Genomic DNA, 50,330 nt, shown 5'->3' with positions numbered 1-50,330 from the left:
TGTGATCTGGCGAGATCAATCAACAGGATACGCCACCCTTCCTACCTCCTCCCATACACCAGAAGTCACCATAGCTCGCGGCGCCCGGCCACTGAACGCTGTCAGCGTGCCATTATTGTGAGACTTTTTTATTAAGAAATTCAACTCAAGCGGCCAAGAAACTCAGGCACAGTGCAGGAAACGTGACTCAGATCAGTCACAAAGTTTAAATAGCTGTTTGAAAACGCATTTTCATGAGCAGAAAACGTCAGGCCGTGACTCCTGGAAAGCGCTCATGGTCGCCAGCGTTGACCCCACAGGATCGAGATCAACGCTTTTCCACGCCTTCTTCCTCCGCGTCGCGCTCCAGCCCATAGACCCAGACCAGCAGTTCGGCGATGACCTGGTAGAGCGCCGGCGGTATCCGGGCGTCCAGATCGACCTGCATCAACAGGCCGACCAGTTCCGGGGCATCATGGACGAAAACCCCCTGGCGATGCGCCTCGGCCACGATCCGCTCGGCCAGCTCGCCGTAGCCCTTGGCGACCACCTGCGGCGCGGCATCGCCCTCGCGATAGGCCAGCGCCACGGCCTGGCGGCGCGACTCGGAACGGGGATCCCGGTAGGTCATGCCTCGCCCTCGAAGCCGGCGGGCTCGGCGCCGCCCGGCCGGCGATCGCCATGCTCGTCGCGCAACACGCTGACCCTCACATCATCCAGCCCGCAGCGCCGAAGCCGCGACTCGAAGTCCGCCCGCCCCGCCTCCAGCCTGGTGAACACGGATGCCTCGCTGGCGTGAATCTCCAGGGCCAGCGAGCGCTCGCGAAGCCACAGCCGGACCCCCAGCTCCCCCAGGCTGGCCAGGCGCAGCGTCAGTTCGCTGTGCCAGCTGCCCTCGGGAGCGTCCTCCTCCGGACCGCCGTCGCGCGGCTCCCGCTCGGCCTCCGGCGGCACATGCAGGGTCAGGGCCATGAACAGCCCGGACCAGACTTCCCCCTCCCAACGGATGACCGGCGCGACCATCATCTCGAGCTGGTGGCGCACCAGCTGCTGCAGGACATCGTCCTTGCCCTGCGCCGACTGGGCAGCCTGGGCCTGCTGCGAGGCCAGCTGGAGATCCCGCGCCGCGACCTCGGACAGCGCATCACCAGCCGCCAGCGGACGAAAGCTCAACGCGGCCATGGCGGGCACGGGCGAGGCAGAGGCCGCTCCGCTTCCTGCCGCTTGCGGAGGGGGCGGAAAGCCGCCGGTGGGCGCCGTGCCCGCCGCGCCGCTGGATGTCGACGGCAGCCGGGGCGCAAACTGCATCTGCGGCTCGCGCAGCAGCATCCCGCGCGACAGCTCGCCGCGAAACCAGCGCGCCAGATGGGCCTCGTAGAACAGGCCGCTGGTCTCGATGCCGGCCTGCAGCCGGGGCGCCAGCTGCGTCGCATCCAGTGACGCCCCGGATGCCGACAACGGCGCCGCCGGGCGAATGACCGACGGCGGCGCGGGAAATTTCAGCAATACATCGGCAATCGTGCGTGCCGCCGGGCTGAAGCGGGTCGTCGTCGAGGCCGGCAGCAGGGCCTGCGGAAGCTCGCCCGAGGCCCTGCCCGACGCCGGGGAGACGCCCGGCTGGGGCAGCGTGCCACCGGCACGCCCGGACTCCAGGCGCGAATCGCTGTGCAGGGCGCGCAGGGCCGAATTCGGCGTCAGCGGCCTGACCGGCTCCGCCTCATTGCGGATCACCGGGGCATCACCCCGCTTGCCCAGCACCTGATGGAGCAGGGTATCGATCAGCGGCGTGATGACACCGCTCACCGCGACCTCGGCGACATCCGCACAACCTGGCTGCCGCCGCGATAGGCCTGGCTGGCCTGGCGCTGACGCTGCTGATCGCCGATCAGCAGCCCCAGCTCGTCACGGCGTGTCTGCAGATGACGGCGCGTCTCGCCATCCTGCTCGAGAATCCGCTCGAGCAGCTCCGCCTTGCGCCGGGCCTCGGGCATCTCCAGCACGCAGTCGACCTCGAGACGCTTGATCGTCTCGACGGCCACCACATAACCGGACTCCTCCTCGACCAGCTCCGGCCAGTCACCATTGCGGGCCAGATCCAGCATCCTTGCCGAGCGCTGCAGCAGCTGCTCGTAGCTTTCCAGCACATCTCTTGCCGCCATCATGCGGTTCAGCTCCTCGCCTGGGGGGCGATCTCGCGCCAGGCCGATGCGATGTCGTTGAGCAGGGTATACGCCTCATCGATACGCTGCTCGTCATTTCTCAGGTTGGCCTGCAACAGCAACCGCGAGATATAGTCATACAATGCGCCCAGGTTGGCAGCGATGTCGCCTCCTTTTTCATAGTCGAGCGCCGCAGCCAGACCGTTGTTGACGATATCGATCGCCTTGGACAGCGAGCGTCCCTTCTCGACCTTGTTGCCCTGCTGCAGGTGCAACTTAGCCGCCTTGAGCGAGGCCAGCGCACCATCGAACAGCATGACGATCAACTGATGGGGTGTCGCGGACATCACCGCACTTTCAACCCCTACCTGAGCGTAGGCACCCGCCCCTTGAAGCGTACTCATAGATCACTCCTGTACACGTCAGCAGCCTGCTTACTGCCCTCCCACGGAGGAAAGCTGCTGCGATAGATAATTCATTGTCGAGTTCATGCTGGACACCATCGAGTCCATACGGGAAAACTGTTCCCGATAGCGGTCGATCGTGGCGTTGATACGGTCTTCCGTCCGTGAGTATCGGTCGTCCAAGGAACTGATACGATTCTCGAGGCCCGAGGTCGCGGTTTCTATGGGTCCGTTACTGCCCAGAATGGAATCCAGTCTGGCGCCTAGCTTGTCAGCCAGACCATCGGTCGTGGCATCCCCGCCGAAGAACTGTGTCACGCCACTCATATCGTTGTTCAGCGCATCGGTCAGCTTGGTGTCATCCACCTCGAGCTTGCCGTCGACAGAAAGGTCAATGCCCATGTCAGCCAGCATGGAGATATTGCCGGAACCAACGATGCTGCTGGTCACCTGCCTCAAGCCGGAATCGATCCCCCTGACCGAGCTATTGCCGATCAGCTCACCGGCCGCCTTGCCCCCCCCGTTGAAGGCTGTCAGTGAGTTCATCGTGTCCTGGAGGCTGTTATAGGCATCCACGTACGACTGAATGTCCTCCTTGATGGTGCCGGTATCTCGGGAAACCGTGAGCGTCGATGCGGAGGTCGCATCAGCACTGGCCTGCGTCAGATCCAGCGTCACTCCCTGGATCGCGCCCTCCACATTGTTCGAGGCGCTGGTGATGGCGATGTTGTTGACGGTCAGCGAGGCATCCTGAGCGGCGACAGTCTGGGTCATTCCGTCCGGATCACTATCAGTGGCATTGAAGGACAATTTGCTGTCCAGCGTTGCATCGCCGTTTACCGTGACCGTCATGGCCGAACTCGCCCCGGTATCCTTGGACGTCAGCACTAGGCGATTGCCGCTCCCGTCATTGATCACGGAGGCCGCGATGCCACCATCGGCAGCATTGATGGCATCACGAATATCGCCCAGCGAGCTGCTGGCCGGGTCGATGGATACATCAAAGCTCGCCCCACTGATGCCGGGCTGATCGATGGTAATCGTCGTTGCAACAGAAGCCTGGTTGCTCGTCGTATCGGCGAATCGCTGGCTGGCTATGGAATGCGCCTGTGCCAGGTTGTTGACGTCGATCGTGTAGGTTCCGGGGACCGCACTGCTGTCGGTGGTCACCTCGGGACCGGTGCCGCTGACGTTCGCGCTTACCGCCTGAAACGTCTTGGTATCGTTGAGCTTGTCCACGGCCCCCTGGAAAGATTCCAGCGCCGACTGAAGCTTGCCGAAAGCGGAAATCTCCGCCTTGTAACTGGACTTCTGCTGGGTGATCGGGGTGAGCTGCTGGCGCTCGGCACTTTCGAGCTGTTTCAACAACCCGTTCAGGTCCATGCCCGACCCGATCCCCAAAGACGCTATGCTCGCCATCTATGCCCCCTGATATCTGCGCCCTTTGTACCAGCCCCGTCGCCGCCACGAGCGCGGGAATAGGCCGGTTTTCGGCTGTCACTTCGTGCTATCGGCCCCGGGCGGCGGAACTTTAGCCCTGCCGGCACACGCGAGACTGGCCACGAGAGCGCGGCTGCGACATCATGAGTGGCCCGACGTCCGGCGACACCGGCACCCCGTCAACAAGGAAGGCTTACCATGGATGCGACCCCGCTCTTCGCCGACTATCAACGCTGGCAGCGCTTCAACCGCCAGGATCAGCTGGAGCGCGAGCATCGCGCGGCACTGCGCAAGCTGGCCAGCGCCGGCGCCATGGCCTCGCGTGTCACCCAGGGCTATCGCAGCATGGCGGAAAAGAGCGCCGCCGAGGGCGCCTGCTACCGCACCCTGTTTCGCCGCCGGCGCGACGACGGCCCGGCCCTGGGTTGCGAGGGCTGGCTGTTCGTGCGGCGCATCCTCACCGAGGGCGGCACCACCCGCGTGCGCGCCACCCTGCTCGAGTCCTTCACGCTGGAACAGGGCGCCGTCGAGCCGCAGGAGGCCACCGTCGCCAAGCTGACGTTGGAAATTTTCGATGAAATTCTGGTCCAACGTGACATGGCCCTGGGCTGCCGTATCGACCGCGTCGACGACGACCGCGACACGCATTTCGTGACCTTTCTGGACAGCGTGCGCGGCGACCTGAGACGTTACATGCAGTAACCACGGCACCCCGGCCCTTCGCACCGACCCACCGAGCCGACACAGGAGGCTTCTGAATGACCACCATCGCGCCATCGGCCACTGGCACCGCGCTGCAGCTGGAAACGCTCGACGCCGACGTGACGATCCGTCGCCCGCAGGCCGTGGCCAGCCTGACCATGGACAGCCCCGCCCGGGCCCTGCTGACCGACTTCACCCAGACCGGCGCCTTCACCATCCCGACCTCCCACTCGATCGCCCAGGCGCTCGAGATCATGAAGCAGGGCGGCGTGCGCCTGCTGTTCGTGCTCGACGCCGCCGGCCACCTGACCGGCGTGGTCAACGCCCGGGAACTGATCGGCGGGCGCCGCATCACCCTGGCCATGCGCCAGCACCAGGTCGACCGCGACGAAGTCACCGTCGAGATGGTCCAGACCCCGCGCCAGGAACTCCACGCCCTGCCGCTCGCCCGCCTGGAGAAGATCACGGTCGGCGAGCTGGTCGAGGCGCTCCGTGCCTTCGGCGACCAGCACCTGCTGATCACCGAACCCGACACCCAGGGCGGCACCGCCGTGCGCGGTCTGATCTCCGCCGCCGACGTCGGCCGGGCCCTGGGCATCGTCCTGGACCGCCCGCCCGAAGCGCGCAGCTTCTCGGCGATCTGCCAGGTGGTGCTCGGCCACAGCCTGTAAGCCGGAAAACGTGCCGGGCCGGCGACGGCCCGGCCGATATGATGCCCCGCCCGGGCGGCAATGCACCTCATTCGATTCATTACCCAGGGAGCTCTCGACGTTGGCATTCGGCAACTGGTTCAAGCGCAGGCACAAGTCCGAACAGACGGTCTGGGTCGTCAAGCAGGTCGACGATCACCTGCTGCACCTGTGCGGCCGGGGGCGCATCGAGCCGGCCGGCGCCGACGATGCCACCGACGACGCCACCCTCGAGTCCGGCCGCTTCCAGGGCGCCGTGACCCTGCCGGAGACCGGCCAGCCGCTCAATGCCCGCCAGTTCGCCGCCCTGATCCCCGAGTCGCGCCTGACCCTGGTCGATGACCACACGGCCCGCTGGCGGGAGCGCCTGTGGCATGTCGCCTGGACGCCCCAGCGCTGCTGGCTCCACGACGGCGCCCTGACGGTGGAGCGCAACCCGCTCGCCGGCCAGGCGCCCTGGGTGAGCACCGAGGATGTCAGCGCCATTCGCGCCAAGGCCGGACGCCCCCGCCAGGCCACCGCCTTCTACGGGCTGGAAGCCCTGTCGTCGCCGCCCGACGCCGCCGACCCGGACCATCGGGGCACGCACGCGCCCCGGTCACCGACCGCCTCGTCCACCCCATCATCCCCGTCACGCCGGGACGATTGATCGACCAAGGATTCGTGATGTCCCGTTCACTGGCCTGGCGCCGCGTGCTGCCGTTTCTGGCGCTGATGATTCTCGTCGCCCTCAACCTGCGCCCGGCGCTGTCGTCGCTGGCGCCCATGCTGATCCGCATCCAGCAGGCGCTGGGGCTGTCCGCCGACGCCATCGGCATCCTCACCACCCTGCCGGTACTCTGCCTGGGGATCTTCGCGCCCCTCGCCCCCTGGCTGACCAGGCGCCTGGGCGCCGAGCGCACGCTGAGCCTCGCCCTGCTGCTGCTGGCCGCCTCGCTGCTGGTACGTGCCAACGCCAGCGTCGCGCTGCTCTACCTGGGCACCATCGGCGCCGGTGCGGCCATCGGCATCGCCGGCACCCTGCTGCCGGCGCTGGTCAAGCGCGAGCTGCCCCAGGGCGCCGATCTGGTTACCGGCGTCTATACCATGGCGCTGTGCCTGGGCGGCGCCCTGGGGGCCGGTTTCAGCGTCCCGCTGGCCGATATCTTCGGCGACTGGCGGCTGTCGCTGGGCAGCTGGGCCGGCCTGGCGCTGCTGGCGCTGATCGCCTGGCGCTGGCGCATGCCGCACCCCTGGCCGGCCACCGACGATGCGCCACGCCGGGGCCCCCGGGTCCGCGTGTTTCGTCAGGCGCTGGCCTGGCAGGTCACCGGCTACATGGGCAGCCAGTCGGCGCTGGCCTACATCGTCTTCGGCTGGCTCCCCGCCCTGCTGCAGAAGCGCGGGCTCGGCGAGGCCGAGGCTGGCTGGCTGCTGGCCGCCTCGGTCATGGGCCAGCTGATCACCGCCCTCGGCGCGCCCTGGCTGGGCCGCCTGGGGCGCGACCAGCGGCCGACGATCCTGATCCTGCTGACCTGCACCGCCGCCGGTATCGTCACCCTGCTGCAGGCCCCGCTGGAATGGCGCTGGGCCGGGGTGATGCTGCTCGGCCTCGGCCAGGGCGGCAGCTTCAGCATGGCGCTCACGCTGATCGTGCTGCGCAGCGCCACCGCGCAGCTGGCGGGCAAGCTGTCGAGCATGGTCCAAGGCATCGGCTACGCCATCGCCGCCCTGGGGCCGCTGCTGGTGGGCATCCTGATCGGGCGGACGGACAACCTGACCGTGATCACCCTAGCGCTGCTGGGCTTCGTGCTGGCCGCCGCGCTGTGCGCGCTGCTCGCCGGGCGGCGCCGACAGCTCGATCTCGACGACCACGGCCGGCTGGTCACCCGCCACCAGTGAGCCCCCTCACCCCTTCACGCATTGAGCAAGCGAGGCCCCGATGAACGACGCCCCCCTGCTGATTCTGTATACCGGTGGCACCTTCGGCATGCGCGAGAGCGAGCGCGGGCTCATCCCCAGCGGCGACATCGAACGCCGTATCCAGGCGGCCCTGGCCACCCTGGCGCCTGCGCGCCGCGCCTCGCTGCCCGAGTTCGTCGTCCACGCCACGCCGCGCCCCATCGACTCCAGCGCCGCCACGCCGGCGGACTGGCAGGCCCTGGCGCGGACGCTGGCCGCCGCCTATGACGGCTCACTGGATGGCCGTCACTACGCCGGGTTCATCGTCATCCACGGCACCGACACCCTGGCCTGGAGCGCCGCGAGCCTGGCCTACCAGCTGCAGGGCATCGACCGCCCGGTGGTGGTCACCGGCTCGCAGCGCCCGCTGGAGGCCGAGGGCAGCGACGCCCTGGCCAACCTGGAGGCCGCCCTGCGTTTCGCCGCCCTGCCGGCGCTCCAGGAGGTCGCCGTCGTCTTCGGCGGCGCCCTGCGCCGCGGGGTGCGTACCCGCAAGTGGGACACCCGCGCCGCCGACGGCTTCGCCAGTCCCAACTATCCGCTGCTCGGCGAGCTGGTCGACGGCCACCCCGTGCTCTACCCCGGGCGCGGCCTGGATGACCAGCAGCGCGGCCTGCCGCGCTTCGAACTGCCCGACTACGCCGCCCTGGGCGCCGCGCCCGTGGCCCGCCTGGTGCTGTGGCCGGGCATCACCGCCTCACTGGCCGCCCGCTGGCTGGAGGACGACACGGTACAGGGCGCGCTGCTGGAAGTCTGGGGCAGCGGCAACTGCCCGGAGGACCCGGCCCTGCTCGAGGTACTGGCCGCTGCCAGCGGCGAGGGCAAGCTGCTCGCCGCCATCAGCCAGTGCCCGCAGGGGCCGGTATCGATCGGCGCCTACGCCGCCGGCCGGGGCTTGAGCGACGCCGGCGTGCTCAGCGGTGCCGACATGACCCCCGAGGCGGCGCTGACCAAGCTGGTTCATCTCACCGCCCAGCCCCTCGACGCGGCCGAGCGCCGTCAGCGTTTCATAACATCACTGGCCGGCGAGCGCTGACGCTTCCCGACCCGGCCGTCACGCCACGGGCAGGCACGCCGGCAGGCCCTGCAGCTCTGCCAGCGGCATCGGCCGGGCGAACAGGAAGCCCTGCAGCAGGTCGCAGCCCCGACGCACCAGGTCGCGGCGCTGCGCCGCGGTTTCCACGCCTTCCGCCACGATGCTCAGCCCCAGGTGATGGGCCATGGTGATGATCCCCTGAACGATGGCGGCGTTGTCGTTTCGGGTGGTGATGTCCTGGATGAAGGCGCGATCGAGCTTGACCTTGGTGATCGGCAGATCGCGCAGGTAGCTCAGGCTGGAGAAGCCGGTCCCGAAGTCATCGATCGCCATCTGGATGCCCCGCGCGCGCAGCTCGCCGAGCAGGGCGATGGCCGACTCGGCCCCGGACATCAGCACCCCCTCGGTCACCTCCAGCTCCAGCAGCTCGGCCGGCAGGCCGCTGTCCGCCAGCGCCTGCTCCACCTCCGCCAGAAAGCCCTGGCGCCGGAACTGCAGCGGCGAGATGTTGACCGCCACCGGTAGCGCGTCCGCCCCCCGGGCATTCAGCGCGGCCATGTCCCGACAGGCCCGGCGCAGCACCCAGCGGCCCAGGGCGATGATCTGGCCGGTCTGCTCGGCCAGCGGGATGAACACCCCCGGCGAGATCATGCCCCGCTCGGGATGGCGCCAGCGCACCAGCGCCTCGACGCTGCGCAGCCGACCGCTCGCCGCCTCGACGAGCGGCTGATAGTGCAGCTCGAACTGGTCGCGCTCGATCGCTTCCTGAATATCGCGCCGCAGCCGCACCCGCTCGCTGACCGCCTCGCCATCCCCGCCGGCATACCACTGCCAGGTATTGCGGCCCTGCCCCTTGGCCCGCTGCGTGGCCAGGTTGGCATGCAGCAGCAGGTCACGCGGGTGCGCCAGGGCCTGCTGGTTGCCGGCGATGCCGATGCTGGCGCTGACGTGCAGGCGCTGCCCGGCCACCGTGAAGGCCTGCGTCAATGCCTCCAGCAGCCGCTCGGCAAGGGCGATCGCCCCGGCCTCGTTGGCCAGCCCCGGCATCAGCAGGGCGAACTCGTCGGCGGCCAGGCGCGCCAGGGTGTCCCCCGCTCCCGGAAACGCCTGCAGGCGGCGGGCCACCGCGATCAGCAACTGGTTGCCCGCCTCGTAGCCCAGCCCGTCGTTGACCGACTTGAAGTCGTCGAGGTCGATGAGCATCAGCACCAGCAGCGAGCCGCGCCGTCGGCTCTGCCGGTAATCGTGGTCCAGCCGTGCCTCGAGGGAGGCCCGGTTGGGCAGCCGGGTCAGGGTGTCGTGACGGGCCTGGAACGCCAGGCGCGCCTCCTGCTCGCGCTGACGGGTGACATCCTGCTGCATGCCGATGAAGTGCGTGCAATGTCCCCGGTCGTCCAGCACCGGGGCGAGGGAGAGCTGATTCCAGAACGGCGTGCCGTCGCGCCGATAGTTGCGCAGCACCACCTGGACGTCACGACACGCGTCGATCGCCTGGCGAACCCGAGCCACCGCCACCGGATCGGTGTCACCGCCCTGCAGCAGGCGGCAGTTCCGGCCCATCACCTCCTCGGCGGCGTACCCCGTCATCGCGGTGAAGGCCTTGTTCACATAGATCAGCGGCAGGTCCGGCCGGGCGGCATCGGCCATCACCACGCCGTTGGGCGAGTCCTCGATGCCCCGCTGCAGCAGGCGCAGGCGCGCCTCGCGCGTCTTGCGCGCCGAGATGTCGCGGCAGATGCCGAACACGCCGACCGTCGCCCCGTCCACCACGATGGGGAAGTTGGTGATCTCCAGATCGCAGGTCGTACCGTCCGCCCGCCTCGCGGCCAGCTCGTAGTGCTGCACCTCGCCGGCCAGGGCGCGGTCGAAGCGCGCCAGGGTCGGCTCCCGGGACTCCTCGAGCACGAACTCCCGGAAGTGCCGCCCCAGCAGCGCCGCCTCGGGATAGCCGATGATCCGCTCCAGCGCCCGGTTGCAGCGCTGGAAATAGCCCCGGGTGTCGAACTCGTAGACCCCGTCCGGGTGCTGGTCGTAGAGTGCGCGATAACGCGCCTCCAGCGAGCGGCGCGACCGTGCGTCCCGGTCGCGGATGACCGCCAGCGCCACCAGCGCCGCGGCCTGCTGCATGCGCTGGCAGTCCTGCTCGGAGGGAAGCGCCGGCCGGCGATGGTAGACGCCGAAGGTGCCCAGCAGCTCGTCCTCGCCGGACAGCACCGGCATCGACCAGCAGGCCCGCAGCCCCTCGTGATCGGCCAGCGCCCGATACGCCGCCCACTTCGGGTCCCGATGGATATCCTCGGTGACCGTGAGCCGGCGGTGAAACGCCGCACTGCCGCAGCTGCCCGCCTCGGGGCCGATCCCGGCATTCTGCAGCGCGGCCACGTACTCGCTCGAGAACGCGCTCCCGGGCACCAGGCTCAGGGTGCGCGTCGTGGCGTCGTAGCGCATGATCGACACCAGCGCCTCGGGCAGCATCAGCCCCGCCCAGGCCGCCACGGCGGCCAGGGTGTCCGTCAGCGGCGCCTGGCGGGCGATCATCTCGTGAATGTTCTGCTGGGCTTCCAGCCACTGAAGCGCTGTGGTCATCGCCTTGCCTCGCTGCCGCGGTTTTCTGCCGATGCCCCCATGGGCCGGTCGACTCTATCAGCCCGGCAGGGGCACCAACGACTGAAATCGGCCCTCGGGCGTGAAGAACAACCGATAGCGGCCGTGCACGCCATCCCGCGTGACGATGTGACGCAGCGCCCGCGCGGGAAACGCCACCCGCCGCCCGTCCACGCTACGAGCATGCACCACCTGCGCCGCCCCCCGGTAGTGAGCTAGGCACGCCTGCGCGCTGAGCTCGAGAAAGATATCGACACTGGGCAAGATCCTCGTGCGCCTCCCTGCTTTCGTTCGATGAACCGACCGAGGTCGCCCCGACCAAAACGCCGCCGAATGCAGCCACGGCCACGTGGATGGTACCCGAAATGCACGGGATCGATTCAACGGCGGGCCACGCCGGCAGCAGGCTTTACCCGTCGACACGCTTGGAGGCCTCGTCAACCCCGCGCAGCACGCCATCACCCACCGAACGCAAAAATTTTTCCCGAAACCCTAAAGCATCCCGGTGAAGGGTCGATAACTGGGGTAACGGCCAACGGCGCCGTTGCGGTGACCAAGCCGGATTCCCGGCGCGCCGCTGGAGCCTCAAGACCTTGTCGAAGGTAGAAAAGGAAGGAACACGAAAATGGCAGTCATTAATACCAACATCACCGCCCTCATCGGCCAGCAGAACCTGAACCGCTCCCAGAACCAGCTGCAGACCGCCATGGAGCGTCTCTCCTCCGGCCTGCGCATCAACAGCGCCAAGGACGACGCCGCCGGCCAGGCCATCGCCAACCGCATGTCCAGCCAGATCACCGGCCTCAACCAAGCCAGCCGCAACGCCAACGACGGCATTTCCCTGTCCCAGACCGCCGAAGGCTCACTGGACCAGATCAACGACAACCTGCAGCGCATTCGTGAGCTGACCGTTCAAGCCAAGAATGGAACCAACTCCGGCGCCGATATCGATTCCATCCAAAAGGAAGTCAACCAACGGATGGAAGAGATCAATCGTGTTACCGGCCAAACAGAATTCAATGGTACGAAGCTGTTTTCTGCTACTTCCACCGGGTCTTCTTTCGACATTCAGGTTGGCGCTGATGATGGTGAGACTATCGCCGTCAAGATCGGCACCTCCACTGGTTGGAACCAGTACAAAAGTGGTGGTACAGCAGGTCTTACCGGTGGTTCTGTTACCTCTCGTAGCGTTAGCTCCTTCGGCTTCGACGTACTGAGCTCTACCTCGCTGGCTGATCTCGACACCATGATCAGCAATGTGGATGATGCACGCAGCGATCTGGGTGCCGTACAAAATCGCTTTGAATCAGCGATTCAAAATATCGATACGACTTCCATCAATCTGTCGGCAGCACGCTCTCGGATTGAGGATGCCGATTACGCCAAAGAAGCTTCCAACATGACGCGGGCGAACATCCTGCAGCAGGCGGGTACCTCCGTGCTGACTCAGGCCAACCAGACGCCCCAGAACGTGCTTTCCTTGCTCCGTTAATATCAAGTAATCGGCCCGAAAATATCGGGCTAACCAAAAAGGGTCGGCGCTTAGCGCCGACCCTTTTTATTGCGAAAATCACCATGAAAAACCGCTTTTTCTCGCTCTTCATGATTTTTTCTTCTGCTACACTAGGTCGAATTTCATTTTTCAGCAGCCGGACGCCAAGCTCTTAGAATGATGGGCTCCGGCGGAAAAGGCTAAGGGAGAGCCCTTTACCATGAGTGTTAAAGGTAGCACTAAGAAAAGGCCTACAACACTCTTATGATAATACGACATTTCAGAGCTTGCCAGCAAAAGAGCCCGTCCTGGCTACCGGTCATGAAAGGATTTCTAAGCACAACCTACCATGAGGTTCAACAGAATGGTTACTGACGATCAAAAAGACAAGGTTCTTGCTTTATATCATCAAGGAGAAATAATTGAGGCAAAAAAACTATCAGAAACCCTTATACAGACAAACCCCAACGATGCCTTTAGCTGGAAATCCTTAGGATACTGCTTATTCAAAACAGGAGATTATGAAGACTCCATTGGCGCACTCGAGGCTTCTCTAGAATTAGAAAATGAGGGAGACCCAACGCTTTTTGGCACACTCGCCAGAGCCTATTTTTCGTGCGGAGACTACAGGAGAGCAGCCGAAAATCAAAAAAAGGGGCTATTAATAGATCCTGAAAATTCTTATTGGCAGTTTAATATGGCAGAGATGCTATATAAGTCGGGACGCGGCGATGAGGCTATGCCATACCTTGAGCGAGCAGAAGAACTGGGGTACGCTCCAGAAAATATTATGGCTTTAAAAAGCTCCATTTTCACATTGAGCTTTCGTTTCGACGAAGGCCTCAAGGAGATGGAAAAGCTTGCTGAAATTAGCCCCGATGATCCAGCAGTACATAACAACTTGGGAAATCTCTCAACTGACTTGAATGACTTTAAAAAGGCATCATACCATTACAGCCGAGCCAAGGAGCTATCACCGGGATCCCTCCTCCCTTACGCTAATGAAATTTTGAGTCTTCACTATGACCCCTCTCAGACCGCCTCTTCCATCCGAAAAAAAATTTCTGAATTCAGCCATTTATTTCCTATCGAAAAAATGGAGTCACTAGAAAACGAGATATCTAAAGCACGTTCAATTAAGGTCGGCATAATATCTTCTCACTTAAAGATTCACCCTGTGGGCTGGATGTTAGCAAGCACGCTTGAAAAGCTCAAAAATGATATCGAAATTTATGTATACAGTGACAGTGACTCACAAGACTTTCTTAACTCAAGGATTCGCAATACAGTAAAAAATTGGAACCTTACCTACCACCTTGACGACAAAAATCTCGCGAAAAAAATAACTAAAGACAAAATCGACATCCTGTTTGACTTAGCAGGCTACAGTGGCGGCACACGAATCCTAACATTCATGCACCACCCTTCTCCCGTCATCGTTAAATGGATAGGGGGGCAAATCAGCAGCATGGGAATTGATGCTTATGATTATTTTATAAGCGACCCTATCGAAACACCAAAAGGACAGGATTTCGAATATACAGAAAAATTAATCCGACTACCCAACGATTATATTTGTTACACCCCACCAGAGTATGCTCCAGAAGTAACCGCGTTGCCAGCAATGTCCAACGGACACATAACTTTTGGCTGTTTTAACAATCCAGCAAAAATCAACAACATCACGCTTTCACAATGGGCAGATATTCTCAAATATATTCCTGGCAGCAACTTGCTTCTCAAAGGAGCAGCCTACAAAACAGAAAGAGCCAAGGAGAGAATCTGGAATGTATTCACAAATTCCGGAATCGAAAAATCAAGAATTATACTTGAGGGGCCTGAATCACACAGAGAACTCCTAGAAAGCTATCAACGTATCGACATCGCTCTCGATCCTTGGCCTTACTCCGGTGGGCTGACGACCTGTGAAGCCTTACTGATGGGCGTTCCTGTCGTGACGTTACCCGGACCGACATTTGCCGGTCGCCACTCAGCGACACACCTGACCAATGCCGGCATGCCAGAACTGGTCGTCAACAGCTGGGAAGAATATCGACAGCGCGTTATTGAGCTCGCTTCCGACCTGCCCAGCTTAGCGGTTATACGTGCTTCACTTCGGCAGGTGTTTATCAATTCACCGGTCTGTGATGCGCCACGCTTCGCGCGCCATTTTCATAAAGCGCTACGTGCTATCTGGCAACGCCATTGCGAAGGTAAGCCCCCTGCCGCACTGACGTTCAATAAGCGTGGCCAAGCCTGGTTTGAGGATGAGAGTACGCCGGTAAAAATTCAGTCAGACTCGAATACCAACGGTGAGTTCGAATGGGATTTCGAGGGCAAAATCATTGCAATCGATAACGGCGGGCAACTACTGGGAAACAGCGCCGTTCGCGAGATGCTAAACGATGATTATCTGGAACTAATCTGCTTTGACCCGACAACCCGAGCTGCGGATAACTCTCTCAAGAGTCATACCAACGTTCACTACTACCCCGGCGTAACCCTTGGGAACGGCCAGCCTGTATCGATTTATCGTTGTAGTGACTCAACCCTTGACGGTTCATTGAAGCCCCTGATCGAGAGCCAGCAAGCAGAAGTCGGAGAAGGTCAACATCCGCAACAGCTTGAAGAGCATGCCATTGAGACAATCTCCCTGGACCAGATCGAAGGGTTGCCCTCAATCGATTGGCTAGTACTCGATGCTGTCAATGATGGTGCGACGATTCTGGAGCATGGCAGTAAAGCCATGCAGGACACGCTCCTGGTACAAGCCAGAGTCGCTTTCCAACCGACACACGAAAATCAGCTTGGGTTTGCAGACCTAGAGCAGTGGATGACTCGCAATGGCTTCCGCTTCTACCGCTTCAACAATGAGCAGTACCGCAGCTATTTTCCGGAAGACGTTCCGGAAGAAAAACGTCAGGCGACTGAGTTAAAAAGTGCGGACGTGATATTTATTGCCACCAACTCACGCATATCGAATTTTACAAAAAACCAAAATAACAAACTATCATTTTTACTAAAAACTATATACGGAGCAAACGATTTAGCATATTTTCTTTTCAGTCGCAATAAAGACCATGCCTCAATTAATCGTTTTTTGCCTATTAGCGAAAAATATATTGGATCTAGTTTATCTAAAAAAAGTAATGAAAAAAATATTTCGAGATATGTAGAAATCAATAACTCAATAGATTTAGTAGATACAGAAAACACAAGCTCATACAGTTACCAAGATCCAAGCGGCGTGGCTGTAGTAATGCCCTGCATTGACAAGGAGCTTGGTTTAAATACGGCCAAAGCCCTTGTTAACAGAGCAGGAATGCCACTTAAAGTCATCATAGCTTATGACTCGAAGCGACAAGGATTTATAAAAACCCTTAACGAAATTTCTCTGCGATGCGAAGTTCGCTATATAGTATACCTAGCCCAAGATGCCTATCCTGGTATGCATTGGCTTATCCGTGCTTATAATGAGTTAGAAAAAAACGGAAATGGGCTTCTTGCGTTTAATGATGGAAAATGGAATGGAAGGATCGCCTCGTTCGGAATGGTGAGGAAGGCATGGGCATACAGTATTTATGACCAATGCATTCTCTGCCCAAGCTATAATTCACACTGTGCTGATGACGAAATAACGATTATAGCAAGATGCTTAAACTCTCTCTCTTACGATCCTGAAATTGTTTTAATGGAGGTGGATTATCAGAAGGGGTTAAAAGGGGGAGGGAATAAACACGATAGAGAAACGCTATACAAAAGAGCATCAACTTATTTTAACAGCATTGTAGAAGAAAAAAACCTTCTTCCAATCGCGCCTGAATACGGCGAGATGCCTAAAGCATTAAGAGTCGTTATTCCTTCAGAAGAAAAGGAATTCGACCCACTGATTTCTATTGTCATCCCAGCATATAAGGAAACTTGGTTTAGGGACGCTCTAAAAAGTGCCCTGGATCAAGACTACAACAATTTTGAAATCCTGATATGCGATGACAGTGAAAGCACTGCCATTGCGGACATATGCGATGAGTATAAGAAAACAACGAAAATAGATATCCGATATTATAAAAATACCAATCGGCTTGGCGAAATCAAAAACCTGCCCGAGTGCATAAGGCGAGCCAAAGGAGATTACATAAAACCTCTTTACGATGACGACACTTTGCATCCAAATGCATTGTCAGAGTTAATAAAGCCATTTAAAGCCGATAAAAAATTATCTTTGGCAAGTGCATTGAGAAATGTTATTAATGAGCAAGGAAGGATAATACCACCTCCTTCTTTAGCTTATATGAACCCATTCGGGGAAGACGTAAATATTGATGGGAAAAGCCTGGTTTCAATATTCTCCAATGGACTAATAAATTTTATAGGCGAGCCTTCTAGCGTTCTTTTCCCACGGGAAATAGCGTTAAGCTTAGGCGACAGCTTGTTCATGCTTGGAGGAAAAGTAACTGAAGGTCGCGGTGACCTCTCAGCATGGATGAACCTCCTAAGAAGAGGCAATTTGGTGCTTCTGAACAAATATTTGTCTAATTTCAGAATATCTTCTGAACAGACAAGCGAACAGTATAGGAATCAACCAAATCATGAAGGAATTACTGTTTTTTGCAATATGATTAAACAATTAGGCTGGCAACAAAATAATTGTCAAGTAAAAGCCTCGCTGAGGAAGGATCCGAAACCCAGTAAATTTGACACCTTAGATTTAAAAAGATTCTGGAAAACTGGAGAAACAATTAATCTCACAAACTCCACGGACGAAGAAGCTGCCACAACAAGTGCTAACAAACACAAACAAACCAGAGAGGAATTATCCTCTATCATCAGAGAATCTAACTCTCTAGAAATTTTAAAAAAAATCCAGGTACATATCCCTGAGCGAAAATTTCATGATCACATTCATATATTACATGATATCAGAACCCTCATAAATAAAAGAGAAGCTAATTACGTTGAAATTGGATCTTATGTGGGCCATTCAGCCTCCCTAATGCTATCGCACGATCTAAAAACAAAGGTTTATTGCATAGACCCTCTATCCCTGCCAAAAAATCACTATCAAGGCGATCTCTCTCAAGAACAGACGCTAATAAAAAATCTATCAAAGCATGCTGGTGAATACACAATAATAAAAGAGGAATCATGCGATTCAAAAGCTCTAGCATATCTTGAAGAGCAAGGCATAGCCATAGATATTCTATTTATCGACGGGGACCACACTTACTCTAGCGTCATAAGAGATTTTTCCACGTATGAGAAGCTAGTTGCAGATGGTGGATTTATTGTATTTGATGACTATTGGGACAAAAATCACTCCCCGGACGTATATTTTGCCGTCAATGATATAGTTGAAAAAATTAAAAACAACAGACTGCCTTATGAAATAATTGGCTCTCTGGCCAACTATCAATCTGCGAATCCAGTTTACGATCACGGAGAGCGAACTGGACTTATCAATGAGTTCATACTAAGAAAGAAATTTAATAAAAAATCGGGTGTTGATGCTATATAAAAACAATACGCTAGAAATTGCTTGAAAACTCACAAAATGATGGGTTATAAGCAAGACAAACTGGGGGGGGGGATACCATGGATTTAAGTAAGCAGTCCCAAAGGCTGCCCCCCCCTAACGATGGTCAGCCACTTCGGGAGCTGCCAAAGGGAAAATAAATATCGGCTACCGCCATGAAGAAAACTACTAACCATTGATAAAGTGGTTGCGCCTCTAGCTTTTCTCAAAAAGCAAAATATTTGTTATTTTTCATAGCATTAAGGAAATACCATACCATGCAATGCACCTTGGCAGAACAGCCATTTTTTACACTTATGATCCATCTCTAAGCTAAAAGCCAATTATTTTATATATTCACAAAGGCCGTATATGATTCAGCTCGCCAAGCCGTATCTACCAAATCGCGAAAAGTTAGCCCGCTACATTGATGGCATTTATGAGCGCGCCTGGTTCACTAACAACGGACAACTTGTTCAGGAGCTGACGAAGCGCCTAGAAAGCCACCTCGGAGTTGACAATTTGCTATTAGTAGCAAACGGGACTCTTGCCTTGCAAATTGCTTACAGGGCGCTTGGAATAAGCGGCCAAGGAAAATATACGGAAGCAATCACAACCCCGTTTACCTTCATTGCGACAGCGAGCTCTTTGAAGTGGGAAGGCATTGACCCTGTTTTCTCCGACATAGATCCAAGCACATGGTGTCTTGACCCAAAAAAAATAGAAACTTTGCTCACCGAACAAACACGTTTGATTGTGCCTACACACGTTTTCGGTAATGCATGTGACGTTCAGGCCATCGACAGGATAGCCTCTGAGCATAACCTCAAAGTTATCTATGACGCATCTCATGCTTTCGGCGTTAAGTACAAAGGAGAAAGCCTTCTCAATTATGGTGACGCCGCCACCCTTAGCTTCCACGCTACAAAACTTTTTCACACAGGAGAAGGAGGCGCAATAATTTTCAAGCACAAAGAAGACCTTGAGCGTGCCAAGAAAATGATCAATTTCGGTATCACGGGGCCGGAGAGAATTGAAGAGCTAGGTATTAATGCTAAAATGAGTGAATTACAGGCAGCAATGGGATTGTGTGTGTTAGATGAGATGGAAGAAAATTTGAAATCCCGTTCTGCCGTATGGCACCGCTATGAGCAGGCGCTGAGCCAAACTCTGCAGCTACAAGCCAAGCCGGAAGGACTGGAATATAACTACTCTTACTTCCCGGTTGTTTTTAACAGTGAGGAGCAGGCCGTGCGTGTGGCTGCGATACTAAAGGAAAACGGCGTACTGGCGAGGCGGTATTTTCACCCCTCACTGGAATCGTTGGAGTGTTTGGGTGCTACGATTGACCAGCCCGTTTCCCAAGACGTAGCCAGCCGGATACTCTGCCTTCCGATCTTTGACAAGCTTTCTCTGCATGACCAACAAAGCATAAACAACTTGATTAAGACGGAGCTGAAAGCATGAACCCGCCTTATCCACAGGTCGCTGATAGGGCGGTCTGGAGGTGCTGGCTGGCGGCATCGCGGCAGTGGGTCTGTTATCGTTGGGTCTGGGTCAGCTGTCGGTATCCCATGCTCTACCGACCAAAGTGCTGCGGTTATTCTATGAATACAGGAAGCTATGTGGGTGATCAGTACTATGAAAACTTATGGAGTTATTGGTGCCGGGGGACAAGGACGAGAAACGATGCCCTTATTGAGGAAAATGCTTCCTGCGGTAGACTCAAAGAATTTCGTTTTTGTCGTTGATGACAAGTATAAAATAGATAATCCTGAAGTAAATGGGAAAAGGCTTATCAAGCTGAGTGATTTTTTGAAAATTCCAGGTGAAAAATTTTATACCATTGCAATAGCAGACTCCTCCGCTCGCGAGAGAATATCGAGCTATATCCCAAAAAACTCTGCGGCTCCAATATCTGTATATTCTGACACGTTTGTTTCGTTAGAAGCCAACGACATTGGTCTAGGTGCTGTCTTCGGCCACTACACCCATGTAACATCAAATACAAAAATTGGCAAACAGTTCCAGTGCAACGTTTATTCGCATATTAGTCATGACGTAACCATTGGTGATTATGTGACGTTTGCGCCGGGCGTGAGATGTAATGGGCATGTCGTGATAGAAGACCACGTATATATTGGCGCTGGCGCCATTATTAAAGACGGCACCAATAACCCGATAACGATTGGCAAGGGCGCGATTGTGGGGATGGGTGCTGTAGTCACGAAAAGTGTGCAACCAGGCGAGATCGTAGTTGGTAACCCGGCAAAACCACTAGGTTCTGTCTGAAACAGTCTGCACGCAAACAACGGTCTATGCAGGCCAAGCAGAGTTTGTTCTGCTCAAGTGAGAGCGGACACATTTTCAAGCCGCAGCTACCAGTTCGATCTCCCTCGGCGACTGGTAGCCGAGGGTCGAGTGGAGCCGGGCAGCGCCTAGACTATCTGACACCCGATGCCGGCAGCGTTATCGTCGTCTTCGTTCATGTCTTGCGCCCTGCGGTTATCCGGATAACCGTCGGTGAAAAAGCGTATTGGAAAGAGTGTAGTGCCCGTGTCTGCCAGCGAGTCGCAACCCGGCCGCCGATACCCCCGCGCCGCCTCCCGGGCTTCAGCGACATAGTATCATCCACTCTGCCGGCACGACCGATCTCTACCACTCTTTTCAGAAAAGGCGAATATTGCGAAACGGGCAAGGTAAAGTTCGCCCGCCGCCCGCCGATAACCCGCTCCAGGAAAACGAAAAACCGGCGACCCCACGAGCTCGCCCTTCATCACAAGGCTTGCCCATGTCACGCAGATGGATCCTTGCCGCCCTCGGCAACGCGCTGTTGCTGAGCGGCTGTTTCGAAGTCAACACCAGCCAGGTGCCGATGGCCGAAACCTACCCCTACAGCACCCAGCGCAAGATGCAGGCCGCCCACCACTGGGACGTGCTGGCCGCCAACGAGGCGCAGGGCATGCTGCGCAGACGGGCGCTGCGCGGCAAGGCGCTGTATATCGACGCGAACGACGAGAACTCGACCTTCGCGCAGAGCTACCAGGAGCTGCTGACCAGTCGGCTGGTCTCGCAGGGCGCGCTGGTGCGCACCGCGCCTGGCAACACCGCCCGCGTCACCTTCGATGTACAAACGGTCACGCACCGCGCCCGGCGCGATGCCCGCGCGCCACGCGGCACCTGGACCGCCCTCTCCGCCGGCATCGCGGTGGCGACCCTGCCGATCAACCAGTGGGGGGAACCCGCCCTGGCGCTGATCCCCGCGGCGGGGCTGGTGGACCTGTTCAGCGGCAGCTGGGAGTCGGTCAGCAATCACGAGGTGGTCATCACCACCAAGGTCACCGAGGACGATCGCGTGCTCTATGCGTCGTCCAACCTGTACTACATCAACGGCGATGACGCGGGCCAGTATGCCTCCTCACGGCCGCTGCCCGTCTCCAGCACCTGGTAAAGAGGAGCCTGACCATGCACCGCGCCCTGCTACTGCCCGCCCTGCTGGCCCTGCTCGTCTCGCTGGCCGGCTGCGCCAGCTCCGGCGGCAGCCGGATCGCCAATGCCGAGGACACCGTCGACGTGATCGCCCGGGTCCAGGACAGCACCGCCGACCTGCTGGCCAACACCCGCGGGCTCGCCCCGGACCAGCCGGTGGTGGTGGCCACCTTCGTCAATGTCGACGACCTGCACGAATCCTCGACCTTCGGCCGCACCCTGGCCGAGCTGTTCGCCTCGTCGCTGACCCGGGCCGGCATCGACATCCTCGAGGTCAGGATGCGCCAGAGCCTGTTCATCGAGGATCGCACCGGCGAGCTGATGCTCTCCCGCGACATCCGCCGGCTCAGCGCCTCGCACAATGCCCAGGCGATCCTGGTCGGCACCTACGGGCGCGGCCGGACCACCGCCTACGTCAACGTGCGGCTGGTGCGCACGAGCGACAACCGCGTGCTGGGGGCCGCCAGCACCGCCATCCCGCTGGATCGCAATACTCGCGCCATGCTGCCGGCCCAGTGGTAGAACAATCGTGCAGCGATCCGGCTCAAGTTCCATCGGCAACCGCCGATATGCTTAAGACAGGCTTATCCCGATATCGACAACAATGACGCAAGCGCCGCGCCACCGCGGCACTTCCGGGGAGTTCGAGCATGAGCACACCGCTGACCGACGTGGCCGCCACCCAGCCCGGCAAGATGTCACCCGTGACCGATGCGACACCCCAGCAGCGGCTCGAACGCCTGCTGGCCAACCTGACGCCACCGCCCGGCGACTCGCCGGACGAGGCAAACCAGGCGTCCGCGGCCACCCGCAGCGACCTGGCCGAGCCGCTTCAGCGCGTCAACGCGGCGATGAAGAACTACGGCATCGAGTTCGACCTGCACTCGCATGATGGCCGCATCGTGACACGCGTCATCGACCGGGAAAGCGGCGAGCTGATTCGTCAGATTCCCAGCGAGGAGCTGCTGCGCGTCGCCGCCAGCCTCTCGGACATGCAGGGTCGCTTGATCCACATCGAGGCATGAGATTCTCTTGATTTCCCTGTGGCACCCCCGGCACGGCAACGACGACCAGCACTCCACAACGGATCGGCTACGCGATCCGCGGCGCCTGGCGGCGCTGAAGGCGGTGCAGCTGCTCGACACCGAGGACGAGGAGCGCTTCGACCGGCTGACGCGCCTGGCGTGTCGGCTGCTCAACGTGCCCATCGCGCTGGTCAGCCTGGTCGATGAGCGCCGTCAATGGTTCAAGTCGGCCTGCGGCACCACCCTGCGCGAGACGCCGATCGAGCATGCGTTCTGCGGCTACACCATCAACCGGCAGGACACGCTGGTCATCGAGGACGCCCGCAAGGACGCGCACTTCGCCGACAACCCGCTGGTCACGGACGCGCCGCATATTCGCTTCTATGCCGGCACGCCCATTCACGGCCCCGGCCATCAGCCGCTGGGCACGTTCTGTATCATCGACACCCGCCCGCGCACCCTGGGTCCCCACCAGCGCGACATCCTCGAGAGCCTGGCCCGCCTGACCTCGCTGGAGATCGCCCGGCGCCAGGAGACCTCCCGACTCACGGGGGGCACGGCGCCCGGCACCCCGCACCCGGTCGACCCGGCGGCCTTTCTCGGCGATCTGCTGCGTCACATCGAACGGCGCCACATCGCCGGCGACGCACCACGCCTGATCCTCGCGGAACTGCTCGACGACGTGCTGCACTGCCTGCAGGGGGAATACGGGCTGATCGGCGTGATGCAGCCTGCCGACGCCCCCGAGCCCGAGACCCTGGAAATCCTCGGCCTCTCGCTGGGCGACGTCTCGCCCGCCATGCAGGAATTCTTCCTCCACGGCGGCCGCAACCTGTCGATGGCGACGCTCGACGTCATGACCGGCGGCGGCTTCAGCCGGCCGAGCGTGCAGTACCTGGCCCCGCCGGACGTTCAGGCCATGGACGCCTCGCGCCTGCCGGCCACGCACCCGCCGCTGCACAACGCCCTGCTGGTGCCCTTCCTGCGCAACGAGCGCGTCATCGGCACGCTGGTCGTCGCCAATCTGGGCCATGCGCCCGATCCGTCCATCCTGAACGCCCTGGCGCCGCTCAAGCAGCTCGGCGGACGCATGGTGCGCGCCTTCCATGATGCCCGCCAGCGCGACCGGCTGCAGGCCGCGCTCGAGGAGTTCCGCGCCACCCTGGACGCGACCCTGGACGTGATCCTCATCGTCGACGAGGCAAGCCGGCGCTTCAGCTACTGCAACCAGGGCGCCCTGAACCAGCTCGGCTACGGCGAAGCCGAGCTGCTCGCCATGCCCGGCGAGGCACTGAACGCGGCACTGGCGATCGACGCCCTGCACAACCGGCTGTATTCGCTGGACACCGCCACCCGCTCGCTGCGCCTCGAGCTCAACCTGCGCTGCCGGGATGGCGGCGAGATTCCCGTGCAGGCGGTCATCCAGCGCATCACGCACCACGCCACCGGGCGCAGCAACTACATCATCGTCGCCCGCGATCTGCGCGACAGCCTCCAGGCCCAGCGCGAGATCGACTGGATCAGCCGGCACGACATCCTGACCCGCCAGCTCAACCGCTACGGTTTCCTGCAGGCCCTGGCCCACAGCGGCGACGAGGCCGATACCCGGCGTCCGCTGCGCCTGGTCGCCGTCTACGGCACCGACCGCTTCAAGCGGCTCAACGAGGCCCACGGCACCCAGCGGGGCGACGCCACCCTGCAGGAACTGGCCCAGGTGCTGGAGCGGCTGGCCGGCGCGCATCCCGGCACCCTGCTGGCCCGCGTGGGCGGCGACGAGTTCGCGCTGGCCACCCGGGTGGCGGACAGCCACGACGCGGTGGCGCTGACCGAACGCTGGCGCAAGACCGTCGAGAATCACGCCTTCCAGGCCATCGAGGGTCTGCAGCTGACGGTGAGCACCGGCCTGGCGATCGACGCTCAAGGCGACCTGGCGCCGGAGGAACTGCTGCGACGCGCCAACGCCGCCCTGATGCGCGCCAAGCAGGGCGGCCGTAACCGCTTTCGCCAGTACCTGGCGGGCATGCTCGATGAAGTCAGCCGTCACGAGACCCTCGAACGACGGCTGGCCGGCGCCTTCACGCGCGGGGATTTCTTTCTCAACTTCCAGCCGCAGTGGGCGCTGGACGACCTGTCGTCGCCCTGCGGCGCCGAGGCCCTCTTACGCTGGCATGACGAGGAGCTGGGCAGCATCACGCCGGACGTGTTCATCCCGGTACTCGAGGAAAGCGGCATGATGCTGGAGGTGGGCCGCTGGATCATCGAACGCGCCCTGGACAGCCTCGTCGCGGATCGCCACCGCCTGCCCGCCGGCTTCTTCATCAGCGTCAACATCAGCGCCGTTCAGCTGATGGACGACCGGGACCTGCCCGAGTTCATCGTGCAGGCCCTGGCGGCGCGAGACCTGCCCCACGGGGCGCTGGAAGTCGAGGTCACCGAAACGGCGCTCATCCAGTCGCCCCGGCGGGTCGGCAGGCAGCTCGAGCGCCTGCACCGCCAGTCGATCGCCATCGCGCTGGACGACTTCGGCACCGGCTTCTCCTCGCTCTCGCACCTCAAGCAGTTTCCCTTCGACACGGTCAAGATCGACAAGTCCTTCATCGCCGGCCTGCCCGGGGCCAGCGAGGACCGCGCCATCGTCGAATCGCTGCTGACGCTGTGCCACGGCTTCGGTCGTCGCGTCTGCGCGGAGGGGATCGAGACGCCCGCCCAGCTCGACTTCCTCAACCGTCTGCGCTGCCAGCGGGCCCAGGGCTATCTGCTTGCCCGCCCCGAACGCACGCTGCGATTCGGTCCGCCACGCAGCCAGTGACGCCACCGGCGCGGAGAAGGCAAGCTCGGCAAGCCAGGACGGACAGGCAAAAGAAAAGGCCGCGTCGGTAGACTTTCCCGACGCGGCCTCCTCACAGGCGGGTAAAAGCCTACACCTGCATGTTCATCACTTCCTTGTACGCCGACACCATGCGATTGCGCACCTGGGTGCCCATCTCGAAGGCGACGCTGGCCTTCTGCATGTCGACCATCACGTCGTTGAGCGACACCCCCGGCTGGCCGGCCTGGAAGGCGCGGCTGCTGGCCTTCGAGGTCTGCTGCAGGTGATTGATGCGCTCGAGCGAGGACTGCAGGGCGTCGGCGAATCCGCCCTGGCCGACCGTGGTGTCGACGCGACGGGCGGCTGACGACGCACCCGCCTGGGCGGCCAGGCTCTTCATCTGCTCGAGTGCCGACTGCATGGCAGGCGTGCTGCTCATGGAAAATCCTCTCGACGGAAAATGATGCCGCAAGCCTACCAACCCCCCGTCTTCCGGCATGACGGCAAATGACGGACAAAAACCGGGCTTTTCTCGCCTTTAGGGTGACGGCGGCTCCGGATAATGACCTCCATCAAACGACCGCCCTGATTTTGCCGCCCCCCGGGCGCCACGCCCGGCAACAGCGACGACATCATCACACCGGCAAGCAGGCCGCGGCCAGACACAGGATGCTGGAGCCGAATCCGATTATGCGACTTGCAGCGCCCCGGACACGCCGGGACGACCATCACGCCCCTTCCCGGACAGGCCGGACCCTGACGCGGAGGCTCGCATGAGCGACGCCGCCACGTCGTCCTCCTCCGCCAAGCGCCCCGCCACGGGGGGCGGCTCCGCCTCGGCCGCCGGGTGGCTCGACAAGCTGCGCGGCAATCCGCGCATCCCGCTGATCATCGCCGCGGCCGCCGCGATCGCGCTGATCGCGGTGCTGCTGCTGTGGGCCCAGAGCCCCACCTACCGCGTGCTCTACAGCAACCTGACCAACGCCGATGGCGGTCGCATCGTCGGCGAGCTGGACAAGCGCGGCGTTCCCTACCGCTTCAGCGAGGGCAGCGGCGCAATCATGGTCCCCGCCGACCAGGTCCACCTGCTGCGCCTGCAGCTCGCCGAGCAGGGCCTGCCCAAGGGCGGCAACGTCGGCTTCGAGCTGATGGACAACCAGGCCTTCGGCATCAGCCAGTTCGCCGAGCACGTCAACTACCAGCGCTCGCTGGAAGGCGAGCTGGCCCAGTCGATCCAGGCGCTGGGGCCGGTCTCCACGGCCCGCGTGCACCTCTCGCTGGCCAAGCCGTCGGTCTTCGTGCGCGAGCGCGAGCCCGCCAAGGCGTCGGTGGTGCTGACGCTGCAGCCGGGCCGCGTGCTCGGCGAGGGCCAGGTCAATGCCATCGTCCACATGGTCTCGAGCAGTGTCGCCGACCTAGCCACCGACGCGGTCACCGTGGTCGATCAGGACGGCCGCCTGCTGTCGCGCAGCGACGGCGACCTGAACGGTCTCGACGGCACCCAGCTGGACTACGTGCAGAAGGTCGAGAAGAACTACCGCCGGCGCATCGAGCGCATCCTGGCCCCGATCCTCGGCGCCGACAACGTGCGCGCCCAGGTCTCCGCCGAGATCGACTTCTCCCGCCGGGAGCGCACCGCCGAGCACTATGGCCCCAACCAGCCGCCCAACGAGGCCGCGGTGCGCAGCCGCCAGGTCGATGCCACCTATACCGGCGGCGACGAGCTGGCCCGGGGTGTGCCGGGCGCACTGACCAACACCCCGCCCGGCGCGGCCGCCTCGCCCATCGACAATGGCCAGAACGGCCAGAACGGACAAGGCAACGCCGGCCAGGCCCCGGGCAACAATGCGGCCAACAACGCCGCCAACAACCCGAGGGCCAACGCCCAGGGGACCAACGCCCAGGGCAACAACTCGCCCAAGCGTCGCCTGCAGAGCAGCGACACCGTCAACTACGAGGTGGATCGCCAGGTCGACCACGTCCGCTTCGAGCGCGGCGGCGTCGATCGCCTGTCGGTGGCCGTGGTGGTCAATTACCGCGATGCGGTCAACGACCAGGGCGAGACGGTTCGCAAGCCGCTCAGCGACCAGGAGATGGCCAGCATCAACCGGCTGGTGCGACAGGCCGTGGGCTTCTCGGCCACGCGCGGGGATGCCGTCGAGGTGGTCAACTCGCCATTCACCCAGAAGGATACCAGCGTGCCGCCGACGCCCTGGTGGCAGTCGCCCGAGATCATCCAGCTGGCACTGACCCTGGGCCGCTATCTGCTGGTGGCACTCGCGGCGCTGTTCCTGTGGCTGCTGATCCTGCGCCCGCTGATCAAGCGTCAGACGGCGCAGCCGATCGCCCAGGGGGCCTCGGGTGGCGCCCTGCGCACGCCGAGTTCCGCCGAGTCGGCACTGGAATCCGGCGAAGCGGCGAGCGGGGAATCCGCGGCCGCGCCCGAGCCGGTCCAGACACGCCGTCGCCGGCAGTCCTCGGCCTATGAACAGAACCTCAAGGATGTCCGCGAGATAGCCCAGGAAGACCCGCGGCTGGTAGCCATGATCGTCAGAAGCTGGATGAGCGAACAATGAGCGAAATGAGCGGCGCCCGCCGCGGCGCGATCCTGCTGCTCTCGCTGGACGAGGACAGCGCGGCCGAGGTCTTCAAGTTCCTGTCGCCCAAGGAGGTCCAGGAGCTGAGCATGGAGATGGCCGGCCTCGACCAGGTCTCCCACGAGGAGATGGCGAAGGTGCTGGCCGACTTCCACGACGAGGCCGAGCAGTTCAGCGCCATCAACCTGCACTCGAGCGACCACATCCGCTCGGTGCTGACCAAGGCGCTGGGCAGCGAGCGCGCCTCGAGCCTGATCGAGGACATCCTCGAGAGCACCAGCTCCAGCTCGGGCATCGACTCGCTGAACCTGATGGAACCCTCGATGGTCTCGGAGCTGATCCGCGACGAGCACCCGCAGATCATCGCCACCATCCTGGTGCATCTGGAGCGCCATCAGGCGGCGGACGTGCTGCAGCACTTCGACGACAAGTTGCGCAACGACGTGGTGCTGCGTATCGCCACCTTCAGCGGCGTGCAGCCCGCCGCCCTGCAGGAGCTGACCGAGGTACTCAGCGGCATGCTCGACGGCCAGAACCTCAAGCGCAGCAAGATGGGCGGCGTGAGAACCGCTGCCGAGATCCTCAACCTGATGAATGCCTCCCAGGAGGAGGTCGCCATCGAGAACATCCGCGCCCACAGCGAGGACCTCGCCCAGAAGATCGTCGACGAGATGTTCCTGTTCGAGAATCTGGTCGACCTGGACGACCGCAGCATCCAGCTGATCCTCAAGGAGGTCGAGACCAACTCGCTGGTGGTCGCGCTCAAGGGCGCCCCGGACGTCCTGCTCGAGAAGTTCATGGCCAACATGTCGCAGCGCGCGGCACAGATGCTGCAGGAGGACCTGGAGGCCCGCGGCCCCATCCGCGTCTCGCAGGTCGAGGCCGAGCAGAAGGCGATCCTGCAGGTCGTGCGCCGCCTGGCGGACAGCGGCGAGATCGTGCTGAGCGGCGGAGACGACACCTATGTCTGACCGGCTCACCGAGCCCGAACACGACACCGGCGACTGGCAGCGCTGGCAGATGGACGAGCTGGACTCGGCCGCTTCAGGCGTCGATCGCCAGGCCCGCGACCGTGCCCGGCGCGAGGCCATCCGCCGCCGGGCCCTCGAACACCAGGCCCGCCTCGACGCCGAGCGCGAGGCCGCCCGCCGGGAGGCCTACGAGGCCGGCTACCGGGAAGGCCTCGCCAGGGGCGAGCAGGAAGGCCACGCACAGGGGCTGAAGGCGGGTCGCGAGGCCGGCGACGAGCAGATGCGCCAGGAGATCGAGCAGACCCTGCGCCCGCTGCGGCCGCTCGCCGAGCAGTTTCGCGCCGCGCTGGACGAGCTCGATCAGAGCCTGGCCGAACAGCTGGTGGATCTGGCCCTGGCCACGGGGCGGCAGCTGGCCGGCGAGGCGCTGGAGGCACGTCCCGAGGTCATCCTCGACATCGTCCGCGAGCTTCTGCATGTCGAGCCGGCCCTCTCGGGCCGGCCGCGCCTGTGGCTGCATCCGGCGGACCTGACGCTGGTCAAGGCCCACCTGGGTCACGAGTTCGAGGCCGCCGGCTGGCAACTGCAGCCCGACGACACCATCCAGCGCGGCGGGTGTCGCGCCACCAGCGCCAGCGGCGATCTGGACGCCACGCTCGAGACCCGCTGGGCGGCCATCGCCGACCAGGTGCGACGCCGTCACGGCGAGCCCGGCGACGGTTCGGCCGAAGCGTCGTCAGCGGATAGCGAGAACGGCGCATGAGCGTGATGCCGAGTGCCCCCAACCCCTACCAGCAGCACTGGCAGGACGCCCTGGCGGGGATGCAGCGCCGGGTCACCGGCCTGCCCGGCTATCGGGCCAGCGGGCGCATCGTGCGCGCCACCGGCCTGGTGCTCGAGGCCGTGGGGCTGCGGGTGCCGCTGGGCAGCGCCTGTCGCATCGAGCTGTCGCCGCATGTCGGCACTCCCGACGCTCGGCCGCAGCCCCGCTTCGCCGAGGCCGAGGTGGTGGGGTTCTCGGGCGAAAGGCTCTTCCTCATGCCGCTGGAGGAGATCAGCGGCCTGCTGCCCGGCTCCCGGGTCTTTCCCCTCGGCGAGGGCCAGGACGCCCAGAGCAGCGCCCGACGCTTCCCGCTGGGCGATCACCTGCTGGGCCGCGTGCTGGACGGCAACGGTCGCCCGCTGGATGGCAAGGGCCCCTTGCACGATGTGCCCCATGCGCCGCTGGCCACGCCCCCTTTCAACCCGCTGTCCCGGGCGCCCATCGAGACCCAGATCGATGTCGGCATCCGTGCCATCAACGGCCTGCTGAGCGTCGGCCGCGGCCAGCGCATGGGGCTGTTCGCCGGCTCCGGGGTCGGCAAGTCGGTACTGCTGGGGATGATGGCGCGCTACACCCGGGCCGACGTCATCGTCGTCGGACTGATCGGCGAGCGCGGCCGCGAGGTGCAGGACTTCATCAACAACATCCTCGGCGAGGAGGGCCGCCGGCGCGCCGTGGTGGTGGCCGCCCCGGCCGACACCTCGCCGCTGCAGCGCCTGCAGGGCGCCGCCTACGCCACGCGCCTGGCCGAGGACTTTCGCGATGCCGGCCGCAACGTGCTGCTGATCATGGACTCGCTGACGCGCTATGCCATGGCCCAGCGCGAGATCGCCCTGGCGATCGGCGAACCGCCGGCCACCAAGGGCTACCCGCCCTCGGTGTTCGCCAAGCTGCCCAGCCTGGTGGAGCGTGCCGGCAACGGCCCCCGTGGCGGCGGCTCGATCACCGCCTTCTATACCGTGCTGACCGAGGGCGACGACCAGCAGGACCCGATCGCCGACTCGGCGCGGGCCATTCTCGACGGCCATATCGTGCTCTCCCGCGCCCTGGCCGAGGGCGGCCACTATCCGGCGATCGACATCGAGGCATCGATCAGCCGCGCGATGACCGCCGTCGTCGACGACGACCAGTGGCGCCGGGCCCAGCAGTTCAAGCAGATGGTCTCGCGTTACCAGCGCAATCGCGACCTGATCAGCGTCGGCGCCTACACGCCGGGCCACGACCCGCAGCTCGACCAGGCCGTCTCGCTCTACCCGCAGCTGGAACGCTTCCTCCAGCAGCGCATCGACGAACGCGCGAATATCGAGGAAACCCGCCAGCTTTTGCAGGCATTGATCCAGACCGGCAACCGGTAGTCTGGGCCATCATCGAGGTGAACCGTCATGTCGCAAGCGTCCCCCCTGGAAACCCTGATCTCGCTGACCCGCGAGAAGCGCGATACCGCCAGCCAGCGGCTGGTGGCGCTGCGGCGTGCCCGACAGGATGCCCAGACCCAGCTCGAGACGCTGCAACGCTATCGCCAGGAGTACCGCGAAAAGCTGCAGACGGCCATGCAGCGCGGCATCGGGCCCGACAGCTGGCGCAATTACGAGCAGTTCCTGCGCTCGCTGGACGCCGCCATCGAGCGCGCCCGCCAGTCGCTGGGCGAGCGCGAGCGCCAGCTCGGCCAGGGCCAGCAGCACTGGCAGCAGGAGCAGCGACGGCTGTCCGCCTACGACACCCTGGAGACCCGCCGCCAGCAGCGCGAACAGCGCCGCGAGCTGAAGCGCGAGCAGCGCCAGAACGACGAGATGGCCAATACCCTGCTGCTGCGGCGCGAGTCGCGCACCGCGTCTCACGAGTCCAGTCACTGAGGAGGTAACCCCCTACCATGGCCCTGTCAGCACTGGCCCCCGCCACGGGGACGCCCCCTTCCTCCACCGGCAGCAGCGCCGGCAGCACACCCGCCACGCCGGCCGGGCTGTTCGCCGGTCTGCTGGCCAAGCTGGGCAATGCCGACGCGGCCGATGCGGAGACGGCAGGCGCTCCGGGCACCGGAAAGACGGACCTGGCGACGGCGCTCGAGCAGCTCGCCGCCCAGCTGAAGGGCCGCCCGGACCAGGGATCACTCAAGGATACCCTGCGTGCCCTGCTGCAGGCGTCCGGTGACGGCTCGCCGGTGTCAAGTGCCCAGGACACGCCCCTCGACACGCTGCTCAAGCGGCTGTCCGCCGATCCGGGCTCCGACCAGAAAGGCAAGCCGGCCGACGCCGAGTCGCTGGTCGACCAGCTGGCCGCCCTGCTCCAGCCGCTGCTGGCGGACAAGGCCGACAGGCAGGCGGCGCTCGACCTCTCGGCCCTGCATCAGCGCCTGCCGCGTGAGGCGTCCGCCGGCGGTGATACCTCGCTGGATGCCATCCGTCAGCGACTGGACGCCATCGCCGGTACCCCGGGACGCATGTCCGATCACGCCGATGCGCCGATGACCCCGGCGGGCATGGACTCGTCCGGCGCCCGTCAGCCGGGCATGAGCGCCCTGCCCGTCGACACGCTGCCGGCCGGTCGCAACCCGGGCGGGAATGCCGACGGCACTACCCCGCCGCCGCTGTTCCAGGCCCTGCAGACGGCGACAGCGGCCACCGGTGGCAATGCCGCGACACAGTCGATGACAGCGGCCACGGCTGGCGACGCCAAGCACAACTGGCAGGGCGCCCTGCTGGATGCGGCCCGGGGCGATGCCACCCAGGCACCGCTGAACACCTTCGCCGCCCAGGCCGGCGGCACAGCGGGACATGCCGCCGGCGCGGCCTCCACGCCCGCACCGGCGACCGCGACACTGAGCGCTCCCGTGGCCTCCGCCCAGTGGCAGCAGGGGCTCGGCCAGCAGCTGATTCAGCTGCATCAGCGCGGCGGCCAGCAGGTCCAGTTGCACCTGCACCCCGCCGAGCTGGGGCCGCTGTCGGTCCAGCTGAAGGTCGACGACCAGCTGGCCCAGGCCCAGTTCCTGTCCCACAATCCGCAGGTCCGGGCCGCCATCGAGCAGGCCATTCCGCAACTGCGGGCCGCCCTGAACGAGGCCGGCATCCAGCTCGGCGAGGCCATGGTCGGCGAGCAGCCCCAGCCGGGCCAGCAGGATGCGTCCGGCGGTTCCGGCCGCCCGGCATCCGGCGCCCCGGGGGCCCTGGCTCAGGGCGCCAGCGGCCCTGGTGACGAGGGCGTCGACGGCGAAGCCGGCATGACGATCACCGCGCCACCGGGCTCGCGCGTCGGCGGCGTCGATCTCTACGCCTGATCCATCGCACTGCGCAGGAGGCCGGCGGCTGCCGGGCGTATCACCCCCCGTCGGCCGCCGGCAAAGCCCCGAGTTGACCCCGGATGCACGCCCTTTTTCCGCCATCCCGGGCGCGGCGCAGGACGCATACTCCCCCCACCTGCAATCCACGACGGCGTAATCAATGGCCAAGACAAAGACCGACGGCAAGAGCCGCAAGCCCTGGTGGCTGCTGGGCTTATTGATCATCCTCATCTCGGGTGCCTGCTCGGCCGGCGTCTATTTTCTGCTGGAGTCGCGCATCTCGTCGGCCAGCCAGACCGGTACCGAGGAGGCGGCGCCCCAGGAACCGGCCACGCCCATCTTCGTGACCATCGATCCGTTCACGGTCAACATCCAGAGCGACGACTATTCCCAGCGGCTGCTCTACATCGGCCTGTCCCTCAAGGTACTCGACGACCAGACCCGGGAAGCGCTGCTGACCTACATGCCTCAGGTCCGCAGCCGCCTGCTGATGCTGCTGTCCGGCCAGAAGGCCGGGGATCTGGTGACACCGGCCGGCAAGCAGTCGCTCTCGCAGGCGATCCTGGCCCTGTTCGACAAGCCGTTCGCGAACGCCCAGAAGCCGCTTCAGGTGGAAGACGTGCTCTACACCGACTTCATCGTGCAATAGACCATGGCTCAAGACGATCTCCTGTCGCAGGACGAAATCGATGCCTTGCTCAAGGGCGTCAGCGGCGAAGAGGAAAGCGGTTCGGAAAGCGAGGCGCAACGCGGCGGCTCGCGCATCCGCCCGTATGACCCGGCCACCCAGCACCGCATCATCCGGGAACGCCTGCACGCGCTCGACATCATCAACGAGCGCTTCGCCCGCCAGTTCCGGATGAGCCTGTTCAACCTGCTGCGCCGCAGTGCCGACATCACCGTCGAGGCCGTTCGCTATCAGAGCTACAGCGACTTCTCGCGGCATGTGCCGGTGCCGACCAACATCAACCTGATTTCCATGAAACCCCTGCGCGGCACGGCCCTGGTGCTGTTCCCGCCCAACCTGGTGTTCATGGTGGTCGACAACCTGTTCGGCGGCGACGGGCGCTTTCTGACCAAGTCGGAAGGCCGCGAGTTCACGCACACCGAACAGCGCATCATCCAGCGCCTGCTGCGCCTGGCCATCGACGCCTACCAGGACGCCTGGAAGTCGGTCTATCCGCTGGAGATCGGCTACACCCGCTCGGAGATGCAGGTCAAGTTCGCCAACATCACCAGCTCGCCCAACGAGATCGTGGTCACCAGCACCTTCCATCTGGAAGTCGGCAACCTGTCCAGCAACTTCCAGATCTGCATGCCCTACTCGATGATCGAGCCCATCCGCGATCTGCTGTCCGGCCCGCTGACCGACAGCAACGCCGAGGAAGACCGGGTGTGGGGCGAGCGCATGGCCGACGAGGTCAAGGAATCGCAGATCGAGCTGGTGGCCAATTTCGTCGACATCACCACGACCCTGGGGCGGGTGATGTCGCTGAAGAGCGGCGACGTGCTGCCCATCGAGCTGCCGGATATCGTCACCACCAGCGTCGACGGCGTGCCGGTCATGCAGTGCGAGTACGGCAGCCAGCACGGGCAGCGGGCGTTGCGCGTGCGCCGCCTGATCGACCATGTCCAGTCCCACGCCAAATTTGCTCCCGGGCCGAGCGGAGTCAAGGAATCCGAGAATGACTGATCCCAACAAACCCGATCAAAACAGCGCCGACGACGATTGGGCGAAGGCCATGGCCGAGCAGGCCGGCGAGGAGCCGGCGGCCGAGGACGATCCCTGGGCCGCCGCCTTCGCCGAACAGGCCGAGGCCGAGCACCAGCCCGACGAGCCACCGGAGCCGGCCGCCGACACCAGCCGGGCCCGCGCCGCCGGCGACACGGTCTTCAAGCCGCTGGACGACGGCAGTGACGGCCAGTCGTCGATGCGCGACCTCGAGATGATCATGGACATCCCGGTCAAGCTGACCGTGGAACTGGGCCGCACGCGCATCACCATCAAGCAGCTGCTGGAACTGGCCCAGGGCTCGGTCATCGAGCTCGACGGCCTGGCCGGCGAGCCCATGGATATCCTGATCAACGGCTACCTGATCGCCCAGGGCGAGGTGGTGGTGGTCGATGACAAGTACGGCATCCGCGTCACCGAGATCATCACCCCCTCCGAGCGGGTGCAGAAGCTCAACCGATGAGCGCGAGCGATGCGGCACAAGGCGCCACGCCCGGTGGCGACAACCTGCTGGAACTGGCGATGCTGGGCAAGACCGCCCTGGCGCTGGCGGTGGTGGTGGGCATCATCCTGCTGTGCAGCTATGCCCTGCGCCGGCTCAATGCCGGTCGCGGCCAGGCAGGCCGTCACCTGAAGGTCGTGGCCAGCGCCGCGGTCGGCCAGAAGGAGCGCGTGGTGGTGGTTCAGGTCGAGGAAACCTGGCTGGTGCTGGGTGTCGGCGGCGGCCAGGTCAATGCCCTGCACCATTTGCCCGCGCCGTCCGAACCGCCCGAGCCCCCCGCCGCCGACGGTGGCGGCTTCGCCACGCGCCTGGCGAGCGCCCTGCGACAGGGCAAGGCGCGCTCGGGGGATGACGGAGCGTCGTCATGAGCGCATTCCGACAGGTGCGGCCCCATCACCCCGGCTGGCTGCGGCTCGTTCTGCTCGCGGCACTGGTCCTGCTGCCCGGGATCGCCGTGGCCCAGTCGATCCCCGGGTTGACCAGCCAGCCCCTCGAGGACGGCGGCCAGCAGTGGTCGCTGAGCCTGCAGCTGCTGCTGCTGCTCAGCGCCATGGCCTTCCTGCCGGCCATGCTGCTGATGATGACCAGCTTCACGCGGATCATCATCGTGCTGAGCCTGCTGCGCACCGCCATGGGCACCCAGGCCACGCCGCCCAACCAGGTGCTGCTCGGCATCGCGCTGTTTTTGACCTTCTTCATCATGTCGCCGACGCTGCACGATGCCTACGAGCAGGCCTGGGTACCGCTCTCGGAGAAGCAGATCGGTCTGGAAACCTTCGTCGAGCGCGCCAGCGACCCGTTTCGCGAATTCATGATGGCCCAGACCCGCGAGCCGGATATCGCCCTGTTCGCCAGGCTGGCCAATGTCGGCGAGATGCAGGGCCCCGAGGACGTGCCCATGCGCGTGCTGCTGCCCGCCTACGTCACCAGCGAGCTGAAGACCGCCTTCCAGATCGGCTTCACCATCTTCATCCCGTTCCTGATCATCGACCTGGTGGTGGCCAGCGTGCTGATGTCGCTGGGCATGATGATGGTGCCGCCGGTGACCATCTCGCTGCCCTTCAAGCTGATGCTGTTCGTGCTGGTCGACGGCTGGCAGCTGCTGATCGGCTCGCTGGCCCAGAGCTTCCACCTATGACCCCCGAGCATCGTCCCCTTTCCTCGACGGAGCGCCTGCCATGACACCGGAAATGGTAATGAGCCTGGCCTACCAGGGCATGAAGGTCACCCTCTTTCTCGCCGGCCCGCTGATCCTGACGGCGCTGGCCATCGGCCTGCTGGTGAGTCTGTTCCAGGCGGCCACCCAGATCAACGAGATGACCCTGACCTTCATTCCCAAGATTCTCGGCGTGTTCGGCGTGTTGGTGCTGGCCGGCCCGTGGCTGATCAAGCTGATCACCAACTTCACCACCGAGCTCTTCCACAACATACCGCTGATGCTCGGCTAGGGCCGTCGGCCTCCCCATGCTCGAGGTCACCTACGACCAACTCCACGCCTGGCTGGTCGCCTTCTTCTGGCCGTTCGTGCGCCTGCTCGCCTTCATCATGGCCGCGCCGCTGTGGGGGCACGACAGCATTCCCCGTCAGGCGCGGATCGGCCTGGCGGCGCTGATGGCCTACGTGATCGCGCCCTCGCTGCCCCCGCTGCCCGCGGTGCCCATCGTCTCGTGGCCGGGGCTGGGCATCCTCGTCGAGCAGCTGCTGATCGGCGTGGCGATGGGGCTGGTCATGCACGTCACGCTGTCGGTGGTGATGGCCGCCGGCGAGTACATCGCCCTGAAGATGGGGCTCGGCTTCGCCACCTTCTTCGCCTCGGACATCGGCGAGAACACCGTGGTCCTGGCGCGCTTTTTGTACATGATCACCCTGCTGATGATGCTGGCCCTCAACGTGCACCTGATGGTCATCGAGATTCTCGCCGATTCCTTCACCGCCCTGCCGATCGGCGCTCACCCCCTGGATGCCGACGCCTTCGCCGCGATCGCCCGCTACGGCGGTACCATCTTTCGTTCCGGCCTGCTGCTGGCCCTGCCGGTGATCGCCGCGCTGATGATCATTAACCTGTCCATGGGCATCCTCAACCGGGCCTCGCCACAGCTGACGATCTTCTCGATCGGCTTTCCGCTGACGCTGACGGCGGGCCTGGCCCTACTGATGGTGCTGATGATGGACTTCAGCCGCTTCCTGGAAAACCTCTTCCAGCAGGGGCTGAACATGCTCCAGCAGGTCATTGCGCTCATGGCGGGATGAGTGACCCGCCAAAGAAAACGCCTTCGAGGAAACTCGAAGGCGTTTTCTTTGCTGCGCTGATACTCGGGACGAGGGGATTACAGCATCTGGAACAATGACATGCCGCGCATGTCGACGAAGGCCTTCTGGGAGGCCTGTAGCCCCACCTGACGCAGGCTGTAATCGGATACCGCCTTGGAATAATCGAGATCGACCAAGTCGGACAGAGTCGATTTGTAGTTCAGCGAACGGTTGCTGCTGATGCTATCCAGTTCGTCGAGCTCGTTCAGGCGAGCCCCGACCGAGGCCCGGGTCGTCAGGACGTTGTCCAGGCTGTTGTCCAGCTGGCGGCTGACCGTCGACAAGGTGTTATCCAGCTGCGCCTTGTCCGTGGGAGTCTCGGCAGGAGATTCAAGTACATTCAACGCGTTTTCCAGCGTGGAGAAGAGGCTGTGATCCTTGCCGCGACTCACGTCAAGCCTATCACCCACGACGGGGGTTCCCTCGAGCGTCATCGAGATACCACCGAATTTCACGGGATCACCAATGTTGCCCGTTTTAGAGCTTGTCGAGCCGGACGTCTTGTTGGTCAAATCATAGCCGAACTTCCCGGTGCCGGCATTGTAGCTGGTAATCTCCAAGGCGAATGAGTCACCGTACTCCGCGTTGCTTGCATCCGCCGTGTGGGGGCCGGAAAACCGCAATGTGCTGGGAGCACTGGTCGTTGCATCAGCCACATAGTCCGCCCCGCTATGCACACCAGAAAAGACCTTTTGGCCGCTGTCTCCAACTGCCATCTGACGGGAGGCATCGACCTGCTGATGCCGCACTGTATCGGCACCCTTGTACGTGATCTTGCCGCCGTCCTCGACGAAGGGTGGCGCATTATCCTTGATACCACCGAATAGGTACGACCCATTACCATCCGTGGTATTGGCCATGCCTTGCAGGCTTTCGTAGATGCCCCGTAACTGGCTCGCTACCGATGTCCTGTCAGCATTGCTGAGGGTGTCGTTGCTTGCCTGGATAATCAGCGTCTTGGCACTGGTAACCGCCTTGCTCACGCTATTGAGCACGCTTTCTTCCTGCGACAGAGCATTACGCGCGGACACACGTGAATCACTATATTGCTGGCTGACGGCCAGCGACTGGGAAACCCCTACGGCCCTTGAAGCTGACTGAGGGTCATCCGAAGGCGTGACCACACGCCGCCCGGTAGCCAACTGTTGCCCGACCTCGAGAAAATCGCTCTGTTGGCGATTCATGGCCGACAGTCTCGAATCGAACATGGTCAGCGTGCTGATACGCATGACGAAAAACTCCCGTGAACCGGTTAACGAATGCCCAGAATGCTGTCGAAGACCGTGCTGGCGGTCTGGATGACCTTGGCGTTGGCCTGATAATACTGCTGAAAGCGGATCAGATTGGCCGCTTCCTCGTCGAGATTGACGCCGGACTCGGACTGTTGGACCTGCTTGAGCTGTTCGGTCAGGGTATTCTGGGCATCCAGATTGGCCTGGACGACATTGGTACGGTTGCCCACGTCGCTGACCATCGAAGCGTAGGACTCGCTAAGGCTCGCCTTGCCGCCGACCAGATCGGCATTCTGCAGGTTCTGGAGTTTCAGGGCATTGGCATTGTCGCCGGCCGCATCGGTTTCCGCCGCAGCGATCTTGGACGTGTCGTGGATGACGTTATTGAGTGTGCCAGCCAGATTGCGTGTCGGCTGCAGCTGATAGACATCGCCATTTTTCAGGTTGGCCTTGTTGTCCACGGTCAGCGTGACGCCATCGAAACTTAGCTTGCCACTATCCCAGGTAACCTCACTGCTATCCAGCTGGGCCCCCGTATCCAGGCGCGTTACGGAAAATTCATCCTGGTTTTTATCATAACGCAGCTCATAGTCCCCTGAAGTCACCTTCGAGACATCACTGAACTCGGCCGAGAAATTGGCCGTGCCGTTGTTGGTGTCCTTGCTGAAGACCGTGGGTCCACCGATGTCAAAGAAGTCACCGCCCGGATCGCCGTTCAGGTCCTGACCCGCGCGGTGCTGGTCGTTGAAGCCGGCGGCCAGCGACAGCGCCATCTGCCCCAGCTGGTTCTGGGTCTTGTCCAGGGTTTCGCGACGGAAGGTCATCAGCCCGCCGAGGGTGCCGCCCTCGAAGGTCGAGTCCCGCAGCTCGACCTGGCTGCCACCCGGGTCGTTGTAGGCCACCACCGTGCGCGAAGGATCGGCGGACGACGGCACGGCTTCCAGCGTGTAGCTGCGATTGCCGGCGACCAGCGGCTGGCCATTGCCGAGCATGACGTTGTAGGTGTCGCCGTCCTGCACGCTCAGCGAGACATCCAGCCGCTCGCTGAGCGTGGCCACCATGTGGTCGCGCTGATTGAGCAGGTTGTTGGGGATGTCGCCGGTCTTGGCCTTGGTCAGGGAGATCTGGCGATTCAGCTTGGCGAGCTGGTCGGCCGTGTTGTTGATCTGGGTGACCTCGTCGCGAATCTGGCCGTTGATGCCCGACTGCATGTCGTCCAGGTAGCTGTCGAAGGCACGGAACTGACCCGTAAGGGTATCCGCGGTGCCGATGACACCTTGCCGTGCGGCCGGATCGGACGGTGCACCGGCGAGGTCCTCCATCGAGGAAAAGAAGCTCTGCATCAGCGGGGCCAGGCCGGAATCACTGTCCGCCAGCAGATTGTCGATCTGACTCGCCTGGGTATTGTAGGTCTCGAGCGCGCTGGAACGGCTGGTGGCCGCATTGAGCTGCGAGGCGATGTACTGGTTGAACTGACGTTCGACATCGTTGACCTGAACGCCCCCGCCCGCCGGCTGGGTTTCACCGAGCTGGGTGACCTGACGGTTGTAGCCCGGCGTATAGACATTGCTGACGTTGGTGCCGGCGGTCTGCAGGGCGACCTGGGCGGCGTTGAGACCGCTCAGGCCGGTGGAAAAGAGGCTCATGTGGCTATCCCGATCTGGCTATTGTCTGAGATATCGGCCGAGCGCCGAAGAACTTGAGCGCCCCCGGAGTCGATCAGAACAGGCGCGAGGGCACCTGCTCCAGGCTGAACGGATCGCCTGTCGCGTGCCCTGACTGCGCCTGCGCCACGTCCCGGGCACCGGCACTCGTCGCCGGCTGCTGCAGGGACTCCATCACGGCGATCAGCTTGTCGGCGTAGCGCGGGTCGGTGGCATAGCCGCCCGCCTGCAGGGCACGTGCCGCCTGGGCGCCATCCGTCGCGGTCACCACCCCGGCGTAGCGCGGGTTGTCGCCGATCAGCCGCGCGTAATCGGTGAAGGCCGCCTGATAATCGTCATAGACCCGGAAGCGATCCACGCGCCGTTCAGGGCGACTGTCGGCGTACTCGGTGGTGGCGATGTCGGTGGTCTCCCCGCGCCACTGGCTGCCGGCCTTGATGCCGAACAGGTTGTGGCTGTTGCCGCCGTCGGCGGTGGGAATCTCGTAGCGCCCCCAGCCCGTTTCCAGGGCGGCCTGTGCGAGGATCAGCTCGGCCGGCACACCGGTCTGTCGCGCCGCCGCTTCGGCCGGACCGCGCAGCGAATCGACGAAACGCGCCACATGCGCCGGGCGGGTGTCCTCTCCCCGCGAGGGAGTCTCGGGAGCCGGCTGACCGGCAGCCTGTGCCGCCGAGCGGGCATCCAGCGCACCGAGGAAGCCGCGCTCGCGGGCGGTCGACGCGACGGCAGCCTCGCCCGCGTCACTTTTCAGCACCCGCGGCGTTCCCCGCGGAATGCCGGCGATCAACGGCTCGCCCGCGCGCTCGCCGCCGGGCACCATGCCTGAGCTCTGCAACTGTTCGACCAGTTTCTCCGCCAGCCCGAAGCCCTTGCCCGACAGCTCCTGCGCCCACTGCTTGTCGAGCATTTCCGTGTAGAACCGTGCCTGCTGACTGTCGAGCAGCCCCGACTGGGGCGTGGCCTCGCGCATGCTCTTGAGCATCATGCGCAGGAAGATCGCCTCGAAGTCCCTGGCCGCCGACTTCACCCCCTCCTGCGGGTTCTCGCGAGCGGTATGCTTGAGCCGCTGCAGGCCCTGCAGATCGAGCGCGAACTGGCTGCCCAGGTTGTTGACCGTCATCAGATGATCTCCAGCTTGGCCCGCAGCGAGCCGGCCGCCTTGAGGGCCTGCAGGATCGACATCAAATCCTGTGGCGTGGCACCCAGCGCATTGAGCGCACTGACCACCTTCGCCAGGTCCGCGCTGGTCTGCACCATCTGCAGCGAGCCGCCTTCCTGGGAGACCGACACGTTGGCGTTGGGCACCACCGCCGTCTGGCCCTGGGAAAACGCATTGGGCTGGCTGACCTGCGGGTTGGAGCTGATGGTGACCGACAGGTTGCCGTGGGCCACCGCCGCCTGGTGCAGCGTCACGCTGCTGTTGAGTACCACTGACCCCGTCCGCGAGTTGATGACCACCCTGGCGGGTTCCTGCCCGAGCGCCAGGTCGATGTTCTGCACCCGCGCCATGAAACGCACCCGGTCGTTGCTGTCGGCCGGCGCCTGCAGGCGGATGACCCGCCCGTCGACCGCCGCGGCCACCGGCGCGCCGAACTCGCGATTGATCGCCGCCACGGCACGCTGGGCGGTATCGAAGCTGTACTCGTTCAGTTGCAGGTCGAGCGTGCCGTCACGCCCCAGGGCCAGCGGCACCGCTCGCTCGACGGTCGCCCCGCCGTTGATGCTGCCGCCGGCCTGCTGATTGATCGAGACGCTGCTGCCCGCGGCCTGGGCACCGGCGCCGCCGACGAAGACATTGCCCTGGGCCATGGCGTACACCTGCCCGTTGGCCCCCTTCAGCGGGGTCATCAGCAGGGTGCCGCCACGCAGGCTGCGGGCATTGCCCACGGAGGACACCACGACGTCGATCGGCTGCCCCGGGCGCGCGAAGGGCGGCAGCTCGGCGGTGACCATGACCGCCGCCACGTTCTTGAGCTGCATGTTGGTGCCCTCGGGCACGCTGATCCCCAGCTGGTTGAGCATGTTGGTCAGGCTCTGGGTGGTGAACGGCGCCTGGGTGGTCTGGTCACCCGTACCGTCGAGCCCCACCACCAGCCCGTAGCCCACCAGGGCGTTGTTGCGCACGCCGGCGAACGAGGCCAGGTCCTGAAGCCGCTCCGCCCGGGCCGGCATGGCCAGCAGGCAGGCCAGCAGGATACCGAGGCACCACAGCCACGGCCTGACGACGTCGGAGGAAAGGGTCTGCGTTTTCATGATTTCCCGGGCCCTCCTTCGCTCAGAACGGCGAGATGTTGAGGAAGAAGCGCTGCAACCAGCCCATGGTCTGCGCCTCGTTGATGTAGCCATTGCCGACGTACTCGATGCGGGCGTCCGCCACCTGGGTGGACATCACGCTGTTCTGGTCGCTGACGTACTCAGGATCGACCACGCCGGCGAAGCGGATGAACTCGGTGCCCTGGTTGATGGCGATCTGCTTCTCGCCCTGAACCTGCAGGTTGCCGTTGTAGAGCACGTCGGTCACGGTGACGGTGATGGTGCCGGTGAAGCTGTTGTTCGCCGACGCCCCGCCGCTGCCGGAAAAGTCGTTCTTGCCCTCGACATCGAAGCCGTACTTGCCCAGCTTTTTCAGCCCATGCGGCAGGGAATTCAACCCCAGCGTGGCGCTGCCGTCGCGCCCGGCATTGGCCGAGGAACTCTTGCTGGCACTGACGTTCTCGTCGAGCACGATGGTCAGCACATCGCCGACCTGGCGCGGTCGGCGATCCTCGAACAGCGGCTGATAGCCACTGGCCGGCTGGTAGATGGCCCCGTTGGGCACCGGCGGCGGCGGGGGCTGCAGGGCGATCTTCTCCTGCTCGCCGACCACCGACGGCCGCGGCATCTGGGCGCATCCCGTCAGTATCAGCGCCAGCAGCAGCGCCGTGCCGACGCCGACATGGCGGGTGATTCGCGGTAGCCGGTCATTCATGGGCGTGGGATCTCGTCATGTCGCTGCGTTTACAGCTGGGCCAGGCGCGCCAGCATCTGGTCCGACTTCTCGACGGCCTTGCTGTTGATCTCGTAGGCGCGCTGGGTCTCGATCATGCCGACCATCTCCTCCACCACGTTGACGTTGGAGGTTTCGACATAGCCCTGGTAGAGCACACCGGCGCCGTTGTTGCCGGGCAGGTTCTGCGCCACCGGGCCCGAGGCATCGGTCTCCAGGTAGAGGTTCTCGCCGACGCTCTCCAGCCCCGCGGGGTTGGTGAAGTTCGCCAGTGTCAGCTGACCGACCTGGGTCGACTGGGTGGTGCCCGGCTGGGTCACGGAGACGATACCGTCGCGGCTGACCGATACCGACAGCGCGTTCTGCGGGATGAAGACCGCCGGCTCGATGGGATACCCGCTGGAGGTGACCAGCTGGCCGTTCTGGTTGACCTGGAAGCTGCCGTCGCGGGTATAGGCGGTGGTGCCGTCCGGGCGCTGGACCTGGAAGAAGCCCTTGCCGTTGATCGCCAGATCGCGGGAATTCTCGGTATTCTCCAGATTGCCCTGAGTGTGCAGGCGCTCGGTTGCCACCGGGCGAACGCCGCTGCCGACCTGGAAGCCGGAGGGCAGGTTGTCCTGCACGGTCGACTGGGCACCGGGCTGACGCAGGTTCTGGTAGAGCAGATCCTCGAAGACCGCCCGGGAACGCTTGAAGCCGTTGGTGCTGACGTTGGCCAGGTTGTTGGAAATCACATCCAGCTGGGTTTGTTGCGCCTCGAGACCGGTCTTGGCGGTCCACAGCGATCGAATCATCTCGTTGACTCCCTGGAAATCGACACTCAGCCGGTGACGGACAGCAGGCTGTTGGCCCGTTGCGCGTTCTCGTCGGCGCTGGAGATCACTTTCATCTGCATGTCGTAGCGGCGCGCGCTGTCGATCATGGCCACCATGGCCTCGGTAGGGCTGACGTTGCTGCCCTCGAGCGCCCCGCTTACCACCCGCACGGTGTCATCGGCCTGCAGGGCGGCCGGCGCCTGGCCGTTGGCTCCGGGGCGGGGACGAAACAGGCCGTCGTCGCCACGCACCAGATCGCCGGGCTGCGGGTTGACCAGCTTGAGCTGGCCGGCCGGCCCCCGTGCCACCGGGTCGGTGCCCGGCACCTGGGCGCTGAGCGTGCCGTCGCTGCCAATGCGCACATCCGCGCCCAGCGGCACCACGATCGGCCCGTTGACGCCCAGCACCGGGCGGCCCTGCACGGTGACGACGCCGTTGGCATCGACCTGCAGGTCACCGCGCCGGGTATAGGCCTCGCCATCGGGCGTCTGCACCGACAGCCAGCCATCGCCGTCGATCGCCACGTCCATCGGTCGCCCGGTGGTGTTCAGCGGCCCCGCCGAGAAGTCGCTGCCCGGCGTGGAGGCCATCACGGAAGCCCGCGTGGGCAAGCCCTCGCCCTGCACCGGCACGGCGCGCATGGCGTTGAGCTGACCGCGAAAGCCCGTCGTCGTCACGTTGGCCAGATTGTTGTTGATCACCGCCTGCTGATCCATGCTCTGGCGGGCGCCGCTCATGGCGGTATAGAGAAGACGATCCATGCTGTTGGGTTTCCGGCTGGACAGTTGCTCCCCCGGGCCGGCCACTAGCCGGCCCGGCGGCCCACGACATCAGCGCAGCTGCGCGATCTGGTCCATCACCTCGGACTGGGTGCGGATCGAGTTGGTATTGGCCTGGTAGTTGCGCTGGGCGATGATCAGGTTGACCAGCTCCTGGGTCAGGTCGACGTTGGACTGCTCCAGGGTTTCCGGGGCGATGCTGCCGAACTGGCCGACACCGGCGGTACCCAGAACTTCAGCCCCCGAGGATTCGGTCGCTGCCCACATGTTGTCGCCGGAGGCCTTGAGCCCTTCCGGGTTCCGGAAGTTGGCCAGCGTGATCTGACCGGCCGCCACGGACTTTTCGTTGCTGTAGTTGCGCATCACCGTGCCGTCGTCGGCGATGCTGATGCCAATCAACGAGCCCGACGTATAGCCATTCTGGGTCAGCGTATTCTGGGTGGAATCATTGGCAAACTGGGTGGTTCCGGACAGATCCATGGCAAAGCTCAACGGCTGATTCGCACCACCATCCACCGGAAAACTCACTTCTGCAGCTGAACTAGCAACCCCCGGGTTTTCGACATTGGCGTCAGAATAAGCATTATTGAGGTCATAGTAACCCGCGGCCGCATTTCCATTACTTTCACTAACACTGGAACTGGCCAAACTAAGCTGAAAGCCGGCTTTGACTATACCTACAACCTCACCATCCGCACGCTTGTTTGGATTATCCGGAGTAGGAGTAGTAGGGTCGTTAAGCTCGGAGTACTGCGCAAGCTGGCCATTGCCATCGAACTTGACCCAGGAACTGTTCTGCAGGTAGCTGTTGTCCACACCGGCACCCGTACCGGTAAAGGCGAGCTTGCCGTCAACGGCGGTGGTTACCTTCCACTGATTATCGCCAACCTTCTCAAAATAATTCGTGACATTGCGCGTATTGCCTAGGGAATCATACGCCGTATAACTGTTCGAATAATTATACTTCAGATCAATATTGAGCGGGCTTCCCGTGGAATCATAAGCACCCGAACTATCCACCTTGACGAGGTCGCCATTGGCATCGACTGCCTGCAGGCTGACCTTGTTCTTGTCGGCATCAGCGGCACTGGCGCCGGCATCCATATTGTAGACCGACGTCACGCGGCTGGTCGCCGAGGCCGGCATGTCATTCGCGGGAACCTTGAGCGCCTTTGGCTGACCACCCGGCGCCACGCCGGAGAAGGGATCGTTGGCATCACTCAGCCCGTACCCCATGACGCGGGCCCCCTGGGAGTTGACCAGATAGCCATCGGCGGTCATGGTCAGCTGGCCGTTGCGCGAATAGCCGACCTGACCCTCCTGCTCGAAACGGAAGAAGCCGCTGCCGGTGATCGCCAGATCCAGGTTGCGCCCGGTGGACTCCAGGTTGCCGTTACTGAAATCCTGCAGCACGCCGGAGACTCGCGTCCCCAGCCCCACCTGGCTGTTGGCGAACACGTCGGCGAACTGTACCGAGGAGCTCTTGAAGCCGGACGTCTGCGAGTTGGCGATGTTGTTGCCGACGACATCGAGCTGCTGAGAGGCCGCACCGACCCCGCTGAGTGCCTGTGAAAAACCCATGATTGCCTTCCCCTACGTATACCGGATGTGCTGTTTTAAGATGTTCTGTTTTAAAAAGGTGACTCAAAGAATCTGGCGGACCGAGTCCAGCCCGACCTGCCCGCGAATCGCGCCCAGGTCGAGCCGCGGGCCGCTGTCGGTGGTGACCACGCCGTTGACCCGGGCATAGTTCAGCGCGGTGACCGGCACGGCCTCGCCGCCCTGGGTAGCCTCGATACGCACGTGATAGGCGCCGTCCGGTGCCGTGGTGCCGTCGTTGCGCGTGCCGTCCCACACGAAGGACTGGGTGCCGGCCTTGAGGGCGCCCACCTGATCCGGGTCGATGGTGCGCACCACCTCGCCGTTCTGGCCGACGATGGAGACATTCACGGTATCCGCCGGGCTGTCCAGTTCGATGCCGAAGGGCGTGGTGGCATCGTCCTTCTTGAGGACCTGATCCCCCGGCACCAGCACGCCCTGGCCGATCAGCGCGGCCGCCTGCAGCGACTGGCCGGTATCGATCTGGCTGGCGAGGCTGTCCAGAGTGTCGTTGAGCTGGTTGATGCCGTTGACCGTGTTGATCTGCGCCAGCTGCGAGGTCATTTCGGCATTTTCCATGGGCTTCATGGGGTTCTGATTCTTCAGCTGGGTCACCAGCAGGGTCATGAAGCTGCTGCTCAGGTCCTCGGTCGACCCCGTCGCCTGCTTGGCGGCGGCGCCGAGGTTCATGTTGTTGAGCACGTTCGAGTCGATGGTGTTGGCCATGCGGGGCCTCCTGGCAATGGACGAAACCGGGCCGATCAGTTGTCGCCCAGGCTCAGCGTCTTGAGCATCAGCGACTTGCTGGTATTCATGACCTCGACGTTGGCCTGGTAGGAGCGCGAGGCGGAAATCATGTTGACCATCTCGTCGACCGGCTCGACGTTGGGCATGGTGACGTAGCCCTGATCGTCGGCCATGGGGCTGTCCGGCCGGTACTCGCGACGCATCGGGCTGGGATCGTCTACCACCCGGCTGACCTGCACCCCGCCGACACCGCTGGTCACATCCGAACGGGTCTCGAACACGACCTGCTTGGCGCGGTAGGGTTCGCCGTCCGGCCCGGCCACGCTGTCGGCGTTGGCCAGGTTGCTGGCGGTCACGTTCATGCGCTTGGACTGGGCGCTCATGGCCGAGCTGGAGATATCGAAGATGCTGAACATGGACATCGGCTTACTCCGGTTGCATGGCCGACTTGAGGCCCTGGATCTGGCGCTTCATGAAGGTCAGCGCCGCCTGGTAGCGCACCGAGTTGTCGGCGAAGGCGGCGCGCTCCCGGTTCATGTCGACGGTATTGCCGTCGAGGCTGGGCTGATCCGGCACGCGATAGCCCAGGTCCAGCGACGTCGCGGCGGGGGCATGGGCCGGAATGTGACGGCTCGAGGTCCGCGACAGCGCCAGGCCGCCGTTCTCGCCACGCCCCTGCTGCATGACGCGCGACAGCTCGCCGGCGAAGTCGAAGTCGCGTGCCTTGTAGTTGGGCGTGTCGGCGTTGGCGATGTTGCTGGCCAGCACCTTCTGGCGCTCGGCACGCAGGTTGAGCGCCTCCTGGTTGTAACGCAGCGCCCCCTCGAGCTGATCGATCATGTCCGGCCCCTGCCTTGGATGGGGAAATTTTCAGCCTGCGAGAATAGACGCCCCCCTGTCAGGACAAAGGCAGAAACAGCCCCCGGTTTGGGCATCATTTCCACGCTTGATCGGAGGCATCGACGCCTAGAATCGGCATCAACGATTCAGGGGGTAAGGGATGCGCCAACCAACCCGGCAACGGCAGGCCCGGCAGCGCCCGATGCGGCTCGTCATTGCCGCCCTGGCGCTCGGCCTGCTGCTCGCGCCAGCGGTCGTCGGCGCCGACACCGATACGCTGACCCGGCGCGTCACCCAGCTGCTGAGCCAGCAGGCCGGCGAGCTTGGTGAGGTCATCGGCGTCAGCGTCCATGCCCCCTCGGCGGTACTCGGCCAGTGCGACGACCCGCAGCCCTTCCTGCCCGACAACGGGCAACGTCACTACGGTCGTGTCTCGGTAGGAGTGCATTGCGATGGGCCCGGCGGACGCCGGCAGACCCGCTACCTGCAGGCCGAGGTGTCGGTGCGGGTACGCTACGTCACCGTCACCCATGACCTGAACCGAGGCAGCGTGATCGCCCGCAACGACCTGCACCTCGCGCAGGGGCGCCTCGAGAAGCTGCCGCGGGACGTGGTTCGCGATCCCCAGGCGATCGTCGGCCAGGTCGCGGCCGCGCCGCTGCGGGCCGACACGCCGCTGCGCGCCTATCAGCTGCACGCCCGGGATCTGGTCAAGCGGGGGCAGCGGGTCACGGTGATCGCCCGGGGGGCCGGCTTCGAGGTGAGTCGCGAGGCCGAGGCGCTGGACAACGGCGCCATGGGCGAGCAGGTGCGAGTGCGTGCCGGCAATCGCAAGATCCTGCGCGGCCGAGTCACCGGCCCGCGACGGCTCGCCATCGACTTCTGAGGGACCGCACCACTACACTGACCACACGCCCCGAATCCAGAGACTAAAGTTTTCCCGTCGTCCGTCGATAAACAGGGAAAGCCGATGCCTCAAGAGAGTGTGCCCCGTGAAGATCGATGGCTCCCAGCCCCTGCAGCGCCCCGCACAGAATGATGCCACCCGGACCGGCAAGCTCTCGCGCGCCGAGTCCGACAACGCCCAAGGCCCGAGTGCCACCTCGGTGGCCCATCTCAGCGACAGAACCCAGGATGCCACCCGCGACATCGACACCGCCCGCGTGGCCGAGGTACGCCAGGCAATCAGCGAAGGACGGCTCGAGATCCGCCCCGAGCGCATTGCCGACGGCCTCATCCAGAGCGTGCGCGACCTGCTCGACTGACGCTGCGGCACCCCATTGAACTCCGGAGACCCAGCATGAGCCTGGCCCAGCATCTCGAACGTGAACTCCAGCACCTCGATACCTTCATCGAGCTGCTGGAGGCCGAGCACCGCTCGCTGTCCCGGGCCGAGGTCGACGGCGAGCAGTTGCAGCAGCAGGCCGGCGACAAGCAGGCCCACCTGGCGCGTCTGGATTCGCTGGAAACCCAGCGTCGCAATGCCCTGAAAACCCTCGGCTATGGCGATACCCGCCGTGCTTCGGAACAGGCGGCCATCGACGCCGGCTGCCAGCCGATCTGGCAATGCTTTCTGGAACGCGCCCTGCACGCCAAGCAGCTCAATCAGCGCAACGGCATCCTCATCGAAGCCCGCATGACCCAGAACCATCGCATCCTGCGCTTTCTCAACGACACGGCCAGCAAGACCCTCTATGGCCCCAATGGCCAGTCACAGCCCGGGAGTCGCGGCATCAGCTCCCGCGCCTGAGAGGAAGTTTACAAATTACTGCGCTCGGCCATACGGCGTTGAAATAAGCCTCGTCCGCGAGCCCGGTCAAAATGCTCATTTACCCCTTCGTAAACTGCGCTTTCTCGGCTGATTTCGCCTTGTCTGGCCATCGCTCGTGACTTTTGTAAACACCCTCTGAAGCATCACTGAGAGATCAAAACGCATCACGATCTACCGGCTACAGCCGCGCTTCCACACGCGACAGGATCTGGCGGCTGACCTGGTTCACCAGCGGCGTCGCCGCCTTGTCGACCGCCTTGGCCAGCCACCGGTTGCCCAGCTGATAGCTGACGCAGAGCTCAACCCGCGTGCCCTCCGGCACGGCGATCAGGGTATAGCGGCCCTGGTTGGCCACGCCCGCCAGCGACTCCCAGGCCAGTACCCGGGGCTCGTGACGCTCGACCACC

49 protein-coding genes (1 of these 49 only partly in view) are annotated in these 50,330 nt (G+C 63.2%); 29 read left to right on the top strand and 20 right to left on the bottom strand.

The annotated features are described in order from the left end of the window. Positions 1-307: 307 nt before the first annotated feature. Genes G7A98_RS09655 through fliD form a run of 5 tightly spaced genes read right to left on the bottom strand, consistent with a single transcriptional unit; the run spans position 308 to position 3,961 of the window. Complete coding sequence (locus tag G7A98_RS09655; protein ID WP_163649456.1) at positions 308-610, bottom strand: EscU/YscU/HrcU family type III secretion system export apparatus switch protein; 303 nt, start codon at positions 608-610, stop codon at positions 308-310. Further along, positions 607-1,782 (bottom strand): flagellar hook-length control protein FliK, encoded by a 1,176-nt coding sequence (locus tag G7A98_RS09650; protein ID WP_163649455.1) that lies wholly within the window; start codon positions 1,780-1,782, stop codon positions 607-609. The genes G7A98_RS09655 and G7A98_RS09650 overlap by 4 nt, the downstream gene beginning before the upstream one ends. After that, positions 1,779-2,141 carry a flagellar protein FliT gene (gene fliT, locus G7A98_RS09645; protein WP_163649454.1) on the bottom strand — a complete coding sequence of 121 codons (363 nt, stop codon included), beginning with the start codon at positions 2,139-2,141 and terminating at the stop codon, positions 1,779-1,781. The genes G7A98_RS09650 and fliT overlap by 4 nt, the downstream gene beginning before the upstream one ends. A gap of 5 nt (positions 2,142-2,146) precedes the next feature. Beyond that, positions 2,147-2,542 carry a flagellar export chaperone FliS gene (gene fliS / locus G7A98_RS09640; RefSeq protein ID WP_163649453.1) on the bottom strand — a complete coding sequence of 132 codons (396 nt, stop codon included), beginning with the start codon at positions 2,540-2,542 and terminating at the stop codon, positions 2,147-2,149. A 30-nt stretch (positions 2,543-2,572) separates the two neighbouring features. Next, on the bottom strand, positions 2,573-3,961 hold the full coding sequence (fliD, locus tag G7A98_RS09635) for a flagellar filament capping protein FliD (protein ID WP_163649452.1): 1,389 nt from the start codon (positions 3,959-3,961) through the stop codon (positions 2,573-2,575). 219 nt (positions 3,962-4,180) lie between these two features. On the opposite strand from fliD, the gene G7A98_RS09630 reads away from it, so the two are divergent. The 5 genes from G7A98_RS09630 to G7A98_RS09610 all read left to right on the top strand — a co-directional run bounded on the left by G7A98_RS09630 (position 4,181) and on the right by G7A98_RS09610 (position 8,350). After that, positions 4,181-4,684: a hypothetical protein gene (locus G7A98_RS09630; RefSeq protein WP_163649451.1), complete on the top strand. Its 504-nt coding sequence runs from the start codon at positions 4,181-4,183 to the stop codon at positions 4,682-4,684. A gap of 56 nt (positions 4,685-4,740) precedes the next feature. Beyond that, entirely contained in the window at positions 4,741-5,355 is a 615-nt protein-coding gene (locus tag G7A98_RS09625) for a CBS domain-containing protein (RefSeq protein ID WP_163649450.1), read from the top strand. A 100-nt stretch (positions 5,356-5,455) separates the two neighbouring features. Then, complete coding sequence (locus G7A98_RS09620; RefSeq protein ID WP_163649449.1) at positions 5,456-6,022, top strand: hypothetical protein; 567 nt, start codon at positions 5,456-5,458, stop codon at positions 6,020-6,022. Between the two features lie 17 nt (positions 6,023-6,039). Continuing rightward, a complete protein-coding gene (locus G7A98_RS09615) occupies positions 6,040-7,254 on the top strand; it encodes an MFS transporter (RefSeq protein ID WP_163649448.1) in 1,215 nt (404 codons plus the stop codon). A 40-nt stretch (positions 7,255-7,294) separates the two neighbouring features. Next, the gene (locus G7A98_RS09610; protein ID WP_163649447.1) at positions 7,295-8,350 is read left to right on the top strand and encodes an asparaginase; all 1,056 of its coding nucleotides are present in this window, start codon (positions 7,295-7,297) and stop codon (positions 8,348-8,350) included. A gap of 18 nt (positions 8,351-8,368) precedes the next feature. Here G7A98_RS09610 and G7A98_RS09605 read toward each other — a convergent pair whose 3' ends face one another. Together G7A98_RS09605 and G7A98_RS09600 are read right to left on the bottom strand one after the other, a co-directional pair. Then, on the bottom strand, positions 8,369-10,936 hold the full coding sequence (locus tag G7A98_RS09605) for an EAL domain-containing protein (RefSeq protein WP_163649446.1): 2,568 nt from the start codon (positions 10,934-10,936) through the stop codon (positions 8,369-8,371). Between the two features lie 57 nt (positions 10,937-10,993). Continuing rightward, entirely contained in the window at positions 10,994-11,218 is a 225-nt protein-coding gene (locus G7A98_RS09600) for a DUF2835 domain-containing protein (protein ID WP_163649445.1), read from the bottom strand. Between the two features lie 361 nt (positions 11,219-11,579). Between G7A98_RS09600 and G7A98_RS09595 the strand changes: the two genes are divergently transcribed. The 8 genes from G7A98_RS09595 (at position 11,580) to G7A98_RS09560 (ending at position 25,281) form a co-directional block, all read left to right on the top strand. After that, positions 11,580-12,446, top strand: a complete 867-nt coding sequence (locus G7A98_RS09595) for a flagellin (RefSeq protein ID WP_163649444.1) — start codon at positions 11,580-11,582, stop codon at positions 12,444-12,446. A 364-nt stretch (positions 12,447-12,810) separates the two neighbouring features. Then, positions 12,811-17,961, top strand: a complete 5,151-nt coding sequence (locus G7A98_RS09590) for a glycosyltransferase (protein ID WP_163649443.1) — start codon at positions 12,811-12,813, stop codon at positions 17,959-17,961. 369 nt (positions 17,962-18,330) lie between these two features. Then, positions 18,331-19,425 carry a DegT/DnrJ/EryC1/StrS family aminotransferase gene (locus G7A98_RS09585; RefSeq protein ID WP_163649442.1) on the top strand — a complete coding sequence of 365 codons (1,095 nt, stop codon included), beginning with the start codon at positions 18,331-18,333 and terminating at the stop codon, positions 19,423-19,425. A 162-nt stretch (positions 19,426-19,587) separates the two neighbouring features. Next, positions 19,588-20,250: an acetyltransferase gene (locus tag G7A98_RS16710; protein ID WP_240464715.1), complete on the top strand. Its 663-nt coding sequence runs from the start codon at positions 19,588-19,590 to the stop codon at positions 20,248-20,250. A 499-nt stretch (positions 20,251-20,749) separates the two neighbouring features. Further along, on the top strand, positions 20,750-21,409 hold the full coding sequence (locus G7A98_RS09575; RefSeq protein WP_163649441.1) for a hypothetical protein: 660 nt from the start codon (positions 20,750-20,752) through the stop codon (positions 21,407-21,409). A 14-nt stretch (positions 21,410-21,423) separates the two neighbouring features. After that, entirely contained in the window at positions 21,424-21,969 is a 546-nt protein-coding gene (locus G7A98_RS09570; RefSeq protein ID WP_163649440.1) for a FlgO family outer membrane protein, read from the top strand. A 128-nt stretch (positions 21,970-22,097) separates the two neighbouring features. Continuing rightward, the gene (locus tag G7A98_RS09565) at positions 22,098-22,472 is read left to right on the top strand and encodes a flagellar protein FlaG (RefSeq protein ID WP_224415042.1); all 375 of its coding nucleotides are present in this window, start codon (positions 22,098-22,100) and stop codon (positions 22,470-22,472) included. Between the two features lie 7 nt (positions 22,473-22,479). Beyond that, positions 22,480-25,281, top strand: a complete 2,802-nt coding sequence (locus G7A98_RS09560; RefSeq protein ID WP_163649439.1) for an EAL domain-containing protein — start codon at positions 22,480-22,482, stop codon at positions 25,279-25,281. A 109-nt stretch (positions 25,282-25,390) separates the two neighbouring features. On the opposite strand, the gene fliE is transcribed toward G7A98_RS09560, so the two are convergent. Then, a complete protein-coding gene (fliE, locus tag G7A98_RS09555; protein WP_163649438.1) occupies positions 25,391-25,720 on the bottom strand; it encodes a flagellar hook-basal body complex protein FliE in 330 nt (109 codons plus the stop codon). A gap of 334 nt (positions 25,721-26,054) precedes the next feature. On the opposite strand from fliE, the gene fliF reads away from it, so the two are divergent. The 13 genes from fliF (at position 26,055) to fliR (ending at position 37,430) form a co-directional block, all read left to right on the top strand. After that, positions 26,055-27,857 (top strand): flagellar basal-body MS-ring/collar protein FliF, encoded by a 1,803-nt coding sequence (gene fliF, locus G7A98_RS09550; RefSeq protein ID WP_163649437.1) that lies wholly within the window; start codon positions 26,055-26,057, stop codon positions 27,855-27,857. Then, entirely contained in the window at positions 27,854-28,849 is a 996-nt protein-coding gene (gene fliG, locus G7A98_RS09545; protein ID WP_163649436.1) for a flagellar motor switch protein FliG, read from the top strand. The genes fliF and fliG overlap by 4 nt, the downstream gene beginning before the upstream one ends. After that, positions 28,842-29,612, top strand: a complete 771-nt coding sequence (gene fliH / locus G7A98_RS09540; RefSeq protein ID WP_163649435.1) for a flagellar assembly protein FliH — start codon at positions 28,842-28,844, stop codon at positions 29,610-29,612. The genes fliG and fliH overlap by 8 nt, the downstream gene beginning before the upstream one ends. A gap of 5 nt (positions 29,613-29,617) precedes the next feature. Then, a complete protein-coding gene (fliI, locus tag G7A98_RS09535; protein WP_224421409.1) occupies positions 29,618-31,027 on the top strand; it encodes a flagellar protein export ATPase FliI in 1,410 nt (469 codons plus the stop codon). Positions 31,028-31,054: 27 nt separating this feature from the next. Beyond that, on the top strand, positions 31,055-31,525 hold the full coding sequence (gene fliJ, locus G7A98_RS09530; RefSeq protein WP_163649433.1) for a flagellar export protein FliJ: 471 nt from the start codon (positions 31,055-31,057) through the stop codon (positions 31,523-31,525). 17 nt (positions 31,526-31,542) lie between these two features. Then, entirely contained in the window at positions 31,543-32,943 is a 1,401-nt protein-coding gene (locus G7A98_RS09525; RefSeq protein WP_163649432.1) for a flagellar hook-length control protein FliK, read from the top strand. Positions 32,944-33,106: 163 nt separating this feature from the next. Beyond that, a complete protein-coding gene (gene fliL / locus G7A98_RS09520) occupies positions 33,107-33,595 on the top strand; it encodes a flagellar basal body-associated protein FliL (protein WP_163649431.1) in 489 nt (162 codons plus the stop codon). A gap of 3 nt (positions 33,596-33,598) precedes the next feature. Next, positions 33,599-34,639: a flagellar motor switch protein FliM gene (gene fliM / locus G7A98_RS09515; RefSeq protein ID WP_163649430.1), complete on the top strand. Its 1,041-nt coding sequence runs from the start codon at positions 33,599-33,601 to the stop codon at positions 34,637-34,639. After that, positions 34,632-35,141 carry a flagellar motor switch protein FliN gene (fliN, locus tag G7A98_RS09510; protein WP_163649429.1) on the top strand — a complete coding sequence of 170 codons (510 nt, stop codon included), beginning with the start codon at positions 34,632-34,634 and terminating at the stop codon, positions 35,139-35,141. The genes fliM and fliN overlap by 8 nt, the downstream gene beginning before the upstream one ends. Continuing rightward, positions 35,138-35,548, top strand: coding sequence for a flagellar biosynthetic protein FliO (fliO, locus tag G7A98_RS09505; RefSeq protein WP_163649428.1), 411 nt, complete (start codon positions 35,138-35,140; stop codon positions 35,546-35,548). The genes fliN and fliO overlap by 4 nt, the downstream gene beginning before the upstream one ends. Then, on the top strand, positions 35,545-36,318 hold the full coding sequence (gene fliP, locus G7A98_RS09500) for a flagellar type III secretion system pore protein FliP (protein WP_163649427.1): 774 nt from the start codon (positions 35,545-35,547) through the stop codon (positions 36,316-36,318). The genes fliO and fliP overlap by 4 nt, the downstream gene beginning before the upstream one ends. Before the next feature lie 40 nt (positions 36,319-36,358). Further along, complete coding sequence (gene fliQ, locus G7A98_RS09495) at positions 36,359-36,628, top strand: flagellar biosynthesis protein FliQ (protein ID WP_163649426.1); 270 nt, start codon at positions 36,359-36,361, stop codon at positions 36,626-36,628. A gap of 16 nt (positions 36,629-36,644) precedes the next feature. Beyond that, entirely contained in the window at positions 36,645-37,430 is a 786-nt protein-coding gene (gene fliR, locus G7A98_RS09490; RefSeq protein ID WP_163649425.1) for a flagellar biosynthetic protein FliR, read from the top strand. 77 nt (positions 37,431-37,507) lie between these two features. Here the strand turns inward: fliR and flgL are convergent, their stop codons facing one another. From flgL to flgB, 11 genes are all read right to left on the bottom strand, one after another. Further along, on the bottom strand, positions 37,508-38,719 hold the full coding sequence (flgL, locus tag G7A98_RS09485; protein ID WP_163649424.1) for a flagellar hook-associated protein FlgL: 1,212 nt from the start codon (positions 38,717-38,719) through the stop codon (positions 37,508-37,510). 23 nt (positions 38,720-38,742) lie between these two features. Beyond that, the gene (flgK, locus tag G7A98_RS09480) at positions 38,743-40,368 is read right to left on the bottom strand and encodes a flagellar hook-associated protein FlgK (RefSeq protein ID WP_163649423.1); all 1,626 of its coding nucleotides are present in this window, start codon (positions 40,366-40,368) and stop codon (positions 38,743-38,745) included. A 73-nt stretch (positions 40,369-40,441) separates the two neighbouring features. After that, positions 40,442-41,506 carry a flagellar assembly peptidoglycan hydrolase FlgJ gene (gene flgJ / locus G7A98_RS09475; RefSeq protein WP_163649422.1) on the bottom strand — a complete coding sequence of 355 codons (1,065 nt, stop codon included), beginning with the start codon at positions 41,504-41,506 and terminating at the stop codon, positions 40,442-40,444. Continuing rightward, positions 41,506-42,639 carry a flagellar basal body P-ring protein FlgI gene (locus G7A98_RS09470; RefSeq protein ID WP_163649421.1) on the bottom strand — a complete coding sequence of 378 codons (1,134 nt, stop codon included), beginning with the start codon at positions 42,637-42,639 and terminating at the stop codon, positions 41,506-41,508. Before G7A98_RS09470 ends, flgJ begins: the two co-directional genes overlap by 1 nt. A 22-nt stretch (positions 42,640-42,661) precedes the next feature. Next, positions 42,662-43,354 carry a flagellar basal body L-ring protein FlgH gene (locus G7A98_RS09465; protein ID WP_163649420.1) on the bottom strand — a complete coding sequence of 231 codons (693 nt, stop codon included), beginning with the start codon at positions 43,352-43,354 and terminating at the stop codon, positions 42,662-42,664. Between the two features lie 29 nt (positions 43,355-43,383). Further along, positions 43,384-44,166, bottom strand: a complete 783-nt coding sequence (gene flgG / locus G7A98_RS09460; RefSeq protein WP_163649419.1) for a flagellar basal-body rod protein FlgG — start codon at positions 44,164-44,166, stop codon at positions 43,384-43,386. A 26-nt stretch (positions 44,167-44,192) separates the two neighbouring features. Then, a complete protein-coding gene (flgF, locus tag G7A98_RS09455; RefSeq protein ID WP_163649418.1) occupies positions 44,193-44,948 on the bottom strand; it encodes a flagellar basal-body rod protein FlgF in 756 nt (251 codons plus the stop codon). A gap of 69 nt (positions 44,949-45,017) precedes the next feature. Then, positions 45,018-46,547, bottom strand: a complete 1,530-nt coding sequence (locus tag G7A98_RS09450; protein WP_163649417.1) for a flagellar hook protein FlgE — start codon at positions 46,545-46,547, stop codon at positions 45,018-45,020. 63 nt (positions 46,548-46,610) lie between these two features. Continuing rightward, positions 46,611-47,291, bottom strand: a complete 681-nt coding sequence (gene flgD / locus G7A98_RS09445) for a flagellar hook assembly protein FlgD (RefSeq protein ID WP_163649416.1) — start codon at positions 47,289-47,291, stop codon at positions 46,611-46,613. A 35-nt stretch (positions 47,292-47,326) separates the two neighbouring features. After that, on the bottom strand, positions 47,327-47,734 hold the full coding sequence (gene flgC / locus G7A98_RS09440; protein ID WP_163649415.1) for a flagellar basal body rod protein FlgC: 408 nt from the start codon (positions 47,732-47,734) through the stop codon (positions 47,327-47,329). A gap of 4 nt (positions 47,735-47,738) precedes the next feature. Further along, entirely contained in the window at positions 47,739-48,152 is a 414-nt protein-coding gene (gene flgB, locus G7A98_RS09435; RefSeq protein WP_163649414.1) for a flagellar basal body rod protein FlgB, read from the bottom strand. A 160-nt stretch (positions 48,153-48,312) separates the two neighbouring features. Between flgB and flgA the strand changes: the two genes are divergently transcribed. From flgA to G7A98_RS09420, 3 genes are all read left to right on the top strand, one after another. Next, positions 48,313-49,038, top strand: a complete 726-nt coding sequence (flgA, locus tag G7A98_RS09430) for a flagellar basal body P-ring formation chaperone FlgA (RefSeq protein WP_163649413.1) — start codon at positions 48,313-48,315, stop codon at positions 49,036-49,038. Between the two features lie 106 nt (positions 49,039-49,144). Continuing rightward, a complete protein-coding gene (gene flgM / locus G7A98_RS09425; protein ID WP_163649412.1) occupies positions 49,145-49,417 on the top strand; it encodes a flagellar biosynthesis anti-sigma factor FlgM in 273 nt (90 codons plus the stop codon). Between the two features lie 35 nt (positions 49,418-49,452). Then, entirely contained in the window at positions 49,453-49,902 is a 450-nt protein-coding gene (locus G7A98_RS09420) for a flagellar protein FlgN (RefSeq protein ID WP_163649411.1), read from the top strand. A 199-nt stretch (positions 49,903-50,101) separates the two neighbouring features. On the opposite strand, the gene G7A98_RS09415 is transcribed toward G7A98_RS09420, so the two are convergent. Beyond that, positions 50,102-50,330, bottom strand: partial view of an SRPBCC family protein gene (locus G7A98_RS09415; RefSeq protein ID WP_163649410.1) — the 3' portion only. It continues 182 nt past the right edge of the window; only the last 229 of its 411 coding nucleotides appear in the window; its start codon lies beyond the right edge, outside the window — the gene reads right to left on this strand; its stop codon occupies positions 50,102-50,104.

The organism is Modicisalibacter sp. 'Wilcox', from assembly GCF_010993675.1.
Classification (GTDB): Bacteria; Pseudomonadota; Gammaproteobacteria; order Pseudomonadales; family Halomonadaceae; genus Modicisalibacter; species Modicisalibacter tunisiensis.
This window is presented reverse-complemented; position numbering and strand designations above follow the sequence as displayed.

Bases quoted from the DNA above. Each gene is read 5' to 3' on its own strand.
- G7A98_RS09655 (WP_163649456.1), bottom strand. From the start codon at position 610: ATGACCTACCGGGATCCCCGTTCCGAGTCGCGCCGCCAGGCCGTGGCG.
- fliT (WP_163649454.1), bottom strand. From the start codon at position 2,141: ATGATGGCGGCAAGAGATGTGCTGGAAAGCTACGAGCAGCTGCTGCAG.
- fliS (WP_163649453.1), bottom strand. From the start codon at position 2,542: ATGAGTACGCTTCAAGGGGCGGGTGCCTACGCTCAGGTAGGGGTTGAA.
- fliD (WP_163649452.1), bottom strand. From the start codon at position 3,961: ATGGCGAGCATAGCGTCTTTGGGGATCGGGTCGGGCATGGACCTGAAC.
- G7A98_RS09630 (WP_163649451.1), top strand. From the start codon at position 4,181: ATGGATGCGACCCCGCTCTTCGCCGACTATCAACGCTGGCAGCGCTTC.
- G7A98_RS09625 (WP_163649450.1), top strand. From the start codon at position 4,741: ATGACCACCATCGCGCCATCGGCCACTGGCACCGCGCTGCAGCTGGAA.
- G7A98_RS09615 (WP_163649448.1), top strand. From the start codon at position 6,040: ATGTCCCGTTCACTGGCCTGGCGCCGCGTGCTGCCGTTTCTGGCGCTG.
- G7A98_RS09610 (WP_163649447.1), top strand. From the start codon at position 7,295: ATGAACGACGCCCCCCTGCTGATTCTGTATACCGGTGGCACCTTCGGC.
- G7A98_RS09605 (WP_163649446.1), bottom strand. From the start codon at position 10,936: ATGACCACAGCGCTTCAGTGGCTGGAAGCCCAGCAGAACATTCACGAG.
- G7A98_RS09595 (WP_163649444.1), top strand. From the start codon at position 11,580: ATGGCAGTCATTAATACCAACATCACCGCCCTCATCGGCCAGCAGAAC.
- G7A98_RS09590 (WP_163649443.1), top strand. From the start codon at position 12,811: ATGGTTACTGACGATCAAAAAGACAAGGTTCTTGCTTTATATCATCAA.
- G7A98_RS09585 (WP_163649442.1), top strand. From the start codon at position 18,331: ATGATTCAGCTCGCCAAGCCGTATCTACCAAATCGCGAAAAGTTAGCC.
- G7A98_RS09575 (WP_163649441.1), top strand. From the start codon at position 20,750: ATGTCACGCAGATGGATCCTTGCCGCCCTCGGCAACGCGCTGTTGCTG.
- G7A98_RS09570 (WP_163649440.1), top strand. From the start codon at position 21,424: ATGCACCGCGCCCTGCTACTGCCCGCCCTGCTGGCCCTGCTCGTCTCG.
- G7A98_RS09565 (WP_224415042.1), top strand. From the start codon at position 22,098: ATGAGCACACCGCTGACCGACGTGGCCGCCACCCAGCCCGGCAAGATG.
- fliE (WP_163649438.1), bottom strand. From the start codon at position 25,720: ATGAGCAGCACGCCTGCCATGCAGTCGGCACTCGAGCAGATGAAGAGC.
- fliF (WP_163649437.1), top strand. From the start codon at position 26,055: ATGAGCGACGCCGCCACGTCGTCCTCCTCCGCCAAGCGCCCCGCCACG.
- fliG (WP_163649436.1), top strand. From the start codon at position 27,854: ATGAGCGAAATGAGCGGCGCCCGCCGCGGCGCGATCCTGCTGCTCTCG.
- fliH (WP_163649435.1), top strand. From the start codon at position 28,842: ATGTCTGACCGGCTCACCGAGCCCGAACACGACACCGGCGACTGGCAG.
- fliI (WP_224421409.1), top strand. From the start codon at position 29,618: ATGCCGAGTGCCCCCAACCCCTACCAGCAGCACTGGCAGGACGCCCTG.
- fliJ (WP_163649433.1), top strand. From the start codon at position 31,055: ATGTCGCAAGCGTCCCCCCTGGAAACCCTGATCTCGCTGACCCGCGAG.
- G7A98_RS09525 (WP_163649432.1), top strand. From the start codon at position 31,543: ATGGCCCTGTCAGCACTGGCCCCCGCCACGGGGACGCCCCCTTCCTCC.
- fliL (WP_163649431.1), top strand. From the start codon at position 33,107: ATGGCCAAGACAAAGACCGACGGCAAGAGCCGCAAGCCCTGGTGGCTG.
- fliM (WP_163649430.1), top strand. From the start codon at position 33,599: ATGGCTCAAGACGATCTCCTGTCGCAGGACGAAATCGATGCCTTGCTC.
- fliN (WP_163649429.1), top strand. From the start codon at position 34,632: ATGACTGATCCCAACAAACCCGATCAAAACAGCGCCGACGACGATTGG.
- fliO (WP_163649428.1), top strand. From the start codon at position 35,138: ATGAGCGCGAGCGATGCGGCACAAGGCGCCACGCCCGGTGGCGACAAC.
- fliP (WP_163649427.1), top strand. From the start codon at position 35,545: ATGAGCGCATTCCGACAGGTGCGGCCCCATCACCCCGGCTGGCTGCGG.
- fliQ (WP_163649426.1), top strand. From the start codon at position 36,359: ATGACACCGGAAATGGTAATGAGCCTGGCCTACCAGGGCATGAAGGTC.
- fliR (WP_163649425.1), top strand. From the start codon at position 36,645: ATGCTCGAGGTCACCTACGACCAACTCCACGCCTGGCTGGTCGCCTTC.
- flgL (WP_163649424.1), bottom strand. From the start codon at position 38,719: ATGCGTATCAGCACGCTGACCATGTTCGATTCGAGACTGTCGGCCATG.
- flgK (WP_163649423.1), bottom strand. From the start codon at position 40,368: ATGAGCCTCTTTTCCACCGGCCTGAGCGGTCTCAACGCCGCCCAGGTC.
- flgJ (WP_163649422.1), bottom strand. From the start codon at position 41,506: ATGACGGTCAACAACCTGGGCAGCCAGTTCGCGCTCGATCTGCAGGGC.
- G7A98_RS09470 (WP_163649421.1), bottom strand. From the start codon at position 42,639: ATGAAAACGCAGACCCTTTCCTCCGACGTCGTCAGGCCGTGGCTGTGG.
- G7A98_RS09465 (WP_163649420.1), bottom strand. From the start codon at position 43,354: ATGAATGACCGGCTACCGCGAATCACCCGCCATGTCGGCGTCGGCACG.
- flgG (WP_163649419.1), bottom strand. From the start codon at position 44,166: ATGATTCGATCGCTGTGGACCGCCAAGACCGGTCTCGAGGCGCAACAA.
- flgF (WP_163649418.1), bottom strand. From the start codon at position 44,948: ATGGATCGTCTTCTCTATACCGCCATGAGCGGCGCCCGCCAGAGCATG.
- G7A98_RS09450 (WP_163649417.1), bottom strand. From the start codon at position 46,547: ATGGGTTTTTCACAGGCACTCAGCGGGGTCGGTGCGGCCTCTCAGCAG.
- flgD (WP_163649416.1), bottom strand. From the start codon at position 47,291: ATGGCCAACACCATCGACTCGAACGTGCTCAACAACATGAACCTCGGC.
- flgC (WP_163649415.1), bottom strand. From the start codon at position 47,734: ATGTCCATGTTCAGCATCTTCGATATCTCCAGCTCGGCCATGAGCGCC.
- flgB (WP_163649414.1), bottom strand. From the start codon at position 48,152: ATGATCGATCAGCTCGAGGGGGCGCTGCGTTACAACCAGGAGGCGCTC.
- flgA (WP_163649413.1), top strand. From the start codon at position 48,313: ATGCGCCAACCAACCCGGCAACGGCAGGCCCGGCAGCGCCCGATGCGG.
- G7A98_RS09420 (WP_163649411.1), top strand. From the start codon at position 49,453: ATGAGCCTGGCCCAGCATCTCGAACGTGAACTCCAGCACCTCGATACC.